General features: G+C 39.8%; 50 protein-coding genes, 1 tRNA gene and 1 riboswitch (1 of these 52 cut by a window edge). Of the genes, 22 read left to right on the top strand and 29 right to left on the bottom strand.

What is annotated here, in order from left to right:
* A protein-coding gene (locus AC0IWT_RS03150; RefSeq protein WP_471795946.1) for an aldo/keto reductase crosses the window boundary here: on the top strand, positions 1–532 show its 3' portion. It extends 305 nt beyond the left edge of the window; the window shows 532 of its 837 coding nt (coding positions 306–837); its start codon lies beyond the left edge, outside the window; the stop codon is at positions 530–532.
* A 147-nt stretch (positions 533–679) separates the two neighbouring features.
* Here AC0IWT_RS03150 and AC0IWT_RS03155 read toward each other — a convergent pair whose 3' ends face one another.
* The 5 genes from AC0IWT_RS03155 to AC0IWT_RS03175 all read right to left on the bottom strand — a co-directional run bounded on the left by AC0IWT_RS03155 (position 680) and on the right by AC0IWT_RS03175 (position 8,595).
* Complete coding sequence (locus AC0IWT_RS03155) at positions 680–1,330, bottom strand: response regulator (RefSeq protein WP_471795947.1); 651 nt, start codon at positions 1,328–1,330, stop codon at positions 680–682.
* On the bottom strand, positions 1,323–4,367 hold the full coding sequence (locus tag AC0IWT_RS03160) for a ligand-binding sensor domain-containing protein (RefSeq protein ID WP_471795948.1): 3,045 nt from the start codon (positions 4,365–4,367) through the stop codon (positions 1,323–1,325). The genes AC0IWT_RS03155 and AC0IWT_RS03160 overlap by 8 nt, the downstream gene beginning before the upstream one ends.
* 348 nt (positions 4,368–4,715) lie before the next feature.
* Positions 4,716–5,453, bottom strand: a complete 738-nt coding sequence (locus AC0IWT_RS03165; RefSeq protein WP_471795949.1) for an MIP/aquaporin family protein — start codon at positions 5,451–5,453, stop codon at positions 4,716–4,718.
* Between the two features lie 39 nt (positions 5,454–5,492).
* Positions 5,493–6,983 (bottom strand): glycerol kinase GlpK, encoded by a 1,491-nt coding sequence (glpK, locus tag AC0IWT_RS03170; RefSeq protein WP_471795950.1) that lies wholly within the window; start codon positions 6,981–6,983, stop codon positions 5,493–5,495.
* A 40-nt stretch (positions 6,984–7,023) separates the two neighbouring features.
* Entirely contained in the window at positions 7,024–8,595 is a 1,572-nt protein-coding gene (locus AC0IWT_RS03175; protein WP_471795951.1) for a glycerol-3-phosphate dehydrogenase/oxidase, read from the bottom strand.
* 154 nt (positions 8,596–8,749) lie between these two features.
* Here AC0IWT_RS03175 and AC0IWT_RS03180 point away from each other — a divergent pair, with 154 nt between their 5' ends.
* Together AC0IWT_RS03180 and AC0IWT_RS03185 are read left to right on the top strand one after the other, a co-directional pair.
* Positions 8,750–9,514: a DeoR/GlpR family DNA-binding transcription regulator gene (locus AC0IWT_RS03180; RefSeq protein ID WP_471795952.1), complete on the top strand. Its 765-nt coding sequence runs from the start codon at positions 8,750–8,752 to the stop codon at positions 9,512–9,514.
* 39 nt (positions 9,515–9,553) lie between these two features.
* On the top strand, positions 9,554–9,946 hold the full coding sequence (locus tag AC0IWT_RS03185; RefSeq protein ID WP_056872195.1) for a response regulator transcription factor: 393 nt from the start codon (positions 9,554–9,556) through the stop codon (positions 9,944–9,946).
* A gap of 227 nt (positions 9,947–10,173) precedes the next feature.
* Here AC0IWT_RS03185 and AC0IWT_RS03190 read toward each other — a convergent pair whose 3' ends face one another.
* The 9 genes from AC0IWT_RS03190 to AC0IWT_RS03230 form a co-directional block, all read right to left on the bottom strand.
* On the bottom strand, positions 10,174–12,777 hold the full coding sequence (locus AC0IWT_RS03190; RefSeq protein WP_471795953.1) for a DUF7133 domain-containing protein: 2,604 nt from the start codon (positions 12,775–12,777) through the stop codon (positions 10,174–10,176).
* 127 nt (positions 12,778–12,904) lie between these two features.
* A complete protein-coding gene (locus AC0IWT_RS03195) occupies positions 12,905–13,771 on the bottom strand; it encodes an alpha/beta hydrolase (protein ID WP_471795954.1) in 867 nt (288 codons plus the stop codon).
* 119 nt (positions 13,772–13,890) lie between these two features.
* Entirely contained in the window at positions 13,891–15,087 is a 1,197-nt protein-coding gene (locus tag AC0IWT_RS03200; RefSeq protein ID WP_471795955.1) for an acetate/propionate family kinase, read from the bottom strand.
* Positions 15,088–15,090: 3 nt separating this feature from the next.
* The gene (gene pta, locus AC0IWT_RS03205) at positions 15,091–17,181 is read right to left on the bottom strand and encodes a phosphate acetyltransferase (RefSeq protein ID WP_471795956.1); all 2,091 of its coding nucleotides are present in this window, start codon (positions 17,179–17,181) and stop codon (positions 15,091–15,093) included.
* A gap of 196 nt (positions 17,182–17,377) precedes the next feature.
* Positions 17,378–17,462: transfer RNA gene (locus AC0IWT_RS03210), tRNA-Ser, on the bottom strand.
* 96 nt (positions 17,463–17,558) lie between these two features.
* The gene (locus AC0IWT_RS03215; protein ID WP_471795957.1) at positions 17,559–18,548 is read right to left on the bottom strand and encodes a YihY/virulence factor BrkB family protein; all 990 of its coding nucleotides are present in this window, start codon (positions 18,546–18,548) and stop codon (positions 17,559–17,561) included.
* Between the two features lie 8 nt (positions 18,549–18,556).
* Entirely contained in the window at positions 18,557–18,964 is a 408-nt protein-coding gene (locus AC0IWT_RS03220) for an acyl-CoA thioesterase (protein ID WP_056872201.1), read from the bottom strand.
* Positions 18,964–20,019 carry an endolytic transglycosylase MltG gene (gene mltG, locus AC0IWT_RS03225; RefSeq protein WP_471795958.1) on the bottom strand — a complete coding sequence of 352 codons (1,056 nt, stop codon included), beginning with the start codon at positions 20,017–20,019 and terminating at the stop codon, positions 18,964–18,966. The genes AC0IWT_RS03220 and mltG overlap by 1 nt, the downstream gene beginning before the upstream one ends.
* 17 nt (positions 20,020–20,036) lie before the next feature.
* Positions 20,037–20,807, bottom strand: a complete 771-nt coding sequence (locus AC0IWT_RS03230) for a PASTA domain-containing protein (protein ID WP_056872202.1) — start codon at positions 20,805–20,807, stop codon at positions 20,037–20,039.
* A 215-nt stretch (positions 20,808–21,022) separates the two neighbouring features.
* Here AC0IWT_RS03230 and AC0IWT_RS03235 point away from each other — a divergent pair, with 215 nt between their 5' ends.
* The 3 genes from AC0IWT_RS03235 to AC0IWT_RS03245 all read left to right on the top strand — a co-directional run bounded on the left by AC0IWT_RS03235 (position 21,023) and on the right by AC0IWT_RS03245 (position 23,117).
* Entirely contained in the window at positions 21,023–22,009 is a 987-nt protein-coding gene (locus AC0IWT_RS03235) for a D-alanine--D-alanine ligase (RefSeq protein ID WP_471795959.1), read from the top strand.
* 17 nt (positions 22,010–22,026) lie between these two features.
* A complete protein-coding gene (locus tag AC0IWT_RS03240) occupies positions 22,027–22,608 on the top strand; it encodes a Crp/Fnr family transcriptional regulator (RefSeq protein ID WP_471795960.1) in 582 nt (193 codons plus the stop codon).
* A gap of 104 nt (positions 22,609–22,712) precedes the next feature.
* Positions 22,713–23,117, top strand: a complete 405-nt coding sequence (locus tag AC0IWT_RS03245) for a hypothetical protein (RefSeq protein WP_056872205.1) — start codon at positions 22,713–22,715, stop codon at positions 23,115–23,117.
* A gap of 150 nt (positions 23,118–23,267) precedes the next feature.
* Here the strand turns inward: AC0IWT_RS03245 and AC0IWT_RS03250 are convergent, their stop codons facing one another.
* The 5 genes from AC0IWT_RS03250 to AC0IWT_RS03270 form a co-directional block, all read right to left on the bottom strand.
* Positions 23,268–24,050 (bottom strand): copper homeostasis protein CutC, encoded by a 783-nt coding sequence (locus AC0IWT_RS03250; protein ID WP_471795961.1) that lies wholly within the window; start codon positions 24,048–24,050, stop codon positions 23,268–23,270.
* Between the two features lie 56 nt (positions 24,051–24,106).
* On the bottom strand, positions 24,107–25,141 hold the full coding sequence (locus AC0IWT_RS03255) for a N(4)-(beta-N-acetylglucosaminyl)-L-asparaginase (protein ID WP_471795962.1): 1,035 nt from the start codon (positions 25,139–25,141) through the stop codon (positions 24,107–24,109).
* Positions 25,142–25,190: 49 nt separating this feature from the next.
* Positions 25,191–25,994, bottom strand: a complete 804-nt coding sequence (locus AC0IWT_RS03260; RefSeq protein WP_471795963.1) for a nitrilase family protein — start codon at positions 25,992–25,994, stop codon at positions 25,191–25,193.
* A gap of 21 nt (positions 25,995–26,015) precedes the next feature.
* Positions 26,016–27,161 (bottom strand): methionine aminotransferase, encoded by a 1,146-nt coding sequence (locus tag AC0IWT_RS03265; RefSeq protein WP_471795964.1) that lies wholly within the window; start codon positions 27,159–27,161, stop codon positions 26,016–26,018.
* A 377-nt stretch (positions 27,162–27,538) separates the two neighbouring features.
* Complete coding sequence (locus AC0IWT_RS03270; RefSeq protein WP_471795965.1) at positions 27,539–28,765, bottom strand: multidrug effflux MFS transporter; 1,227 nt, start codon at positions 28,763–28,765, stop codon at positions 27,539–27,541.
* A gap of 151 nt (positions 28,766–28,916) precedes the next feature.
* On the opposite strand from AC0IWT_RS03270, the gene AC0IWT_RS03275 reads away from it, so the two are divergent.
* Both AC0IWT_RS03275 and AC0IWT_RS03280 read left to right on the top strand, forming a co-directional pair.
* A complete protein-coding gene (locus tag AC0IWT_RS03275; protein ID WP_471795966.1) occupies positions 28,917–29,687 on the top strand; it encodes a queuosine precursor transporter in 771 nt (256 codons plus the stop codon).
* A gap of 14 nt (positions 29,688–29,701) precedes the next feature.
* Entirely contained in the window at positions 29,702–30,157 is a 456-nt protein-coding gene (locus AC0IWT_RS03280) for a hypothetical protein (RefSeq protein ID WP_471795967.1), read from the top strand.
* Positions 30,158–30,230: 73 nt separating this feature from the next.
* Here the strand turns inward: AC0IWT_RS03280 and AC0IWT_RS03285 are convergent, their stop codons facing one another.
* The 3 genes from AC0IWT_RS03285 to AC0IWT_RS03295 form a co-directional block, all read right to left on the bottom strand.
* Positions 30,231–31,475: a homoserine dehydrogenase gene (locus tag AC0IWT_RS03285; protein WP_471795968.1), complete on the bottom strand. Its 1,245-nt coding sequence runs from the start codon at positions 31,473–31,475 to the stop codon at positions 30,231–30,233.
* Between the two features lie 207 nt (positions 31,476–31,682).
* Positions 31,683–32,741 carry a homoserine O-acetyltransferase family protein gene (locus AC0IWT_RS03290; RefSeq protein ID WP_471795969.1) on the bottom strand — a complete coding sequence of 353 codons (1,059 nt, stop codon included), beginning with the start codon at positions 32,739–32,741 and terminating at the stop codon, positions 31,683–31,685.
* Between the two features lie 29 nt (positions 32,742–32,770).
* Entirely contained in the window at positions 32,771–34,102 is a 1,332-nt protein-coding gene (locus AC0IWT_RS03295) for an O-acetylhomoserine aminocarboxypropyltransferase/cysteine synthase family protein (protein WP_471795970.1), read from the bottom strand.
* A 291-nt stretch (positions 34,103–34,393) separates the two neighbouring features.
* Positions 34,394–34,504: riboswitch (SAM riboswitch) on the bottom strand.
* 206 nt (positions 34,505–34,710) lie between these two features.
* Between AC0IWT_RS03295 and AC0IWT_RS03300 the strand changes: the two genes are divergently transcribed.
* On the top strand, positions 34,711–35,715 hold the full coding sequence (locus AC0IWT_RS03300) for a hypothetical protein (protein ID WP_471795971.1): 1,005 nt from the start codon (positions 34,711–34,713) through the stop codon (positions 35,713–35,715).
* A gap of 209 nt (positions 35,716–35,924) precedes the next feature.
* Here AC0IWT_RS03300 and AC0IWT_RS03305 read toward each other — a convergent pair whose 3' ends face one another.
* Positions 35,925–37,040 (bottom strand): trans-sulfuration enzyme family protein, encoded by a 1,116-nt coding sequence (locus AC0IWT_RS03305; RefSeq protein ID WP_471795972.1) that lies wholly within the window; start codon positions 37,038–37,040, stop codon positions 35,925–35,927.
* 123 nt (positions 37,041–37,163) lie between these two features.
* Here AC0IWT_RS03305 and AC0IWT_RS03310 point away from each other — a divergent pair, with 123 nt between their 5' ends.
* The 4 genes from AC0IWT_RS03310 to AC0IWT_RS03325 all read left to right on the top strand — a co-directional run bounded on the left by AC0IWT_RS03310 (position 37,164) and on the right by AC0IWT_RS03325 (position 40,600).
* The gene (locus tag AC0IWT_RS03310) at positions 37,164–37,658 is read left to right on the top strand and encodes a hypothetical protein (RefSeq protein ID WP_471795973.1); all 495 of its coding nucleotides are present in this window, start codon (positions 37,164–37,166) and stop codon (positions 37,656–37,658) included.
* A 250-nt stretch (positions 37,659–37,908) separates the two neighbouring features.
* Positions 37,909–39,102, top strand: a complete 1,194-nt coding sequence (gene mqnE, locus AC0IWT_RS03315; RefSeq protein WP_471795974.1) for an aminofutalosine synthase MqnE — start codon at positions 37,909–37,911, stop codon at positions 39,100–39,102.
* Positions 39,103–39,185: 83 nt separating this feature from the next.
* Positions 39,186–39,809, top strand: coding sequence for a histidine phosphatase family protein (locus tag AC0IWT_RS03320; protein WP_471795975.1), 624 nt, complete (start codon positions 39,186–39,188; stop codon positions 39,807–39,809).
* Between the two features lie 50 nt (positions 39,810–39,859).
* Positions 39,860–40,600 (top strand): menaquinone biosynthetic enzyme MqnA/MqnD family protein, encoded by a 741-nt coding sequence (locus AC0IWT_RS03325; RefSeq protein WP_471795976.1) that lies wholly within the window; start codon positions 39,860–39,862, stop codon positions 40,598–40,600.
* 40 nt (positions 40,601–40,640) lie between these two features.
* Here the strand turns inward: AC0IWT_RS03325 and AC0IWT_RS03330 are convergent, their stop codons facing one another.
* Positions 40,641–40,955, bottom strand: a complete 315-nt coding sequence (locus AC0IWT_RS03330) for an HPF/RaiA family ribosome-associated protein (RefSeq protein ID WP_056872221.1) — start codon at positions 40,953–40,955, stop codon at positions 40,641–40,643.
* A 311-nt stretch (positions 40,956–41,266) separates the two neighbouring features.
* On the opposite strand from AC0IWT_RS03330, the gene mutS reads away from it, so the two are divergent.
* The 3 genes from mutS (at position 41,267) to AC0IWT_RS03345 (ending at position 44,986) form a co-directional block, all read left to right on the top strand.
* On the top strand, positions 41,267–43,879 hold the full coding sequence (gene mutS, locus AC0IWT_RS03335; RefSeq protein ID WP_471795977.1) for a DNA mismatch repair protein MutS: 2,613 nt from the start codon (positions 41,267–41,269) through the stop codon (positions 43,877–43,879).
* Between the two features lie 90 nt (positions 43,880–43,969).
* Entirely contained in the window at positions 43,970–44,467 is a 498-nt protein-coding gene (locus AC0IWT_RS03340) for a C40 family peptidase (RefSeq protein WP_471795978.1), read from the top strand.
* A gap of 45 nt (positions 44,468–44,512) precedes the next feature.
* Complete coding sequence (locus tag AC0IWT_RS03345; protein ID WP_471795979.1) at positions 44,513–44,986, top strand: TlpA disulfide reductase family protein; 474 nt, start codon at positions 44,513–44,515, stop codon at positions 44,984–44,986.
* A gap of 391 nt (positions 44,987–45,377) precedes the next feature.
* Here the strand turns inward: AC0IWT_RS03345 and AC0IWT_RS03350 are convergent, their stop codons facing one another.
* The 3 genes from AC0IWT_RS03350 to AC0IWT_RS03360 all read right to left on the bottom strand — a co-directional run bounded on the left by AC0IWT_RS03350 (position 45,378) and on the right by AC0IWT_RS03360 (position 48,148).
* Positions 45,378–46,217, bottom strand: coding sequence for an SDR family oxidoreductase (locus AC0IWT_RS03350; protein ID WP_471795980.1), 840 nt, complete (start codon positions 46,215–46,217; stop codon positions 45,378–45,380).
* Between the two features lie 103 nt (positions 46,218–46,320).
* Positions 46,321–47,154: an SDR family NAD(P)-dependent oxidoreductase gene (locus tag AC0IWT_RS03355; RefSeq protein WP_471795981.1), complete on the bottom strand. Its 834-nt coding sequence runs from the start codon at positions 47,152–47,154 to the stop codon at positions 46,321–46,323.
* Positions 47,155–47,236: 82 nt separating this feature from the next.
* A complete protein-coding gene (locus tag AC0IWT_RS03360) occupies positions 47,237–48,148 on the bottom strand; it encodes a helix-turn-helix domain-containing protein (RefSeq protein ID WP_471795982.1) in 912 nt (303 codons plus the stop codon).
* A gap of 249 nt (positions 48,149–48,397) precedes the next feature.
* On the opposite strand from AC0IWT_RS03360, the gene AC0IWT_RS03365 reads away from it, so the two are divergent.
* From AC0IWT_RS03365 to fabF, 3 genes are all read left to right on the top strand, one after another.
* Complete coding sequence (locus AC0IWT_RS03365; protein ID WP_471795983.1) at positions 48,398–48,985, top strand: TetR/AcrR family transcriptional regulator; 588 nt, start codon at positions 48,398–48,400, stop codon at positions 48,983–48,985.
* A gap of 46 nt (positions 48,986–49,031) precedes the next feature.
* The gene (locus AC0IWT_RS03370) at positions 49,032–49,799 is read left to right on the top strand and encodes an SDR family oxidoreductase (protein ID WP_471795984.1); all 768 of its coding nucleotides are present in this window, start codon (positions 49,032–49,034) and stop codon (positions 49,797–49,799) included.
* A 222-nt stretch (positions 49,800–50,021) separates the two neighbouring features.
* Complete coding sequence (fabF, locus tag AC0IWT_RS03375) at positions 50,022–51,272, top strand: beta-ketoacyl-ACP synthase II (protein WP_471795985.1); 1,251 nt, start codon at positions 50,022–50,024, stop codon at positions 51,270–51,272.
* On the opposite strand, the gene AC0IWT_RS03380 is transcribed toward fabF, so the two are convergent.
* Complete coding sequence (locus tag AC0IWT_RS03380) at positions 51,273–51,920, bottom strand: YceH family protein (protein ID WP_471795986.1); 648 nt, start codon at positions 51,918–51,920, stop codon at positions 51,273–51,275.
* Positions 51,921–52,145: 225 nt separating this feature from the next.
* Between AC0IWT_RS03380 and AC0IWT_RS03385 the strand changes: the two genes are divergently transcribed.
* From AC0IWT_RS03385 to AC0IWT_RS03395, 3 genes are read left to right on the top strand one after another with little or no spacing between them, the layout of a single operon-like run.
* Complete coding sequence (locus AC0IWT_RS03385; protein ID WP_056872231.1) at positions 52,146–52,769, top strand: (2Fe-2S)-binding protein; 624 nt, start codon at positions 52,146–52,148, stop codon at positions 52,767–52,769.
* Positions 52,766–53,749: an FAD binding domain-containing protein gene (locus tag AC0IWT_RS03390; protein ID WP_471795987.1), complete on the top strand. Its 984-nt coding sequence runs from the start codon at positions 52,766–52,768 to the stop codon at positions 53,747–53,749. Before AC0IWT_RS03385 ends, AC0IWT_RS03390 begins: the two co-directional genes overlap by 4 nt.
* A 2-nt stretch (positions 53,750–53,751) precedes the next feature.
* The gene (locus AC0IWT_RS03395; RefSeq protein ID WP_471795988.1) at positions 53,752–55,881 is read left to right on the top strand and encodes a xanthine dehydrogenase family protein molybdopterin-binding subunit; all 2,130 of its coding nucleotides are present in this window, start codon (positions 53,752–53,754) and stop codon (positions 55,879–55,881) included.
* Positions 55,882–55,949: 68 nt separating this feature from the next.
* On the opposite strand, the gene AC0IWT_RS03400 is transcribed toward AC0IWT_RS03395, so the two are convergent.
* The gene (locus AC0IWT_RS03400; RefSeq protein WP_471795989.1) at positions 55,950–57,563 is read right to left on the bottom strand and encodes a S8 family peptidase; all 1,614 of its coding nucleotides are present in this window, start codon (positions 57,561–57,563) and stop codon (positions 55,950–55,952) included.
* Positions 57,564–57,671: the final 108 nt, after the last annotated feature.

Raw genomic sequence — 57,671 nt, forward strand, 5'->3', positions numbered from 1 at the left:
AGCAAAAAACATAGAAGAGAATATCAATGGAAGTTTAGAGCGGTTGAAAGTTGATACAATAGATTTGTGGCAGTTGCATAGAATAGACCCGAAAATCAATATTCATGAGACGCTGCAACCAGTTTTAAAAGCAGTTGAAGCAGGTAAAATACGATATGTTGGCTTGTCCGAAGTTTCTGTTGAGCAAATTAAGGAGGTTCAGGAAATTTTGCCAGTCGCTTCTGTACAAAACCTTTATAACCTTGGAAACCGGCAATGGGAAAACGTTTTAGACTATACCACTGCACAAGGCATGGGTTTCATTCCCTGGTTTCCACTCGCCTCAGGACCATCGAAGTTGGAAGACAAGATTAAAATGATTGCTGAGAAACATCATGCAACCACTGCACAGATTGCTCTGGCATGGCTTTTAAGGCGGGCAGAAAATATTTTGTTGATTCCGGGAACAAAATCGGTAGAACATTTGTCAGAAAACTTGAAAGCTGTAGATATTCAGTTATCTGATGAGGATTTTGACACACTTTCAAAATAAGCCGTTTGTTATCCTTCGTGATTTCAATAAAGCAGGCTGTACATTCAAGTTTACAAAATTGAGGGTAATCATCTGATTACCCTTTTTTCGTACCAGCTGTTTTGGTTTTTATTAATAGAGTAGCGAAGAGTTATGCGTCGTTTGTCGTTAATCTAAACCCAGGAAAATTTTATTTTCTATTGCATATCTTACCAGAGATGCAGTGTTGTTGAGTCCTAACTTATAAAGTATATTTTTTCTGTGGGTATCAACGGTTCTAACACTCAAAAACAGGATATCCGCAATCTCGCCATTGGTGTTTCCATCGGTAATTAATTTTACTATTTCTATTTCTCTGGTTGATAATACTTTTTGCGATTGCTTTTTCAGATTAAACCGGTCCTTTGCCAGAAATTCTTCTAAAACGTCTTCAATTTCAGTACTCACAAAGTATCTTCCTTTCACAACTTCATCAATGGCCTGGAAAAGTGTTTTGTCGTCAGTATTTTTAAAAAGGTACGAATTTGCGCCTGCTTCGAGCATGTTTAAAACACTTTTCCGTTCGGCAGACATTGAGAGTACAATGACCTTAACCTCGGGGAAATCGCTTTTTAAAATTTGCAAAGTTTGATAGCCGTTCATCATGGGCATATTAATGTCGAGCAGAATCACATCAGGTCTGTCATTTTTTACCACTTCGAGCGCTTCTAATCCGTTGTTTGCGGTGGCGATAATGTTGAAATCGGGGCGCACGGCAAGGATGAGTTTCAGGCCATTTATCATCATGTTATGATCGTCTGCAATGAGTATCTTAACCATCAGTTTTCGGTTTATTTTTCTGTTTAAGGTAAATTGTAATTGTTGCGGCGACACCTCTTCCAGGTTGGGTATCTATATCAATATTTGCCTTTATCGCCTGTATATGTGCTTCGATATTTGATAAGCCATAGCCTCTTTTCACGGCGGGGTAGTCGAATCCTTTTCCATCATCTTCATACAGCAGAATGAATTTGTCATCTCGGTTAACGATAGAAATGTAAATATTTTTTGCCTCCGCATGCTTTACTGTATTATTGATAAGTTCCTGGCAAATTCTGTATATGGCGTACTGTTGTGCATTTTTAAGGATGGCACTAAAACCCACGTTATCTAGGTGGATTTTAATTATATCCAAACGGTTAATCGTGTTCGCCAAATCCTGCAGGGCAGGTATCAAACCGTTTTCATCGAGCGTTTTAGGACTTAAATTTATCAAGGTATTACGCAAAACCTGCAGCGCCTGATCTATATATTGAACCGACAAACTTCTCAATTCCCCACCCGAAATCATTTTATTTATGTCGCCTGCGAGAAGGTAGTGTTTCAGGGACGATAATTTCAATCCCAGGTCATCATGCAAATCATCAGCGATTCTTTTGCGATCATCTTTTTGAAAGCTAATCATTTGCCGTAACTGCAAGGCCTGCATATGTTTAAGCCAACGTAAATAAAGAATTAGGATAATAATTCCCAACAAAATCATGGTGATGCAGGCAACCGTAATAAACCACCACTTTTGCCAAAACGGTGCATTGATGTGTATTGATATAACAGTTTTGTTTTTGCTTAATACATCTGTCAGTTCAAATGTATAATTTCCCGATGGCATGTTGGGAAACCTCAATTCGCCATTTCCTTTTGTTGTAACCGCCCTGTTTTCGTAGCCTGTCATTTTGTAGGTAATCTCCCTTTGAGCAGGATTTACAAAATCCATAGAGCTAAAGCCAATTGTAATTGTATTTTGATTGTGGCTCAGGTTTAGCAGGCTTGTTGACAGCGAATTATCTGCACTTTTGTAAGCTTTATCATTAACTTTTAGTGAAACAATTTGTGGACAGCTACCACTTTTAAATTGGGTTGCATTATCCGGGTTGATAACATTAATGCCGTTTAAACCTCCTATAGCAATTTTATTGTTTGGCAAAGTTGCGACACTACCAACATTAAAAACCATACTTTGTAAACCATCGGCAACTGTATACCTTATGGATTTTTGAGTACGGGTATCGTAAAAATACAGTCCGTTATTTGTACCAACCCAAAGATTACCGTTTTTGTCTGCAACAAGGCTTGAGCAGTTGGCATCTATTAAAATTTTTTCGCTTGTGCGGCTACCGCCAACGTTAAACTTTAAAAGGCCCGAACTTGTGGCCAGGAACAGATCATTTCCAAGCATTAAACAACTGTTTGTTGCAAAAGGAACTCTGCCAACTTCTTTAACGTAGCTAAATTTATTGTTTTTGAAACTGTAAAGGTATAGCGCTGTGTAATAGGTTTGAACCAGAAATTCTTCGTCAGTCAGTTTTATAACCTGCTGTACATTGTTCCAGGGCAGGCTACGGTTTACCTCGCTAATCAGGTCGAAAAAAATTAAGCCATTTTCGGTTATAATCACCTTTGCGACACCAAATTCAGTAGCGGCGAGTAAAGTATCTTTATCAAATTGTATAAATTGATGAACGTTTGCTTTCCCCTTAAACTGGTTACTGAAACTTACGGTAAGCCTTCTGAAATTCTTATATTTTGCTGTGAATAAATAATACTCCCCATTGTTGCTCTCCAGTAGAACGTTTTGGTCTTTTAATTTTATCAGCTTATTTACGCCAATACCGGTTAATTCTGTTCTTATTAGTCGGGAAAGGTCGGCTGTGTAAACCTTAATTACTGAGCTTTTTGTTCCACACCACACTTCAACGTTAGAATAATTGAGAATAGATGTGATGTCATTATCAGGACTTTCTTCTTTGGAAACATACCTTGGAAATATAACCTGGTCAAGATTTGTATAATCTAAACCATATTTATCAACACTTAAAAAGAGGTTATTTTTCTTGTCGATTAAAATTCTCCTGATATAATTAGCCGAAATGCTATTCGGGTCGCTCGCCGAATGTTTAAATTGCCTGATAAATTTCCTGGCCGATAAATCAAACAGTAACAAACCACTACCATTCGTACCGACTAAAAGCCATGGTTTGCCCGGATATTTTGCAACTGCGGTACCCCTAAATTTCTTGTCATTAAAAAGTTCAAAAATTTTGAAATTCTTTGTTTTAGGATTCAGTTCTATCAAGCCTTTATCTCCGGCTAACCAAAGTGTAGAGTCTGATTGGCTGTAAACGTCTTCGATGTGGCTCACAACAGGCGATTTTTCAGCCGACATAAAAAAATCTGTCGCTGAAATTTCTTTTCCGCCTTGGATTTTATTAATGTAAATTCCCTTTACGCCCCTGCTGATAAACTGCTTAAGTTCCTGATAAAAGGGTTTATTCACAAACTGAAAACCATTCGAGTAATCTGTTATTTTAACGAGTTTATCTGCTTTAGCGTGATACTTATATACTTCCCCGGCGAGGTAAACCCATAGGGCATCCTGGTTATCAATGTAGAACGGAAATGAATAATAATTTTGTTTGAGTTTATCAAGCTTGAATCTATACAGGCTAAAAGCATCTGTTTTTTTATCGTATTTAACGAGGTTGCTTTGCGATCCGATGATTAAGCTTCCGTCTTTATCTTCAATTATTTTAGTGATGTAATTTCCGGGTGATGTGTTGTTTTTTGCTGATTGCTTCTTATACGCTATACAGTTTGTTCCATCAAAGCGGTTGAGGCCGTTCTCTGTCCCAATCCATAAAAAACCATCCTTATCCAAATGCAAGGCCCGGACGGTTGGGTCGCTTAAACCATTTTCTTGAGTAAGGTGTTTAAAGAGCAGCGTTTTATTTGTTTGAGCCAGGAGGGTTTGCTCTGAAAAAATAAGCAGCAGGGAAAGGCAGATCGAGCTTCGGATGTGAAGAAATACTAAGTTTTGCATAATCTGCCGGAGATGATTAATCCGCTAAATGTAATAAAAACATTTTTGCAATTATTTACAACCTGCTAAAATTCAGCAACTAAGCAGTATTTAATTTTGAAGTCGAATTTAATAATCTTTAAGAGGCAAAAAAAAAGGATGGGCTAAAAGCCCATCCCATATCTAAACCCAAACATGCGCTCAAACATGAATGAATTAACTAATAACAAATGTATTAAATAATGGTTTCAAGATTATGTTGACTGGGTAAAAAAATATCAAGTGCGTATTATTTTACAACACTAGGTCATTTTGTTGAGAGTCATGTGTTGTTTTGCCTAAATCTTTAGCTCATCAATATAACCAAGTTTAATATTTAAAGTTTAATGCCAGGTAGAGTAGTGCGGCTAGTGTTGCGCCTACAATCGGCCCAACAATTGGAACCCAGGCGTAAGACCAATCGCTGCTACCTTTGCCCTTCATCGGGATGATGCTGTGAATAATCCTCGGTCCTAAATCTCTCACCGGATTTATTGCATAACCTGTCGTTCCGCCAAGTCCTAAACCAATTACCCAAACTAAAAATGCAACAGGTAAAGCTCCGATAGAACCCAAACCAATTGGCGTTTTGTCTGTACCCATCTCTGCATTTGTGAAATAAAAAATTACAAAAATGAGTACGAATGTTCCGATAATTTCTGAAATTAAGTTAGATGTTAAATTTCTTATAGCTGGCGAAGTTGCGAAGGGGGCAGCTTTCAAACCTTTATCATCCGTGATATTAAAGTGGTCTTTATAGATAATCCACACCAAAAAGGAGCCAGTCATAGCCCCGCATAGTTGTGCGAGTATGTAATAAGGAACTTTTACCCAGGCAAATTTTTGAGTAATTGCAAGCGCAATGGTTACCGCAGGGTTAAGGTGTGCGCCACTATATGGTGCCGCAATTACAACGCCAACGAAAACGGCCAACGCCCAGGCGGTGGTGATTACTATCCAACCGCTGTCATTTCCTTTAGTTCCTTTAAGTACAACATTGGCAACAACGCCGTTTCCGAGAAGAATTATCAACGCTGTGCCGATAAATTCTGCAACAAATTCTGTCATTTTATATTTAGTTAAGCCCCAAATAGGATAAGTTAATCATTAGTTTTCAGCACAGACACGGGCTGCCTTCACTGCTCTGTTCCATCCTTTAATTCGCTCGGTGTTATCTATACCTTCTGCCGCAGAAAAGGTTCGGTTAATTTTCCACTGCGAACGGATTTGGTCGATGCTGTCCCAAAAGCCGGTAGCCAGCCCGGCAAGGTAAGCTGCGCCAATTGCCGTAACCTCAGTTACTTCGGGCCGTATAACTTTGCTCTTCAACAAATCTGCCTGAAACTGCATTAACAAATCATTTGCGGTCGCACCACCATCAACCCTCAGTTCGGCGATACTTATGCCGGCATCAGCCTCCATGGCCTTTAAAACATCCATCGTTTGGTAGGCAATACTTTCCAAAGCTGCCCTTGCAATGTGCGATTTGTTTGTCCCTCTGGTTAAACCCGTAATTGTTCCGCGGGCATGCTGATCCCAATGCGGGGCACCCAGCCCTGCAAAAGCAGGCACAATGTAAACGCCTTCGGTATCGGGTACTTTTTTTGCAAGCGTTTCTACATCAGCCGATTTTGAAATCAATCCCATTTCATCGCGAAGCCATTGCACAACTGCGCCGCCGATAAAAATACTGCCTTCTAACGCATATTGAACGTCATCTTTAATTTTCCATGCAATTGTTGTTAGCAAATTGTTAGCTGAAATTTTTGGCTCTGCGCCAATGTTCATCAACATGAAACAACCTGTACCATAGGTATTTTTTACCATACCAGTCTCCGTGCACATCTGTCCAAAAAGCGCCGATTGCTGGTCGCCGGCAATACCAGCGATGGGTATTTTGGCGGCAATTATATTTCCGGCGGTTTCGCCGTAAACCTCGCTTGAAGATTTTACTTCCGGAAGCATTTGTTTTGGAATGCCGAATAACTCCAGCAACTCTTCATCCCATTCTAACCTGTTAATATTATAAATCATTGTTCGCGAAGCATTGGTAACATCTGTAACGTGATTCTTTCCTGCCGTTAATTTCCAGATTAACCAACTATCGATAGTGCCGAATGCTAACTTTCCGGCTTCGGCTTTTTCTCTTGCGCCATCAACGTTATCCAAAATCCACTTCGCTTTTGTAGCCGAGAAATATGAATCGATGATTAAGCCAGTTTTCTCCTGTATTTTTTTTGAAAGACCCTTTGCCTTAATCTCATCACAGTAGGCTGATGTTCTTCTATCTTGCCAAACAATGGCGTTATAAACAGGAATTCCGGTTTCTTTATCCCAAACCACCGTGGTTTCTCTTTGGTTGGTTATGCCAATCGAATCAATATCTCTTGCAGCTAAACCCGCTTTTACGATCACCTCGGCCAAAACCGATAACTGAGTCGTCCAGATTTCCATTGGATCATGTTCAACCCAACCCGCATGCGGGTAAATCTGCGTAAACTCTTTTTGTGCAATGGCTACAATCTCACCATCGTGGTTGAAAATAATCGCCCTCGAACTTGTGGTTCCCTGATCGAGTGACAAAATAAATTTGCTCATAATTTAAAATTTGGTTAGCTATTTTTGGCTTAAGCCGCTTTTAGTTCTTGTTGTTGGGCTCATAAATATAACCGGAAGCCAATTTATTAAAAATATCGACTTGCTTATCTTCCCAATCCTGATCTGCTTGTAACTCTTTTGCTAAAATTGATGCAACTGCTCTGCTCATTTGAATTGCAGCCCTTGCATCTATAAATAATATCCTCAGCCTTCTACTTAAAATATCTTCTACGGTTTCGGCCATTTCATTTCTAATCGCCCAAAGCACTTCGCCTTTTTTGTAAGGAAAATCTGCGTGAAGCTTCTCGTTTAATTCTGGATGTTCTGCGGTAAGCGACTCAATATCAGTCTTATCGCTTCCGTAGATATCGAGGTTGCTGTTCGCAGTTGATTCAGTAGAACCGTGTATCTGTAAACTTTTTGTTCTGCATGCCTGTGGTTTTAGGCTCGCATGGCTTATCGCCAAATCCACCGTTTCTTCAGCCATTCGGCGATAGGTAGTCCATTTGCCGCCGGTTATCGTTATGAGGCCTTGCGCAGATACGATTAGTTTATGGTCCCGACTGATTTCTTTTGTACTGTTTCCATCAGATTTTGTTGGCGCAGCCAGCGGCCTTAACCCCGAAAAAACACTAAGAATATCTTGCTCAGTTGGTTTTTGGTTAAAGTATTCGGAAGCGGTATTTAGAATAAAACTAACTTCTTCCTTCAAAGCCCGGGGTTCCAGACTGTGTTCATCCAAAGGCGTGTCGGTTGTGCCAACAAGTAGATGTTTATGCCATGGTACCGCAAATAGAACTCTCCCGTCTGATGTTTTAGGAATCATCAATGCCGATTCGCTGTTTAAAAATTTTCTATCCAAAACGAGGTGCACGCCCTGACTTGGCCGTACCATGTTTTTCGATTTCGGATCATTCATTTTCAGGATGTCATCAACAAAAACGCCTGTTGCATTAATTACAACCTTAGCCTTGAAAGTTAACCGTTTTCCCGTGAGTATGTCTTCTGTATCGATGCCTGTTACCACATCGCCATTTTTTGTTAGGCCAACCACTTTTGTATATGTTAATAATGTGGCGCCATGTTCTACCGCAGTTTGGGCAATGTTTACGGCTAATCGGGCATCGTCAAACTTGCCATCGAAATAGCGAATCGCTCCCTTGAGCCCTTTTGCTTTTATCCCAGGGATTTGCTTTATCGTTTCTTTAGCCGAAAGGAATTTCGATTTGCCGAAGCTGTACTTCCCGGCCAGCCAATCATAAATTGTTAAGCCTGTTAAGTATTTCGCAACAGAAAACCAGTTGTAGCATGGAATTATAAATTCTTCTTTATTAACAAGATGAGCAGCATTTTTTTGCAATATCCCCCGTTCCTCTAAAGCATGCCTTACCAGGCCGATATTGCCTTGCGCAAGATAACGCACCCCGCCATGAACTAATTTTGTGCTCCGGCTTGAAGTACCTTTCGCGAAGTCTGATTGTTCTACCAATAAGGTTTTGTAACCACGGCTTGCTGCATCTAAAGCTGTGCCGAGACCGGTTGCCCCACCACCAATGATTACGATATCGTAAATGGTATTTTCGTTAAGTTCTAGGTTACGGATTCTGTTCATTTGGGTCAAAAGATAATAAAACGAAACAATACGCAATTATAAGTAATCATTATCGAAATAATATAATATCCAGGTTAAAAAATTATTATTTTATTTATCCAAATCATTTAACAAATTGTTTAATTTGTCGCATTGCAAAAAAGCAGAATATATTATGATGAATTTAGCTGAAAGGCACCAATTAATTTTAAGCCGTTTACAAAGAGATCAATACATAAACGTGGTCGACTTATGTAAGGAATTGAAAGTTTCATCAGTTACGATAAGAAAGGATTTAAAACTGCTCGAAGATAAAAGTTTACTTTTTCGAACACACGGCGGTGCCACAATGAACAACCCTTATACGGTGGATAGGCCAGTTAATGAAAAGGAGAAAATTCAGTCATCAGAAAAGAACAAAATAGGGGCGGCCGCTGCCGAACTTTTAAATGATAACGATTCCATCGTTATAGCCTCTGGCACCACAGTACTTTATTTTGCCAAAAACATTCAGCCGGCATCAAATTTAACGGTCGTAACCTCGGCTTTAAATGTGGCGCTGGAGTTAATGAGGGAGCCCACGATTGAAGTTATACAGTTGGGTGGCATTTTAAGAAAGAGCTCATCATCTGTTATGGGAAGTTACGCAGAACAGGTGCTTGGCGATTTTTACTTTAATAAGCTGTTTTTAGGTGTTGATGGTATCGATCTTGATTTCGGATTAACGACTACAAACGCCATGGAAGCGCACTTAAACCGAAAAATGATCAGTGCCTCTCAGAAAACCATCGTACTTGCCGATTCATCAAAATTCGGCAAAAGGGGTTTCGGCAAGATATGTGGACTGGAAGAAATTGACCACATTATAACGGATAAGGGAATTTCTGAGCAAATAGTAAAACATTTGGAAAGTTTAGGTGTTACTGTAACTATCGTATAGAACAATTACCCGATTAAAACCAAAACAATAATTTGAATTATGTTAAAAAAGCGAATACACATTTTAGAAGATGATCAGGAAATCAGAAACGTGATTGAAATTCTTTTAAAAGAAGAAGGATTTGAACTTCAATTATCATCAACATTTTCAGAGCTAAAAAAGAACATTCAGGATGCGATGCCGGATTTATTTCTTTTAGATGTAATGCTACCTGATGGAAACGGTGCCGAGATTTGTGAGGATTTGAAAACCGATATTTTTACAAAACACATCCCAATAATTGTGATGTCTGCTCAAAATAATAGTGAACAGAAAGCGATTGATGCATTTGCAGATGCATACATCAGCAAACCATTTGATATTTATGAGGTTTTGAAAACGATAAATACATTGATTGATAAAAGCCGGGCAGCTAAAGCTGAAAAAGCTTAACTTGCAAACGAGCATAAAAACAAGGAGGTTATTTACCTCCTTTTTTTATGTTAAATTTTCGGCAACCCTGCCTTTTAGTTTCGCAGATGAACAATAATGTCATCAAGCCTACCCGCTTTATTAAATTCTTCCGGCGTATCTAAGCAACCCTGAAAGTCATGTTCTTTAAAGTGGAAAGCTTTTTGGTTGATGCTCGTTAACTTCCAACAGAATCTTCAGGCATTACTTTATTTTTTCTGCTGAGACAAGAATGTAACAAGCGAAGCTAACTCATCGTATGATAAAGAATTAGCCAAACCTTGGGGCATCATCGAATTTTCCAATTCCTTACGCGAGAGCACGTCACTCGTTTTGATATTGAAAACTTCGCCGGCAATGTTGCGCATTACGATTTTTGATGCCGTTTCTTCGGTTATAAAACCCATATATGTTTTGTCGCCTTTTGCCGTAATCATCACGGTAGCAAACCCTTGTGAGATAGACGCATCAGGCTTAAGAATCGATTCTGCAATTTGTTCCCGATTCATTATAGACCCGATTTGTCCCATAAACGGACCTTTCATTTTCTCTGTTCTGCTTAAACTATGGCAAGCAATACAGCCTTGATTATTAAAAATCGTTCTGCCTTTCAGCGGATCACCCTGCAGTTTGTTAATAGCCAAAAGCACATCTTCGATAGATGATTTTCCAACCTGACCCTTTTTATTTTTTATCTTTTCTAAATCTATTTTCGGCTCTTCTGTTGCCGCTAATTTTTCTTCAGCAGCAAACTCTTTAATTTCCATTCGGTGCCGGGCATCTAAATCCACAAAAAATTGTTTTTCCTGCGTGTTTGCTTTTGCCCATTCGCCTTTAAGAAATTTTTCGATAACAGGAGAGGCAGACCAGGTAACGGCTTTGTAGTACGGACCATGAGAATCTGGTCTGGTTCCCCACCACCAACTCGCATCATAACTTTCTTCCTGTTTGTATAGTCGGGCTAACGTTGTTAAAATTTGTTTTTTTAATTTCAAGTCTGACGTGGAATTGTAAGTTTTAATTAAGCCGTTTACAGCTTGCTGGTTGTGCATATAGCGCAAAGCCCATAGCGCAAGTTCCGAATTGTCGGATCCAACAGCTGCCAAGCAAGCGTCAGTAGCATTTAAATTAACCAGCGCCTGCACTGCAAGGTGAGGGAGGATAATGGCAGCATTCGGAGTAGCGTGCGGCCCTTCAATGTCTCTTTCCGGCGCTGTAAAAGATGGCGGAACTTTCACTTTTAACAATGATGCAATTGCGTCTGATTTACCCAAACGATTGAGGCCGACTATTGCAGCTGCCCGCACCCGTGGCGAAGCATCGTTTAGGGCAGTTAAAAAAGGTTCTGATGGAACTTTACTGATAAATTCTTTCCGGTCTGCAAGGGCTTTCAAAGCAAATTCGCGAACAGAATCATCTTTTGATAACGCAACTAATTCCGCTATCCCGGCTTCTTTTGCAATTTGTGCGTATGTAAAAATACCGGCAACCCGGGCGTATAACGGAAGGTTTTTGTCGGCGGCAATTTTTAAACTTGCCGAAGTTGCCTGTTTGTTAGCCCGGCTTAACATTTCTTGCGATGCGGAAACACGAGCCACGGCACTATTTGATTTCAACAATTCTGACAATTGCTTAATTGATGATTTTTTTACATCGGGGAAGGCTTTATAAACCCAGTTGTTCGGTACGGTTCGGAGTATGTAGCCTTTTGTTGGGCTGCCGGAATAACCAGCGCCATCCCAGGCAGATAAATAAAGTCGGCCGGAACCGTCAACATCTAAATCCGTTATTTGAGGGATTTTGATAAACTCTTCATCTTTTTGAGTGAAGGTTGGTCCATCAGGTGTTACCCGATGAATGTAGAGCATGCTTCTTCCCCAATCGGCCATCATCGGGACGTTATTGTACTCTTCTGGCCAGTTCGGCTCGTTCATAAACAATGCACCAGTTCCGGAGCCACCCCCCAAATCTGCCAGCGCAGGTATTATCTCGTCAGTGAAATGCTGGAATAGAACAGGATATCCATATTCGCCAGTTTGAATATGATGCGAGAAACGTACGTTCCATCCACCACCATCATTTGTGTTTTCTCTGGTAAAAATGTTCATGTAAGGGTCAATGGCCACATCATAAACATTTCTTGTTCCATGTGTAAATATTTCCATTTCGGTTCCATCTGGTCGTACGCGAACAATTCCGCCACCAAGCATTGTCAATTTTTTTCCAGATCTGTCCACTGCATCATGAAAGCCAAAATCGCCAACAGAAATATAAATCCAGCCATCAATACCCATCCGAATTCCGTTGGTTGCATGGTCTGTTCCTCTTTCGCGGATGTATTTGGCATTGCTGATGTGTTCTATTAAGGGCTTTTCGGGTCCATCGGCCTTTCCATCGCCATTATTATCTTCAAAAACAACTAAATTCATTCCGGTAGCAGCCTTCGTTTCTGATGAAAAAGTGGTGTGTAAAACGAAGACCTTATTTCCCTGAACAATAATTCCCCGGGGATTATCAACTTCGGCAAAAGATATGTGTTCATCCAGTTTGCCGTCCTTATTTTTATCTACCAGCTTAAGTATTCTGCCTTTTCCGGGGTCTTTACCCAGCGAGCCAATCATATCAACGCCAACATAAACTTCACCGGTAGGGGCTACAGCAAGGCAGGCAGGACTAGGGGTAATGTCTGGTCCGGCAAATGTAGAAATTGTGAGCGCTGTCGGGTTCGGGACTACAACCTTCGGTTGGTTTAAAAAACTTAAAATTCCAAGAATAAAAAAGGAGTAAATAAGGCTTAAAGAAAATTTTATCATTTCGGGCTGACTCGGCTAAGTAAAAGGTTTTTTGCTAAGATAAAAACTTTGAGGATTTTTGAATTGCTTGCTGCTTTAAGTGGGTTATAATCGCTTAATCACGGTTAAATTTCTACCACTAAAAAGTTTAGTGCTGATGAAAAGAATCGGTAACAAATTCTAAAACCTTCGGCAGCGCCTCACGCCAGTATGTCCAGGTATGGCCACCATTTCGGATTCTAAACTCGTGGGGAATTTCTTTCTTTCTCATAGCAATGTGTGCAAGCGAGTTGCCTTCGTAAAGAAAATCGTCATCGCCGCAATCGATATACCAGTTTACCGCTTTCTTTTGGGTATCGGGCATATTATTAAGCAAAGGCAATACATTTTGTGTGTTGTAATAATTTGTTATCGCAGCATCATCCAGATTTGGGTTAGCCTTCTTAAGAGCAGTCTGTGCGTCGCTTAAACTCAGAAAACCCAGGTAGGCACTTAGCGGACAAGCCGAAGAAAATAGTTCTGGATGGTGTAATGCATAAACAAAAGTTCCGCCACCACCCATAGATAAGCCGGCTATCGCTCTTGAGCGTTTATCGGTTTTGGTTCTGTATTTCTTTTCAACAAATGGCATCAACTCTTTGAAAAAGAAATCTTCATAATTCCAGTCTCCCTTAATGTCGTTAAAATAGCCGCGGCGACCAGTATTGGCATCCGGCATTACAATTATCATTGATGTTGAATTGCCATTTGCAATTGCCTTATCAGTGATGTTTAATACCTCGCCAAACTGCACCCAGCCGGTCTGGTCATCGCCAGCACCGTGCAATAAATACAATACGGGATAACTTCTACCTGATGTTTCGTAATCTGGTGGCAGGTAAATCGCAAATTTTCTATCACTCTTGAAAATTTTGCTTGGAACTACAAGGTTATCGTAAACCTTACCTGTTTGAGCCAACAAAATTATTGGCGATAACAGTAAAAAAGCAATGACTGCCCTAATTGATTTTTTCATATTCATTATTCTGGTTAGCCAATATCAAACCATATTGGATGGGAGAATAAATTTAACACAAAATTGAGATTTGAATCGTTTGTTGTGTGAATGTTACACGATCTAATTTTCCTCAGTGGTTATTGCAGCAAATTGAAAGATTGGTTAGCAATTTCAAATTCTTCATTGGTTGGGATAATAAGGATTTTTACAGGCGAGCTATCGGTGCTCACATCAGTCAATTCACCTTTGTAATTCCGGTTTTTGCCGAGGTCTAGCTCGATGCCTAAATAGTCGAGTTGTTTGCAAACGGCTGCCCTCATTTCCGAGTCGTTTTCACCAACGCCTGCGGTAAATATTATTAAGTCTATTCCATTTAAAACTGCCGCGTAGGCGCCAATAAATTTTTTGATGCGATAGGCGTAAACACTTAATGCCAGTTTCGCAGCCTCGTTACCTTCGGCTGCAAGCTTATTTATGTCCCGCATGTCGCTAGAGCCACCAACACCAAGCAAACCCGACTGTTTGTTTAGCAATGTGCTTAGTTGCTCCAGGCTGTAACCGGCATGTTCCATTAAATGAAAAATAACCGAAGGGTCTATATCACCCGAACGCGTTCCCATCATCAATCCGCTTAAAGGACCAAAACCCATGCTCGTATCTATCGATTTTCCATCATTTATAGCCGTAATGCTGCAACCATTGCCAAGGTGAATGCTAATTATTTTTGATTTAGGTTTGTTAAACCAGTTGATTGCTTTTTCGCTCACATATTTGTGGCTTGTGCCATGAAAACCATAAACCCGAATCCCGTTTTCCTTGTAATACCATTCTGGAATTGCAAAACGAAATGCTTTTTCTGGAATAGATTGATGAAAAGCGGTATCGAAAACTGCGATTTGCTTTGCCTGCGGAAAGGTTTGCTCAGCAAATTCTATGCATTTATAATTAACCGGGTTGTGTAAGGGAGCCAAAGAAAACAATTTTTTAATCTGTTGTTTAACGCCTTCGGTTATTAAAGTAGCGCCCGAAAAGTGCTCGCCGCCATGTACAACTCTATGGCCCACAGCGGCAATATCTTCAGGACTAGAGATTACGGCGTGCTCTCCCTCGGTGAGCAATGCTAAAACCTGTTTCAGGCCTTCACCATGATTTGAAATAAAAGCATCCTTCTCGATACTTAATTTTGCCCCATCAGGAAATACGGAGTGTTTGATAAAAGACCCTTCTATCCCTATTCTTTCAACCAGGCCACTGCAAACGGGTAGGTTGGAAGGCATTCTAAATAATTGATATTTAATTGAACTGCTTCCTGAATTGATAACTAAAATATTCATAAATTATTTAATGTCCTGACATTGAATGGCTGTAATTACAACGGTGTTGAAGATGTCATCAACGGTACAACCTCTGCTTAAATCGTTAATCGGCTTGTTTAATCCTTGCAACATTGGCCCGATTGCCAGTGCGCCGGTTTCCCGCTGAACTGCCTTATATGTATTGTTGCCCGTGTTTAAATCGGGAAAAATTAGCACACTTGCTCTACCTGCAACTTCAGAACCCGGCAACTTCTGCTGGCCAACAAGTGGGTCAACTGCTGCATCATATTGTATCGGCCCTTCAATTTTTAATTCCGGATGTCGTGCCCGAACAATTGCTGTGGCTTCACGTACACGTTCAACATCTTCGCCCTCGCCAGAAGTTCCGGAAGAGTAGGAAAGCATCGCAATTCTTGGCTCAATTCCAAACTTGGCACTACTCTCTGCAGAAGAAATTGCAATTTCAGCAAGCTGTTGTGCAGTAGGATTTGGGTTTACAGCACAATCTCCAAAAATGGCCACTCGCTCTGGCAGGCACATAAAAAATATCGACGACACAACAGAAACGCCGGGCTTGGTTTTTACAAATTGTAGCGCAGGCCTTATTGTATGCTGGGTAGTATGTACTGCTCCGGAAACCATTCCGTCGGCATCGCCTTTGTAAACCATCATTGTGCCGAAATATGAAACGTCAGTCATCATATCTCTGGCCATTTCCATATTTACGTTTTTCGTTTTCCTCAGCTCATACAACGTTTCGACATATTCATCATAATGTTGAGATTGCGAAGGGTTGTGGATGTTAATAAGGTTGATGTCGAGATTCAGGCCAAGGCGTTTTATCGATGTTCCAATTTCGGTTGCATCGCCCAGCAGCGTAATGTTAACAATATCTTGAGTGATTAACTTTTCAACAGCCTTTAAAATTCTGTCATCATTACCTTCTGGTAAAACAATATGCTTTTTCTCGCTCTTAGCCCATTTGACAAGATTGTATTGGAACATATGGGGCGTTATACCCACATGACTGAAAGTAATTATCTTATCATCAAGTGCTTTTATATCTACGTATTTCTCAAAAAGTTCTATCGCTAAAGCAATTTTCTTTTTATTATCTATCGTGATTTTTGAGTGTATTGAACCAATAGTGGTGGTGGTTTCGAATGTGCCCTTTTTTACGGAAATAATCGGAATTATGGTTTGCAAACCTTCGATAAGTTTAATCATTGGCTCATCGGGGAGGCTACCTGCAGTTAAAACGATGCCCGCAATTTTCGGGTAGTTTGCCGAAAGATTAGCCTGTAACGAGCCAATAATAATGTCACCTCTATCGCCAGGGGTAACAATTAGCAGGTTGTCTTTAATGTGCCGCAAAAAATTCGGCAGCATCATTGCCCCGGTCACAAAATTATCAACCTGGTTATCCATTAAATCGGCTCCGAACAAAATTTCTGCATCTAAAGCAGCTGCAATCTCCTTTATTGTTGGGCTTTGCAGACCACTTTCTATAGGTATTACGGCAATAAGCAACTCTGCCGGAAGTTGGTTAGATAGTGCTTGTTTTATGCGCTCGGCTTCATCAGGATTTACCATATTTGCCACAACGCCTAAAACCTGAACATCGCGAAGCAGAAAGTTACGATATATATTAATCGCAGTTTTGAACAGTTGACTTGCAGTTTTATTTTTTCCTGAAACAACAATCAAAACCGGTGCCCCAAGATTCTTCGCCATCAAAGCATTCGATTCAAATTCAAATGCCATGCCTTCACCTAAAAAATCACTTCCTTCAATAACAGTGAAATCGTAATTGTCTTCCAGTTTTTTGTATTTACTGATAATGGTATTTATAATCTCGCCGCTATTTTCCGATTGATGCAACATATCTTGTCGCGTAAACGCGAAAGCATCTTCGTATTTTACAGGAAGCGAGAAATAATCTAACATTGCCTCAACATGTTCATCTTTTTTTGTGAGATCGTCTTGAGCGATAATTGGCTTAAAATAACCTACTTTCTGGGTTTTGGCAAGCAGCATATTAATCATGCCGAAGGCAATGACCGATTTGCCGGTGTAAGGTTCTGCAGAAGCGATGAAGATGTTTTTTGTCATAGGGGAGAAAATTATTCTGATTAAACCAATTTGCGGCAAGATAGTTGGAAAAATTTAAAAGGAGTGACATAAAAGTAAATCAAGCGGGTATTTTCCAGATGTGGAAGAAAATACAGAGAAAAGACTTTTTGATTGAAACGCGTTAAAATGACAAAATCCTGCCATCTTTCGATGCAGGATTTCTATTTTTTTGGAGCGGAAAGCGAGGGATTCGAACCCCCGGACCTATTACAGTCAACAGTTTTCAAGACTGCCGCATTCGACCACTCTGCCAGCTTTCCATCGGCAAAAGTACAAATCCAGTTTAAATCTGCAAACTGTGATGTGCTTTTTTTTATATAAACTTGATAATTGCTTAACACAGAGGGAGAAAAATTTTATTTCTTGGTGATATTTTCCTCAATTGGTGCCGTTTTCTTAAATAAATTGAAGGTTGGCCGGATGATTTTGACGCTTCTTTTGCTCACATCAACACTTGCATTTAGCTCAAAGCCGATTAACAGAATTAGTGAATTTAAATAAAGCCAAATCATAACAACTATTAAAGTACCGATAGAACCATACACCTTGTTGTACGAGCCGAAATTATTGATATAGAACGCAAAACCCCAAATGGTTAGAAAAGCAAGTATTGTAGCCAGCCATGAACCGGCACTGAAAAGTTTCCATTTTTTAGCGTGAGAAGGACCGTAGCGGTATAAAATCGATATCGTGATAAAATATAGCGCTGTCAAAAGTATCCACCGCGTAAGCTGAATGGCATAGATTGCCAGGCTGTCTTTTATATGCAGTTCTGTTTTAATGTAATTAAGTAATATTTCACCTATTGCCATCGCACTTATACAGAGTACTACTGATAAAAATATGATCATCGTTAAAACCAATGCAATCAACCGTTGCTTTAACCAGCTTCTGGTTTCAATTATTAATGAGGCCTTATTAAATGCTTTCATTAAGTTTTTAACACCATTCGTAGCAAAAAATATGGCCGATAGAAAACCAAAAGACAACAAACCTCTGTTTTGATTTTTAACGATGTCTTTCAACGTGGTTTCAAATGCCTCGAAGGCATTGTGTGGTAAAATGAGCTCGATTAAACTTAAAAGTTTATCCTGAAAACCCGATATCGGAATAAATGGGATTAAGGTAAAGAGAAAGATAATACTTGGAAATATCGCCAGCATAAAGCTGTATGCCAAAGAAGACGACTTATTAACTAAAGATTCTTTCCCAATTTCCTTGAAGAAAAAGGTGGCAACGGTATAAAGTGGGAGTGGACTAAACCCGGGAAGAATGCAGTGTTTCGTCCATTCAATAAAATCTGAATAGAGCTTAAGTTTTAATAGTTGCCTGTGTAACCATTCCATTTTTGCGATTAATTAAAAAATGCCGATAATTTTTCCATAAAATTTGCGGGAGGATTGGTTGGTTTATTTTTTTTCATGTCGACAAAAACCAATGTCGTTTCACCAAGATTGATAAGTTCTTCTCTTTCGTTAAAAAGTTCATATTCAAAAAAAATGCGAATTCCCGGAAGGGTTTTTATTGTCGTTTTAACGGTAATTTCCTGATCGTAAAGGGCAGGTTTTATATACTTACATTTTAATTCCAAAACAGGCATCATAATTCCATCGGCCTCCATAGAACTGTAACTCATGCCGAGGCTTCGCAACATTTCTACCCGGCCAACTTCGTAATACTGGGCATAGTTGCCGTAATACATATAGCCCATCTGGTCGGTTTCTCCATACCGCACTCTTATTTTGGTTGTGTGGCTATACATTATTTAAAAATGTTTCTTTTGTTTAGCGCTTCGCGGTATTTTCTGGCATTTACCTCATGTTCGGCCTTCGTTTCTGCAAAATTGTGATATCCAGAAAAGTCTTCTTTGGCGCACATATAAATGTAGTTGTTAGTATCGCGGTTTAAAACAGCGTCAATTGCATTTATGCTCGGCATCATAATCGGCCCAGGGGGCAAACCCGCATATTTGTATGTGTTGTAAAGCGATTGCACCTGCAATAATTTTCCTGTAACACGTTTAACCGTGTAATCATTATTCGCGAAAATAACCGTTGGGTCTGCCTGTAATAAAATGCCTTTGTTTAATCTGTTAAGGTATAAACCCGCTATAATGGGCATTTCCTTGTCGTACAGCGCTTCTGCATCAACAATAGATGCGAGTGTATAAACCTGGGCTGGAGTTAAATTAAGACTTGCAGCCTTCTGTTTGCGTTCCGCATTCCAAAACTTTTCATACTCTTTATGCATGCGCTCCAGAAAATCTACCGGGGAAACGTTCCAATACATTTCGTACGTATTCGGAATAAACATCGCGTAAATATTGTCTTGATTAAATCCATATTTCGTTATCAATGGAGTTGAATCCAATACATTTATAAAGCTTAGCGAATCGGCCTCAAGATTACTTGCCAAATAGGCTGCGAAATTTTCCTTCTTGCGGATGTTTTGAAATTTAAGCTTTACCGGTTCCTGGTTTCCAGCTTTAATCATGTTAATCAAGGTGCGGTTCGTCATGCCTTTTTTTAGCAGGTAGCGCCCAGGTTTAACATTGGTTTTTAAGTTCATTTTGCCGGCTGCCGTTGTAAAAGACGAAATACTTTTTACAATGTCTTTACTTTTTAGGTTTTCGACCAAGGCGTCATAATCGGCACCAGTTTTTATGTACAAGTATTTTTGATTTTCGGTAACATTTGGCGCAAAGTAAACTTTGTAAAAGTTAAGAGCGAAATACCCGGCAATCAAAATAACTATTGCAGCTATTATTATTGCAGCTTTTTTTCCGTTACCCATTTGCTTGTTTTCTATTTCAGTCATTATCGTAGTGTGCGTAATTATTGTTGCTTATTGGATAGTGTAATGTTAATTTTTGTGCCGATAGTTACTTTGGTAACTGAATCTGCAGGCATTGGATCTTGTTTGGTAATTACAGCGTTTGCACTGTCTGTAATTGCACCTTCGTAAATAATGTTCCCTAAAGTTAAGGCAGATCCTTTTAAACTAAATTTTGCTTCATCAATCGTTAAACCTACCAATTGAGGAATATCAACATCCTGATTTCCGCGGCCATCGCCTAAAACCAGGTTTATTCTTGAACCAACGGGCAAAGTTTCTCCGGCCTGGATAGGCTGACCGCCAAATGTAGCTTCTAAAACTACATCGCGACTTACATCGGCTTTGTAAGTTGTATCGCCAAGTTTTAGTCTGGAACTTTCGATAATTGCCTGCGCTTCTCTGAGCGTTTTGAAAGCAATATCAGGGAATTTTGTATTTGGTATTTTGCCTGCATTGATGGTTAAGTATATCGTTCGGTTATCCTTAACAAAAGTATTCGGGTCAGGGTCCTGATCAATTACAATACCTGCAGGCTGATCTAATATGAAAACTGAATCTACTTCGTATTTCAGTCCTGCTTCTTCGAGTTTTACAACAGCATCAGCAAAAGACAAGCCTTTAACCGAAGGAACGTTTAATCCCTCGCCGTGTTTTGTGTAGAAACGTAAACTGAAAAATGCGATTAGCAGCAATACGAATACGGTAATGATGGCTGCTAAGATCGTCTTTCTGAAGGATTTGGTTTTTAAATAATCTATAAATTTAGACATGAAGCTAAAATTCTGGGTTTATGCGTACAATTCAAATGTAGTTAATTTAATAATTGCATCGGCGATTGCTTAATTATTGAATGACCATATTTAAGCAAATACAATACCATCAATTATTAAGTCAATTATGCATTAATTAAATTTTGCTCAAAGATATTTATATTTTTGAAGATATATTTACATTCACTTTCTATTTATAATTAAGGATTTTTCCAATGAAAAAAACAATCGCATTATTAACCGGCGGTACTACAGGCGAATGGGTTGTCTCTGTAAAAAGCGCAGCAACCATTGCTCAAAATATCGATGCTGATTTGTATGATGTATATAAAATTATGCTTAACGATAAAGGCTGGTTCTACGAGCCTGCTGATTCCGTTAAAATAGATATTGATAAAAATGATTTTTCCTTAACGTTGGATGGGCGAAAAATTAAGTTTGACGGGGTTTTTATTGCAATTCATGGTTCTCCTGGTGAAGATGGTAAGCTACAGGGCTATTTTGATATGCTTGGCATTCCTTATACCACCTGCGATGCGCTAACGTCTTCAATTACAATGAATAAAGGCTACACAAAAGCCATTGTTGATGGAATTGAGCATTTATATACAGCGAAGTCGGTCCAAATTTTTAAAGATGGTAACTACAACTTAAATCAGATTAAACAAGATTTAAAGCTGCCGTACTTTGTAAAACCGAATAGTGGTGGAAGCAGTATTGGCATGAGTAAAGTAAAGCATGCCGATGATTTGGAAACTGCGGTAGAAAAAGCTTTTAAAGAAGATACACAGGTATTAATTGAAGAATTTGTAAGTGGAAGAGAGTTTTCCATAGGCGTTTTTAGCGCTAAAGGTTTGGTAACTGTGTTACCAACCACAGAAGTTATTCCGGCTAATGAGTTTTTTGATTTTGAAGCAAAGTATACGCCGGGCGCTACCCAGGAAATTACTCCAGGCAATATGTCTGATGAGGAATACGAGCGGGTTCATCAGGTAATAAAAGATATTTATAAAAAGCTGAATTGCCGGGGAGTTGTTCGTATTGATTACTTCCTGGAACACGAAACCGGAAATTTCTATTTTATCGAAATTAATACCATTCCCGGGCAAACGGCTACTAGTTTTATTCCGCAACAGGTGGCAGCAATGGGCTTAACCCTAAAGCAATTTTATTCAGATTTGATGAAAGAAACCTTAGCTTAATTCCTTAACGAGGTTAAATGTACATCCAGCTACTCATCGATAAAGGTTACCCGGTTAAAAAAATCGAGAAAGATTCTATCATTTATGAACCTGGAATGCAACCGAGGTTTGTCTATTTTATAAGGAGAGGTGAGGTGCGGATGGTAACGGTTAACGATGAGGGAAAAGAATTTATTCAGGGCATTTTTAAAACTGGCCAGTACTTCGGCGAACCCGCTCTAATACTTAACAGGCCATATTTAGCATATACAATTGTTAATAAGGACGCTGAAATAATTCAAGTTAATAGAAAATCTTTTTTCAGTCTGTTGGAAACCGATCCGGCTTTCAGTATAAATTTGATAAAAGTATTGAGCAACAGGCTTTTTTATAAATCGATGATGTTAGAAGAGCTCGCAAGCGAAAAAGCGGCGCATCGGCTTGAAACGATTATCAATTATTTATTTCTAGACTTACAATCTGGCGAGCGCCTAAAAGTTACCCGTCAGGATTTGGCGGATATGACCGGTTTGCGGGTTGAGACTGTGATAAGAGGCGTGAAGCAACTTGCCAACGAAGGCTTATTACAACTGGCTGGAGGAAAAATTATGAAGATTTGATTTCAGTCGAACCTTTGGCAGTTTGCAATGTTTGAGCTAATATGATTCAAATCATAATTTAGCAACATTTGAAGTGGTAAATTTGCTTCATCAATAAAATAATTATGGCAGAGCTTTCTAAATTTCAGGCGGTTATACAGTGTAAATGCCCACGTTGTCGCAAAGGCGATATCTTTACGGGGAGTGCTTATTCATTCAGACTACAAAAGACAAACATAAATTGTCCGGTTTGCAATTTAAAGTTCGAGCGTGAACCTGGCTTTTTTTATGTTGCTATGTTTGTTAGCTATGCGATGAACGTTGCGGAAATTATTACCATCGGGGTTGCATCTTATGTGTTAGGTTTGCCACTTATTTACGAAAACCTGTGGTATTATGTTGGTTTGATTTTGTTCGGCGTTCTTCTGTTATCGCCAATTAATTATCGTTACTCGAGAGTAATTTTATTACATTGGTTAACGCCGGGATTAGGTTATGTTCCTGGGAGTGGGGAAACCAAAAAAGCCTGAAAAAAACAAGGCGTTTATGCATCAATGGTAATATCAACCGCTAATTGCAATTAAAGTCAAAGCGCTCCACTATCGTAAAATTGCCACTTTTTGAAATGGAATTTTCAAGTATTGTGGTTTTCGCCTCTTTAATCAGGGACCTACCTCAAATTAACCGTTGTTAACAGATTTGCTTATAACCTCAACCAAGGCTTTAACTTGCGCTACCGAGGTTTGCTCATATTGATATTCATCCTCAATGCTGCCCATCTTTGTTTCTGCATTTCGAAATTCCATTTTACTTGCAACCAAACTTTTAGCAGATGCATGAAATTGCGTAGCGCCGGTAGCGCTGATGAGCGTAGAAATATTTTCTTTATTGATGCCCGCACCTGGCATAATCGCAATTCGGCCATTTGCTAGTTTAATTAATTCGGCTAATTCATCTGCACCGGTAATGGCCGATTTTGCCCCGCCAGATGATAGCACCCTAACAACTCCAAGTTCAATCAAATCTTCGAGTGCTTGTTCCATATTATTGCTCATATCAAAAGCACGATGAAAGGCGACAGGTAGCGGCTTTGCCAGCTCAATCAGTTCGGCACAACGCTGCTTATCAATAGTTCCATCGGCTTTAAGTATTCCAATCACTATTCCGTCACAGTTTAACGATTTGCAGGCACTTATATCTTCTTTCATCAATTCAAACTCTAGCTCGGAATACAGAAAATCACCGCCACGTGGGCGAATGATCGGCCAGATTTCAATAGACAAGTTTTTCTTCGCAAAGGCAAGTTGCCCATAACTTGGGGTCGTTCCGCCTTCAGCAAGATTATCACAAAACTCCACCCGTATTGCGCCTCCAGTCTGGGCATTTAAGGCAGATTCGTACCCGTTTGCACAAACCTCCAAACCTGAACTCCTTGCGAATAAAGGCGAAGCATCATTCTTCATAAACTAACTTAATTGATTCTTAAAAATTGGAAATGTTTGCAGTGGGGTTAGACATACTAATAGTAACTTTTACCTTTGATTAATAAATCTTGCTTTTCTGCATTGCAAACAGCATAACTGAAACCTTGCTGAATTGCATAAGCACCATATTCTCCCTTTTTATTAATGGCTAAAAAGCCTACCTGAATATTTTTTGCCGTTTCGGGTTTTTTCTTAATAATTCTCGTAACTGCCTCTTTGCAGGCAGCCTCCGGCGTATAACCCTGGCGCATGAGCTCAACCACCAAAAATGAACCCACATTTCGAACAACTTCTTCTCCAACACCTGTTGATGTTGCGCCACCAACTTCATTGTCTACATAAAGGCCGGCACCAATAATCGGACTGTCGCCAATTCTGCCGTGAAGTTTATAAGCCATGCCACTCGTTGTACATGCGCCAGAAATATTGCCTTTGCTATCTATTGCAAGCATCCCGATTGTATCGTGATTATACTGGTTTCCTGGCAGTTTTTGCGGAGCGGCTTTATCGTAAAGTTTGTTTTCAATATTCATTACAGGCTCATACTTAGCCGTTTTCAACCAATCTTTCCACGCCTTCTCGCTTGCAGGCGTAAGCAAATTTTCTTTCTGAAAGCCTTGTTCAAGCGCAAATTGTAAAGCACCATCTCCAGCAAGCATAACATGTGGCGTTTTCTCCATTACCTTTCTGGCAACAGAAATTGGGTGCTTAATGTGTTCAAGCGCCAAAACAGCGCCGCAGTTTCCATTTTCATCCATAATGCAGGCATCGAGGGTTACTTTTCCATCCCGGTCTGGTAAACCGCCATAACCAACAGACTGGTTTTTTTCATCAGCCTCGGGCACCCAAACACCTTGCTCAACCGCATCAAGGGCTTTGCCGCCTTTAGAAAGCACTTTCCAGGCATCGGCATTTGCCGCGATGCCAAAATCCCAGGTAGAAATTACGATAGGAATATTGGTAGCACGAGTGGATACAGGCGGAATCGCATCAGCCATAGCAGCTTTATCAATGGCTAACAAACCTGCAGAAAGGGCAGAGGCTTTTATAAATTTACGACGATTGAACATATTGGATTAACTGTGGTTTATTTTGAAGTTTATGAGTTGTAATTTGGTGCTAAACTATGGTAAATTTATCAGCATCTCTTAAAAAAGGAAACTGACGTCTAATCTTTACCAATTCTTCGTAATTAATGCTGAAGGTATATAAATCTTCGTCCTCAGGTTTATAGTAAACTGTACTTCCGTAAGGGTCTATACACATCGAATGGCCGCTGTGGTAAACCTGGTTTCCATCGTGGCCTACACGGTTTACAGCAATCACATAACTTTGATTTTCTATTGCCCGGGCCGGAATTAGTGCTTTCCAATGTGCAGATCGCTTATCAGGCCAGCTGGCCACTAAAAGTAAAATGTCGTATTCTTCGTTAACGTTGCGCAACCAAACCGGAAAACGTAAATCATAGCAAATCGCCAGCCTGATTTTCCAGCCTTTTAAAGTAACGATCAGTTTATCTGTTCCCGGACTAAAATTCTTATCTTCTTCACCTAAACCGAATAAATGTCGCTTATCATAATGTTTATAGTCCCCGTTCTGCTCCATCCAAATTAAACGGTTGTAATACTTTCCATTCTCCTTTATAATTAGGCTTCCGGTTATAACGCAGTTGTATTGATGCGCCATTTTTTGCATCCATTGCATGGTAAAACCGCCCATTTCTTCGGCCAGGGCCTCCGAGTTCATACTAAAGCCACTGTTAAACATCTCAGGTAAAACAATTAAGTCGGTTTTTTCCCGAACACCCATGGATAGGCGTAGGGCAAGATTTTGTAAGTTTTTTTCTATGTTTTCCCAAAAAAGGTAAGCCTGAAAAACAGTTACTTTCAGGTTTTCTATTTGAGTATAAACAGGTGCTTCCATATGTTTAGTATTACGGGATGATTAAACATTTCTCAATTTTTCTGCAGCCAAAGCAAGTGTAGAATCTTCCTTGGCGAAACAAAATCTTATTATTTTATGGTCTGTTGCTTTCTGGTAAAATGCCGAAACCGGGATGGTGGCAACTCCGAATTCTTTTATCAGCCTGATGGTGAAATCTGTGTCTTTCTCGTCGCTGATTTTACGGTAGCTTGCACATTGAAAGTACGAACCACTACAAGGTAGCAACTCAAACCGGCTTTCGGCCAAAAGGCTTCTAAAGTAGTTTCGCTTTTTTTCGAAAAAAGAAGTTATACCGGTATAGTTGCCCGGCTCTTTAATGTAATTGGCAATAGCTTGCTGCATCGGACTATTAACGCTAAAAACATTAAATTGGTGTACTTTTCTAAACTCCCTGGTGAGCAGTTCGGGTGCAAGGCAATAGCCCAATTTCCATCCTGTAGCATGTAAAAGCTTCCCGAATGATGCAATAACGAAGCTTCTTTCTCTCAATTCAGGAAAAAGCATAACACTTCTGTGTTGCTCACCGTCATAAATTAAATGTTCGTAAACTTCATCGCTGAGAATTAAAATATCCGTTCCGTTAATCAGTTTGATTAACGATTTCATATCATTCTCCGTTAAAATGCTTCCCGTTGGGTTTTGTGGAGAATTTAAAATAATCATTCTCGTACTTGAGGTAAAAAGCTTCTTTACCATGTCCCAATCAATGCCATAACTCGGTGGGGCAAGCTCGTAGGTTTTAACCAAACCACCCAAAAGCCTTATAGTTGGTGCGTAGCTGTCATAGGCCGGTTCAAAAATTATCACTTCATCGCCAGGATTAATTATTGCAGCCAAAGCCGTAAAAATGGCCTGAGTTCCACCGGCAGTAACGGTAATTTCCGTATCAGGATTGTATTTTACCTGGTATAAATTTTCAACCTTTTCAGCAATTGTTTCTTTTAAAAAAACATTGCCCGGCATTGGCGCATATTGGTTAAAACCATCCGCCATGGCCTTATTTACCAGTTCCGTAAGTTTTGGGTCGCAAGAATAATCAGGAAAACCCTGTGATAAATTGATTGCATTGTGTTCTGCCGCAAGCTTAGACATTACCGAGAAAATGGTAGTACTTACGCCAGGAAGTTTCGATTGTATATTTAACATGTTCTAAGCGAAAATAGCAAAAAAACTTTAAAGAATAATTTGCTTGTTAGGTAGCGCCCTAATTGCTTTACTAAATGGTTATTTGAAAAGCAGTTACAGTAGTTAATGGGTTTGGGTTTGTCCCGCTTTGCATTGCAAGCCCAATGAAAAATTGGGGCTTTTCATTTCAATCGGGTTTATATGGCTCAGAAAGCGCAGCAGTTCGCGGTTTCAAAAAGCGAATTTACTATACCGGGATTTCTGCATCGAAAAGCCGCTGCTTACATCTAAATTTATTTATCCTAAGCAGATCCCATTATTCAATGCGACTGTTAGGTCAAGATAATTTTTGGCGGCTGTTAAATATTCAAACCAATTATAATATGACAGGACGGAGTTTAGTGCCCAACCATCGCAGCATCTGCAGATGCCTCTATTTCTGTTCGAATAAATTTTCTGCCAATTAGCAAACAAATTAAAGCGATAAATGCTGCTCCCGTCATAACTAAAGGCATTGGCACAACAGAATGCTCACTAAACAAACTAACCATTACCGATGCTAAAGCGCCCAAGCCCATTTGCAAGGCGCCCATAAGCGCTGATGCACTCCCCGCATTTTTTGTAAAAGGAGCAAGCGATAAAGCCGCTGCATTTGGGTTAATAAAGCCCAGGCAAGAAAGAAATAATGCGATAAAACCGATTGTAGAATAAAGATTAAGCCAATCGTTTAATGCGAAAACTAAAAATAGCAAACTAAATGCACATTGAGCCAGTAAAGCCCAGGTAACGATTTTCTTGCTGCCAAACCACCTTAAAATTAAACTGTTTAACTGACTTGAGCCGATAAAAGCGACTGATAGTAACGCGAAAATCCAGCCGTAACCAGTTTTGCTCACTTCATAAATTTTCATAAAAACCTGTGGCGATGAAGAAACATACGCAAATAAACCGGAGAAAGTAATAGAACTGATTAATGCATAGGTTGAAAATTGCGGTTCTTTCAAAACACTTAAGAAGCTTTTTAAAATCGGCTTCGGTTTCAGCGAATAGTTTGGATCTGGTTTATAGCTTTCCGGAAGTTTAAAAACTGAAGCCAGTAACATCAAAATGGCCATAATGCCTAAAAAGACAAATACATATTTCCAGCCTAAAGCTGAAATTAAATAACCGCCGGCAGTGGGGGCAAGCATCGGCGAAACGGCAATAACAAGCATGAGCGATGCAAATACTTTCGGACTCTCATCTACAGAAAATAAATCTCTAACCATTGCTACCGATGCAACTGCAGTTGCGCAACTGCCAATTGCCTGTACAAAACGCAAAATAATTAGCTGGTTAACATCGGTAACTGCTAAACATAAAAAAGAAGCAAAGATGTAAAGCACCAAACCGAAATACAGTGGCTTTTTACGGCCGTATTTATCCAGCAAAGGACCATAAAGCAATTGACCGGCAGAAATACCAATAAAAAAACTAGATAACGACAAAGCTACAGTGGATTCGGTACTTTTTAAATCTTTTGCAATATCAACAAAACCCGGTAAATACATGTCGATAGAGAATGGTCCAAGCGCCGCTAAAGAACCCAAAATTAATATAAGATAGAAGTGCTGTTTTTTGGCCATGAAGAATACCCTTTTTTTTTGAAGTCGCAAAGATTGGGAGATTTAAGTTCTTAAACTATTTTTAAGGTTGAAGGATTGTAAAAAGTAACGTTTTTAAAATTTAATGCTTAAAAAGTAAATCTGATTCGATTTATCTTTAGATTTATGGTCTATGACTTTTAAAACTAAAGAAAGCCGTTTACTTCTCGTTCTGGGGAGTTTTTTTGTGGCAAATGCAATACTATCAGAATTTATTGGTGTTAAATTATTCAGCGTTGAAGAAACGCTTGGTTTTAAGAAGTTCGATATTAACCTGTTTGGCGTCCCTAATCTCTCGTTTGTAATGTCTGCAGGCGTGCTAACCTGGCCAATTATCTTCATCATGACGGATATTATCAACGAGTATTTTGGTGTTAAACAAGTTCGGTTTTTGTCTATCATGACCTCCATTTTAATTGCTTTCGCATTTTTAGTGGTTTGGGGTTCCATGCATTTGAGCGCTGCCGATTTTTGGGTTCATCAAAGCATTAATGGCGAAGACTTAAATATGAATAATGCTTTCGCCGGTATTTTTGGCCAGGGCATGTGGATTATCGTTGGCTCAATTATCGCCTTCATTGTTGGGCAACTTGCCGATGTTTTAATCTTTCACAAAATTAAAAAGATAACGGGCGAGAAGTCGCTTTGGTTGCGGGCAACCGGTTCTACAGTTGTATCTCAGCTAATTGATAGCTTTGTGGTAATTTTTATTGCCTTTTACCTAAATCCGCAATACCATTACAGCTGGCAAATGGTTGCGGCCATTGGCCTTGTTAATTACACTTATAAATTTATTGTTGCCATCCTGATGATGCCCATTCTATACCTTGTACATGCCATAATTGATGGTTATCTTGGAAAAGATTTGGCAAAGAAATTAATGGAGATGGCAGGCCGGGGATAATTTAATTTAGGAATATGAAGTCAAAATGTTTAATTTTTATTGCGGTTGTATTTTTGTTTTCATGCAAAAACAAAAGTCATCAGGAAGCAGAGAATCAGCCAGCCATTCAGGGTACCTGGAAATTAATTTCAGGAACAATTAACGATAAAAAGTCAGGACGAACGACCAGTTATCCCATGGATTTTAGCATGATTAAGATTATTAACGAAACGCACTTTGCTTTTCTTAAACATAACAAAAATCCGAAGGACAGCTCGGGCTTTGATGCAGGAGGTGGCACTTATAAGCTAACGGGTAATGATTATACCGAACAACTTCAATATTATAAGAATAAAAACTGGGAAGGCAAATCTTTTAATTTTAAGCTGACTTTCGCAAATGATACTTTAACGCAAACTGGTTTAGAGCAGGTTGAAAAGGAGGGAATCGACAGGGTAATTATTGAGAAATACATTAAAGAAGGCAACTAACGCAAAAGGTCGGAATCGCTCCGACCTTTGTGCTTAACAACAAAACAAATAAAAAAATTAACCTTAAAAATTTTTAAAGTGCAGCTAATTCTGCTGCGTAAACGTTCTCGGCAACTTGTTCCTGCCTGTATATTTGCCTGCCTGTGTAGGCTAAAAAAACATCTTTTTCTAAAAGCAAATCTCGGTTGGTAATAAGATTATGCAATTTTACAGTACCAATTACATACTTGTATTCACTTGCGGCATAACGCTCGCTAATATTGTCAAAAGCCAAAAGGCTTATTAAATCTTCATCGCTGTAACGCAGGTAAATTTCCAATAGAATGTCTTCCGTATGCTTTACACCATTTTCGGAATGGTATTTTTTATACTCATAACGATAATCGTAACGCAGGGCAGCAATATCAGAAAGCACAGCTGCGCCAGTTGGATGGCCACCGGCACCTTTGCCAAAAAAGAATTGCTTATCGGCGAAAGCAGCCTGAACGGTTACTGCGTTATATTCGTTTTCAACATTGTATAGGAAATCGTCTTTCGCCACTAATTTTGGTAAAACATAAGTTACTACATCCTTCGTATTTACCTTTCTTGCTGTTGGTACAAGCTTAATTTTGAAGTTTTTCTCGCGAGCATATTTAATATCGTGTTGAGATAAATTTTGAATACCGATATTTAAGATGGCATCTGGATTAACAAACAAACCATACGCATGGGCCGTTGCAATGGCCAGTTTGTATTTCGGATCGTAACCTCCAACATCTAAAATAGGGTCAGTTTCGGCAAAACCCAGGTCTTGGGCCTCTTTTAAAGCAGCATCATAACTTTGGTTTTCGTTGAAAATTTTTGATAAGATGTAATTTGAAGAACCATTGAAAATACCGCTCAATGCATGGAAAAGCTCATTGTCATAATATTCTTCCAGGTTTCTGATTATAGGAATACTTCCGCAAACAGCCCCTTCATAGAGTAACGACGTTCCGTGTTGCTGTTGCAGTTCTACCAGTTCTTTCAAACGCGTGGCAATCATTTTTTTATTGGCCGAAACCACGTGTTTACCATTTTTTAATGCACTAGTCACAATATCGTAAGCAGCGTCTGCATCATTTATCAACTCCACAATGGTATTGATTTCAGGGTTATTTAGTATCTCGTTTTTATCGGTTGTAAACAATTCCTTATTGAGGGTCCGTTTCTTTCTCGGGTCTTTAATTGCTATTTTAACGATTTCGAGGTTCAGGTTTTGGCTTTGAATAATGTCCAATAAACCCTGGCCTACAACTCCGAAACCAAATAATCCAATTTTTAAATTTTTACTCATGATTTTTATTGTATCAGGTAGCGAGGCTCAGGTATTAAAATTGAGTGCCTGAAGACTCGCCATTCAAATGTTTTTTATTTTGTAGTGCTATGAAAACACCCGTTGGTAATTTAAATTCAAATTTTTAATGTGCTTTTCTATGGCTATAATCAGTTATCGCCCCTCAGGTCATTAAATAAACCATGCAGAAACCAAACCTCAACCTCATCAGGCAGTATGTTGTAGCTTAATAATTTTTTTATGTCTGCTTTCTTTGATAAACGTTCCGATAATGTTTGTTAAAGCATTTGTTTCAATTATAAAACCATCATGTCCGTATTCCGAGTGAATGGTGGCAAATTCTGCATCTGTAATATTATCTGCCAGGTATTTCTGCTCTGAAATCGGGAAGAGAAAATCATTCTCAATGCCGATAACCAGCGTATTTGCTTTAATCAGTTTTAGTGCCTCCGCAATAGATTTTCTGTTTCGGCCAACATTATGGCTATCCATTGCTTTAGTTAAATAATAGTAACTATAAGCATTAAAGCGATTTATCAGTTTTTCACCCTGATAATTTTGGTAAGACGAAGACCTGAAATTGTCCGTTTTGTCGTTATCACTTTCAACTTGCGTGCTGCTATATGCGTGGTAGGTCCGGTAGCTTAAAAGAGCTATACTTCTTGCAGTTTTTAGGCCTTTGCTACCGCCATCTTTTTTATTGGCATAGAAAGTTCTATCGGTTGTAATGGCCAAACGCTGACTTTCATTAAAGGCGATTCCCCACGGTGAATGCACTGCATTGGTTGCCACCAGAATTAGATTTTCAATCCTGGTAGGTTCGATAATGCCCCATTCTACTGCCTGCTGACCGCCCAATGAACCGCCAATGAGCAATCTGATGTTCTCAATACCCAGGTAACTAGCCAGCACCTGATGCGCAGAAACGAAATCGCGGATGGTAAATTGTGGGAATGATAAATAGTAAGGTGAACCAGTAACCGGATTTGTGCTCAATGGATTTGTAGTGCCATAGTGAGAACCTAGAACGTTTGCACAAACGATGAAGTGCTCATTCGGGTTAAACAAAGCATTTTGGCCGAACAAACCTTCCCACCATTCAAAAACATCGGCATTTGCAGTTAATGCATGGCACACCCAAATCACATTATCTTTAGCGGCATTTAATTTTCCAAAAGTTTGATAGGCAATTTTTAGATTCCGGATTTTTTTTCCGTTTTCTAGCTTGAATTGTTTGGGATAACTGTAAGTAGCTGATGTGCTCATTATAATATGTATTCTCGTAATAATTGATTTTAGGATTGCAAACTTCCGACGGTTCTTTGAGCGCCAATGGATGCAAACGCTTGTTCGAAATCTGCCTTAATATCATCGATATGCTCTATACCAACAGAAACCCTTAAAGCGTTTGGCTTTACGCCCGCGGCTAATTGTTCGGTATCACTTAGCTGTTGGTGCGTAGTGGCCGATGGCTGAATGATCAGCGTTTTCGCATCACCCACGTTAGCCAGGTGTGAAACCAGTTTTAAATTATCAATAACCTGTGTAGCACTTTCTTTGGTTCCATTTAATTCGAATGACAAGACTCCGCCGAAACCATTGCTTAAATACTTTTTAGCCAGGCTATTGTATTTGCTGCTCGCCAGGCCCGGATAATGAACCTCTTTAACCAAAGGATGATTTTCCAACCAGATGGCCAATTCCAAAGCATTATCTACATGGCGCTGTACGCGAAGTGATAAAGTTTCTAAACCTTGTAATAAAAGAAATGAATTGAACGGTGAAAGCGCCGGCCCTAAATCCCGCAAGCCTTCAACCCGAGCCCTGATTATAAACTGAATGTTTCCAAACGGGCCGCCAATTCCAAAAACATCATTAAAAACCAAACCATGGTAACCTTCAGCAGGTTCTGTAAATTGAGGAAACTTGCCATTGCCCCAATTGTAGTTACCACCATCAACAATAACGCCTCCAATACTTGTTCCATGTCCGCCAATCCATTTTGTGGCAGATTCTACCACAATGTTTGCGCCATGCTCAAGGGGTTTAAATAAATATCCCCCAGCGCCAAAAGTATTGTCTACAATTAAAGGGATATCATATTTCTTGGCAATTGCAGCAATCTTTTCAAAATCGGGAACACTAAATGCCGGATTGCCAATCGTTTCCAGGTAAATTGCTTTAGTTTTTCCTGTAATGCTTTGTTCAAATTCATCCGGAACATCCGGGTTGGCAAAATCAACCTGTATGCCTAAACGTTTAAAGGCAACTTTAAACTGGTTGTAAGTTCCACCATAAATATGCGATGATGATACGATACTGTCGCCAGCCTCTAGTATATTGTGTAACGCAATAAATTGGGCTGCCTGCCCAGATGCTACCACCAAAGCCGCAATTCCCCCTTCTAATGCCGCAATTCTTTTTTCAAATACATCGGTTGTTGGGTTCATTAAGCGTGTGTAAATGTTCCCAAACTCCTTTAATGCAAATAGATTAGCGCCGTGCTCTGCATTTTTAAAGCCGTATGATGTTGTTTGGTAGATTGGAACGGCTCTTGAACCTGTAGTTGGGTCTATTTCCTGGCCAGCGTGTAGTTGTAAAGTTTCAAATTTATATGTAGTTGACATTTTCTTATTAATTGAATGTTAAATGATAAAATATTTAATTTAACAGGCATCCGTTAAACTTTTAATTACAGAAACCTATATGCTAGCTTGGGCGTATCCCGATTTCCCGGGACCTTCCAGTTTAAAAAAAATAAACAAAAAGGGAAGATTTTTAACTTACTGCATGCAACAGCGCATACAAGTAATCGCTTGCATATCATTGCAAATCAATAAAATAGAAGAATATTCTACCCGTTCAAGGTTTTGATTTTGTTCGCCTTGCGATTGAAGATTAAATGTTTTCATCTTTATAATTTATATCTCCGTATAACACCATGTTAGCCGGTCAGGAATTGGCACCTTCTCTCTCTGAGGGTTGCCAGTGGGTCATTGAGCCAGTCTCTCGCCACTTCTTTATAAATCAATCCGATTTAAGAATTGACTTTTATTTGCTTTACACCAAATAATATTTCAAATGTCTGAATTATATTTTAAACAACAAAATTAAATTTTGAATTTTTATGAACCACTTGTAAATCAGCTCAATTAATTTTAACCAGCAAACCTATAATGAACTAACATAAAGTTAACCTTAAAAATTTTATGTTTGTATCACCTATCTAATCATTATGGAAAAAATCAAATCTATCTCATTAGCTCTGCTTGTTACGTTTTCAGGGTTAACAGCTCAGGCACAGTTCGGCGGTTTAAAAGACAAATTATTAAAAGTTGGCACTGCCCAGGGCGCAAAAGCACTTGGTGTCGATAAATTTTTAAAGCAACCAGCAGCCATTACAACCTCATTCGAGGATGTAAATCGCGACGGTGAAAAAATGCCAGACTTTAACACGAACGCTAAATTTCAACCATTGTATTTATTACCAAAAAATCCTGAAGGTGGTTTTGTACTTTGCGAAGGCTTTTATGAAATGACAAATAAAAGTTACTGTTTAAAAGCAGGGACTTATGCGCCTTCAAAAGGCGATGGATACATGTTTGCACCAGTGCTGGGTCCGAAAGAAGAAATTGTTGTGTCAATTTTGAAGAGTGCTGAAAAGCATCCGGATGTTGAGCAACATGATATCCAGATTTTGTTGTGGACAATTATAGCCCGAACAAAATTTGCCGATTACGCCGGAACCGTGAAACTTACAGCACTAAAACTTTTAACACCAAAGCAGTTAACACAATTAGAAGGTGGAGCCTTGGGTGTTTTACCGTTTGATGTGATGGAGAAAGCCAAAGACCAGCTTCCATCAGGCATCAAGGCCGTTTTCGAGGCCGAAAATAACATCCGCCAACTGGTTTCTTCCGGTAATTACACCTATGCCGATATGGAACGATATGCAATAATTGCCGGCATGGCGCCGCCAAGGGCCGATGTACCGAGCGGCATATGGACAAAGCATCCTGATGGCTATTATGTCCGCTATTTTCCTGCAGGGTATTCTGTTACAAAGGTACAGGTTTATGTGCCCAAAGAATTGTTAGCGAATGGAAACAAAGTGGTTTATGATGCAGCAGGCGATATCGCGTGCCCGGCAAATACAGGTTCACAGCGATTGGCACAAACAAACGAGCCATTAAATGCGAATTACTCAGCAAAGTTAGTAACGGTTTGTAATCCAAAATAGGTTTTGGAAATGAGCGGGATTGTAATTCTTAGGCAATTGCAGTCCCGCTTTTTGCTATAGCCCCGAAAAAAAATCGGGGGGCTGTCGCTACAATCGGGTTTAAACACAAAAATTCTTGTCTGTATGTGCGCTAAGTGCGCTCTTGCAATTCACGATTACGCATTTATGGATGCCCAAGCTTAACTAGCGCTCATCCGCATACGCAAATTCTATCCGAGTGCCTGCTCCAAATCAGCGATTATATCATCTGGATGTTCCAACCCAACTGAAATCCGTAAAAGATTTTTTGGTGTTTTGCTATCAGGACCCTCAACTGAAAAACGGTGCTCGATTAAACTTTCTACACCACCCAAACTTGTGGCCTGCGCAAATAGTTGCACACCATTTACTACTTTACTGGTAGCCTCTACATCGCCTTTAACCAAAAAAGACATCATTCCACCAAAATCTTTCATTTGTTTTTTTGCGATTTCATGTTGCGGGTGGGTTTCCAGTCCGGGGTAAAACACCGCTTCAACTTTTGGATGCTTAGCTAAATACTGCGCAACTTGTTTTCCATTTTCGCAATGGCCTTTCATACGATAGGCGAGGGTTTTTATGCTTCTGCAAAGTAAAAAACAATCGAAAGGCGAAGGCACGGCACCGCCCGTTTGCTGAACGTTTATAATTTTTTCCCAAAGTGCATCCTGTTTGGCAGAGACTAAAATCCCACCTAAAATATCGCTATGGCCGCCCAAATATTTTGTGCTGCTATGCATTACAATGTCTGCACCGAGCAAAATTGGATTCTGTAAAACTGGCGAAGCAAAAGTACTGTCGCACGCCAAAGTGATGTTTCTGGATTTTGCAATGCTGGAAATTGCCTCAATATCCGTAACTTTTAATAAAGGGTTAGAGGGCGTTTCAATCCAAATTAAGGCTGTGTTGGGTTTTATGCTTGCTTCGATTAACGCAAGATTGGTTTGGTCGACAAAATCAAATTCTAGCGTTTCGTTAAAAATGGTAAGCAGTTGCTTTTTAATGCCCCAGTACATATCATCGGGTGCTATGATATGGCTTCCCGGTTTTAGCGCCTGAAATAAACTCATTCCACAATTATTACCAGAAGCGAAGGCGGCAGCAGCTGCTCCATACTCAAGTTTAGCAACGGTGTTTTCTAAAGCAGACCGATTTGGGTTACTCACCCTACTATACATATGTCCGCCGGGATAACCTCCATTTTCATCGCGGAAAAAAGTTGTAGATAAATTTATTGGCGAGGTAACATCACCAGTGGTACTTTTTACAATATTAGACGCGTGGATAGCAAGGGTTTCGGGTTTCATTATCGGTAAAATTTTAGTCGGGTTAAAGGGAATGCAATTTAATAATTTGCCGCTAATTTAAGGTTCGTAATTGTTTTGGCAAGATTTATGTAACCAGTTTCCCGAAAATTAAATTAAACAAAAATGAAAAGATTATTTATAGCTATCGCAATAGCGTGTTCTACTTTGGTAATGTTACAAAGTTGTTCGTCTACAAAAAATGCTGCAAGCGGCATTAGTGGTGGCAGGGGTACCGTTACAGGCACCTGGGTTTTGAACAATATCACTTTAGAAGGATTGCCAGATCAGGCTGTTCAAGGTTTATTTGGCGAAAAATCTTACAAATGCTTTCAGGGCAGTACCTGGAAATTAACAAATAGCGGAAATGGCTCTTACACTTTGCCTGCATCAAGTGCTTGTGGCGCTGTAATGCAAACCATTTACTGGTCCGCCACACCAGCTGAAGAGACTTTTCAATTCAAGAAAATTTTTGAAGGTGATAAAGCTAAGAATGTAACTGAAGGCTATCGTTTGGTGCTTTCTCAGCTATCTAAAGGCAACATGGTGCTGAAATCACCAATTGAATTCGGCGGTAAAACGGCTAACATTGTGTTAAGTTTTTCTCCGGCGGTAAATTAGAAATTAACAAACACAATTAATATTAAAGCACTTCTGTACAGAGGTGCTTTTTTTATGCCTAAAGATTCCGCTCAATTTAATCGTAGCCCTTACAAGTCCGGATATCCGGCAAATTTGAAGTCAACTGGACTATGCACCAGATGAATTTAGCGTTTAAGGTTACCGAATCTCCGGCATCATGGCTGTTTGTTACAAGAAAATGATTTTCGAATCGCCTCAATGTCGTATTTTTGTCGAAAATAAATCAGGAATGAATACAACTGAGCAGGTTGAAAAAATATTAGCTGATACATCATTATCAACTGAACTATTAAATATTGCGCACAAAGTCCTAAATAGAAACAGAATTAGTTTTGACGAGGGTGTTTACCTCTACGAACACGCTGAGCTTGGTTATCTGGGCGTTTTAGCTAATTTCATCAGAGAGGAAAAGCATGGCGATAAAACTTATTTCAATCGTAATTTCCACCTCGAACCTACAAACCTTTGTGTTTACGATTGTAAATTCTGCTCGTATTCGCGTTTAATTAAACAGAAGGAAGAGGGTTGGGCGTTAACAATGGAGCAAATGCTCGATATTGTTAAAAAATATGATGATGAGCCTGTAACAGAAGTGCACATTGTTGGCGGCGTTTTACCGCAGTACGATGTTGCTTTTTACTCAGCTTTATTTACTGCGATTAGAGAACATCGCCCTGGTTTACATGTAAAAGCCTTAACGCCTGTCGAATACCATTATATTTTCAAAAAAGCTAAAATTGATTATGCTACTGGTATGAAATTGATGAAAGATGCAGGTTTGCAATCTATGCCAGGCGGTGGTGCAGAGATTTTTCATCCCGAAATTCGTGAACAGATTGCTAAAGATAAGTGTACAGGTGAACAATGGCTTGCGATACACGAAGAGTGGCATAATTTGGGTATGAGAAGTAATGCCACTATGCTTTATGGTCATATTGAGCAGTTCTGGCATCGCGTAGATCATATGGAAAAACTAAGGACGCTTCAGGATAAAACCGGTGGTTTTCAAACCTTTATACCGTTGAAATTCCGGAACCAACATAATCAGATGAGCAATGTACCAGAATCGTCTGTAATTGAAGACTTAAGAAATTATGCCATCGCCCGTATTTATATGGATAATTTCGACCACATCAAAGCTTACTGGGCGATGATAAGTAGAGAAACTGCGCAATTATCGCTAAACTATGGTGTCGACGACATTGACGGCACATTAGATGATACGACGAAAATTTATTCTATGGCTGGCGCCGAAGAGCAAACACCAGCGATGAGCACCCGCGAATTGGTTAACCTAATTAAGCATGTTGGCCGTAAAGCGATAGAACGTGATACACTTTATAATGTAGTTACGGATTTTGAGCATGTTGTTTTTGAAGAAGAAAAGAAGCCTGCGTATTATAAATTGCCCGTTGTAAATTAAATTTTGAATGGTGGGTTTTGTGACAGTTACTTTCGTACCTAGCCAAAATTTAATCCTTCTTAAATTCCAAAAACAAACATTAAATGAAGCTTATCTATATTATCCGCCACGGCGAAACAGAACTGAACAGACAGGGAATAGTACAGGGTAGAGGCATAAATTCTGACTTAAATGATACGGGTAGAGCTCAGGCTGAAGCTTTTTATCAAAAATATAAAGACGTTTCCTTCGATAAAATTTACACTTCCGATTTAAAGAGAACTTGGCAAACCGTTCAGAAATTCATTGATTCAGGGATTCCGTGGGAAAAGCTTTCGGGTTTGGATGAATTGGCCTGGGGTGTTTGGGAAGGTAAACCAAATACTGAAGATTCAAGAGATGCTTTTCGTGATATGTTACAGGCGTGGCAGGATGGCGACTACACAGCTCATTTTGAAGCAGGCGAAAGCGTTCAGGATGTTTATGAGCGCCTAAAACAACCCATGGAAGTTTTGGCAGGCAGACCGCAGGAAGAAACAGTTTTACTTTGCATGCATGGCAGAGCAATGCGGGTTTTTCTTTGTCTTCTGCTTGGGAAGCCGTTAAATGAAATGACTGAGTTTCCACATCAAAATACCGTTTTATATAAAATGGGCTTTGAGGATGGTAAATTTTCGGTTGTCGAATTTAATAGTGCTGTTCACCTCGATGGCTTAGTTACGAGATAACATTTGTGCCATAAATTGATGGCCTTAATTGAAAATAACAGTTTAATACATTGGATAAAATTAAAATATCGGCTGTTGCTTACACCAACACCAAAGCATTTATATACGGACTCGAACATTCGGATATCCGCAACAAAATAGATTTAAGTTTAGATATTCCATCAGATTGTGCTGCTAAAGTGATTAGTGGTGAAGTAGATATGGGCTTAATGCCTGTAGCTGCAATTCCAATGGTGCCAAATGCAAACATTGTTGCCGATTATTGTATAGGAAGTGATGGAGCAGTGAATTCTGTATTCATTTTTAGTGATGTGCCTGTTGAAGAAATAAAGAGTCTGAAATTGGACTCTCATTCCCGGACGTCGAACAACCTTGCCAAAGTGCTCCTGAAATTCTATTGGAAAAAGGAAGTCGATTTTACAACCGATCCGCTTGCAAAAACGGATGCCATTGTATTAATAGGCGATAGAACTTTCGGTAAAAAGGGCGATTATGCATACGCATATGATATGGGTGAGGAATGGAAAAATTTTACCGGACTGCCTTTTATGTATGCTGCATGGGTGGCAAACAAAGACATTTCTCCAGAATTTAAGGCTGAGTTTAACGCAGCAATGAAACTTGGCTTAGCACACAGACAAGATGTATTAAAAGCCTTGAAACCAACTGAAAACTTTGATTTAGAGGATTATTTATATAACAAACTTCAATTCGAAGTTACCGAAGAAAGGACTAAGGCATTAAGGATGTTTTTAGCTTATATCGATCAGCTTGAACCAACAACGGTTTAAAATAAAAAAGGCAATTTTTTCAGATTGCCTTTTTTCTATTTTAGTGTGATTTCAGTTTTCCTGCTATCGTTTCCAGCTTACTTTTTAATTTTGTTAGTGCACCGGCAATTGCTAGGTCGTAATTATTACCGAAGTTGGTAACCGCTACCGGTTCTTTACCCGAAATACGGGCCTCTAATAAACAACGCTTATCTTCCAAGCCATCTTTGCTGCCATTTTCGTCAGACAGGTGAACTTCTAAACGGCTGATTAAATCATCGAACCTGCTTAAAGCATCATTAATCTGGCTTTGAATTTTGTCTTCGTATTCCTGGTGTATTGTTAGATTTTTGTCGGTATTAAGTTGAATCGTCATAATAAAAGATATTAGGTTAAATTATATTAGATTAACAGTTGAGATGCAGAAACGTTTTTGTTTTAGCATTAAATTTAGTAACCCTCTGCATACGAGCATACTTTGTTGATAAACCTGATAGGAACGAGCACGAAGTGAAACGAAGTAAAGTGAATAGCAGGACTGCAGCATCCGAAAAGTAGAGAACTGTTCATTTACTAAGAATAATAACTAACTGATTTGCTGAAAAACATTTTTTCAACTTTTCAACAAAACAGCTGTAGAATGCGTAATCGTGCTATCTTTATAGCTTTTGCAAATTAATTTGAGTTTTGGCTAAAGATACGAACAAAGAAACGCCGTTAATGCAGCAATACAACGCAATTAAAGCGAAGTATCCGGGTGCGCTTTTACTTTTCAGGGTTGGAGACTTTTACGAAACCTTTGGTGAGGATGCCATAAAAACAGCACAGATATTAGGCATTGTGCTAACCAGACGCGGTACTGGCCCAAACGGTGGTGCGCTTGAACTTGCGGGTTTTCCGCATCATTCTTTAGATAATTATTTATCGAAATTGGTTAGGGCAGGGCAGCGTGTAGCCATTTGCGACCAGCTCGAAGACCCGAAAACAACTAAAACTATTGTTAAACGTGGCGTTACTGAACTTGTTACGCCGGGTGTTGCGTATGGCGACAACATTATTAATCAAAAATCAAACAATTACTTAGCTTCAGTTTTTTTCGATAAAACGCAAATTGGCGTTTCATTTTTAGACATTTCTACAGGCGAGTTTATGATTGCCCAAGGCAACAGCGATTACATTGACAAGCTTTTGCAAGGTTTCAAACCATCGGAGGTGCTATTTCAGAAAGCCAAGCGGCAGACATTTTTAGAACAGTTTGGCGATAGGTTTTATACTTTTGGTTTAGACGAATGGCCATATACATTGGATTATGCAGAGGAAACGTTAACCAAACATTTTGATGTTGCCTCGTTGAAAGGTTTTGGAATTGAGCGCCTGCAAAGTGCGATTGTTGCCGCAGGCGTGGCTTTGCATTATCTGGGTGAAACCGAACACCGAAATTTACAGCACATTACCTCAATTAGCAGAATTGAAGAAGACCGATACATGTGGTTGGATCGCTTTACAATTCGCAATTTAGAGTTGGTGAGTTCTGCAAATGATAATGCGGTAACGCTTTTTGATATTCTCGACCACACTTGCACACCAATGGGCGCCAGGTTACTCCAAAAGTGGATTATTATGCCACTTAAGGAACTCAAATCTATTGAGGAACGCCTGGGGATGGTCGATTTTTTTGTAAAGAACGAAGAAATCCGGCAACAGTTTTTGACCCACATTAAACAAATTGGCGATATAGAGCGGTTGATTTCAAAAGTAGGTTTACAACGCGTAGGACCCAGAGAATTGGTTGCTTTAAAAAGAGCATTAGTACATATTGAGGCTGTTAAAAACCTTGCTGCAAGTTCAAAAAATCCTTTTCTTGTTAAAATTGCAGATCAGCTTAACCCTTGTTTGGCCATTCGCGAAAGAATTGAACGCGAACTGCAAGCTGAGCCACCGGCTTTGTTAACTAAAGGCAACGTAATTAATGACGGTATCGACGAAGATTTAGATCGTTTGCGGAAAATTGCTTTTGGTGGTAAAGATTACCTGGTTCAAATTCAAAAACGTGAAGCAGAGGCGACTGGGATTCCATCTTTGAAAATCTCTTTTAATAATGTGTTTGGCTACTACCTGGAGGTTACGCATACGCACAAAGACAAAGTTCCTGATGGGTGGATCCGGAAGCAAACTTTGGTTAACGCCGAACGCTATATCACACCCGAACTTAAAGAATATGAAGAGCAGATTTTAGGCGCTGAAGAAAAAATTCAGGCTATAGAAATCCGCTTGTATAATGAATTGATGTACGAAACGGCAAGTTATATCAAGCCAATTCAGCTGGATTCATTTTTGATTGCCCAACTTGATTGTTTGTTGTGCTTTGCTCAGCTTGCAGAGAAAAATCATTACGTTAAGCCGAGCTTAAATAAAGAAAAAGTTCTTGATATTAAGGGGGGTCGCCACCCGGTTATTGAGAAGCAATTGCCTGTGGGTCAGGAGTATATTACCAATGATGTATATCTGGATACGGATTCCCAGCAAATAATTATGATAACCGGGCCGAACATGGCTGGTAAGTCGGCGATTTTGAGGCAAACTGCTTTAATAGTTTTAATGGCTCAAATGGGCTGTTTTGTTCCTGCCAAGGCTGCTGATGTAGGTTTAGTTGATAAAATCTTTACTCGTGTGGGCGCCTCAGATAATATTTCATCCGGCGAGAGTACCTTTATGGTTGAGATGAATGAAACGGCCAGTATATTGAACAATATTTCAGACAATAGTTTGATTTTATTAGATGAAATTGGTCGCGGAACGAGCACTTATGACGGGATTTCAATTGCCTGGGCCATTGCCGAATTTTTGCACCAACACCCAACTTCCCGGCCGAAAACGTTGTTTGCAACACACTATCACGAGTTGAACGAGTTGGCTAATACCATGCCCCGTATCAAAAATTTCAATGTTTCTGTGAAGGAAATGACTAATAAGGTTATTTTTTTAAGGAAATTAATTCCTGGCGGAAGTGAGCATAGTTTCGGGATTCACGTAGCGAAAATGGCTGGTATGCCACCAAAATTAATCGGCAGGGCGAACGAGATTTTAAAGAAGCTGGAAATTGACAGAACTGAAGGACAAAGTATTAAAGACAGCATAAAAAAAGTTCAGAATCAGGCCTACCAGTTGCAAATGTTCGCAATTGATGACCCGGTTTTAGTTAAAATTAGAGACACGCTGAATAACCTTGACGTAAATGCGTTGACACCGGTTGAAGCATTGCTTAAGCTGGATGAAATACAACGCCTGATAAAGAATTAACCCTTTCAAAAACAGTATGGGAGGAATTGGCAAAGAAGTAAAATGCGCTCATTTTGTTCATCGTTAAGCGGGTATTCAAAAAAAAAAGAGATGATAAAAACGAAATATTCTTTCTGGCTGGTTTTGCTTCTTTCACTGGTATTAACAGCCTGTGGTTCTAAGAAACTTGCGGTAAAAAGTGATTCAAAAGCTTCTAAGGCAGCCGATGCTATGGCAAACCTCAAAAGCAAGGAACTTTATAAATTTATTACCGAATGGACTGGCGTAAAATATCGTTTTGGAGGCTTGGATAAAAGTGGTGTTGATTGTTCCGGCTTTGCATTTTTGTTGGAAAAGGAAATTTATGGTGTGAGCTTACCGCGAATTTCCCGCGACCAAGCTAATTTTGCAAGAAAGAAAAGCTACGGCGCTTTGCAGGAAGGAGATTTGGTGTTCTTTTCTTTTGGTGGCAACGATGTAGACCATGTTGGGGTTTACCTTAATAATGGTTTTTTTGTTCACGCCAGCACAACCCGTGGTGTAATTGTTGATGATTTAAATCTACCCGCATATCAAAAAGTGCTGGTAAAATCCGGCTCTGTTAATTAATTGGGTCGTTAGGCTAGCAAACTAAATTCGGTAAACATTCATTTTATGGTTATGCGTATCTCTTTGATAATTTCCTTATTTATAATTACTTACTCTGCAAACGCACAGGTTAAACTGCTTACGCTTGATGAGTTAGATAATCGTTTTGCAAAGGGAAAGGATACAACTTACATCGTAAATTTTTGGGCTACCTGGTGTTCGCCATGTGTGGCAGAATTGCCAAATTTTGAAAAAATCCGGGTGGCATATGCCAAACAACCCATTAAAGTTTTGTTGATTAGCCTCGACTTTAAATCTAAACTGCACAAAGAAGTTAATCCGTTTGTTGCTAAAAATGGCATTAAAGCTGAAGTTTTTCTTTTAAATGAGCCAGACCAGCAAAAATACATAGAACGAATAGACCGCAAATGGTCTGGTGCTATACCGGCTACTTTGTTTGTAAAAAAGAAGGTAAGGCGATTTTACGAAAAGGAATTTACAGAAACCGAACTTAGAAATACGCTGTTAAACCTAAAATAGACATCTTAAGCACTTGTTTTTAATTGGTTTATTCTGAATGCAGTATTAGTTAAAGCACAAACTAAGAATTGTAATCTTTGCGATTTTGTTAGTGATTTTCCTCAAAAAACATTGAATCAAAAAATGGTTTCGCTTTCAGATTATAAAAATGCAAAAGGCCAACAATCAGGAAAAGATTAACGATGTGCAGAATGCAATAAGCCATTTATCTGCGGGAAAAAAACATCAGTTGCATCAAATAAGGCGGTCGGTTGTAGCATAAAATGGAAAAAGGGATAATCGCTCATCCCTTTTCATTAAAACTGTCGTAATTCAGTTTAGTACCGTTTCAATTATCACATTTGATGCTTGCGCTCTACTTGATGGTAGTAATGTAAGCTTTTAATGAGCCTTAACTGAAATTTGTCGCGGTGGCAAGGGCTTTCCAGCTTTCCATATCTCTTTGCACATCAGCAATTTTTGCATTTGCAAGCTCATAAGCATCCGGCCCAAGAAAAAGATGTAGCGGCGCATTATTGCTTTCCGCAACGGAAATAATCACATCACTGGCTTTCTCCGGGTCGCCGGGTTGTTGGTTGTTGATGTCGTTTTGGTGCGCAGCCTGCGAATCACGAACTTCCTTGTATGCATCAATCGGGTTGTTAGGAACCGCTAAGGAGTCCGGATTTAAAAATGCTGTTCTAAAATAGCCAGGCTCTACAACTGTAGCTTTAATTCCGAGCGGTTTTACTTCTGCAGCCAGCGATTCTGTGAAGCCTGCAACAGCAAACTTGGTAGCGCAATAGATTCCAAAACCTGGAAAGTTGCCAGAAAAACCGCCAATAGACGAGATATTAAAAATGTGGCCAGACTGCTGTTTCCTCATTTGTGGCATCACCCTTCTTATTACATTTAGCGAGCCGAAAACGTTCACGTCAAAATTCTGGCGGGATTCCTGGTCGCTTAGTTCTTCTAAAGCGCCAAGCATGCCGTAACCGGCATTATTTACAACGAAATCTAACTGGCCAAATTTGTTAATCGTTTGTCCTACAGCTTTTTCAACGCTTTCTTCGCTCAGCAAATCAACAGATAAGGGGAGGAAGTTGTTAAACGAGCCGACAGCTTTTGATAAGTCTTCTACGTTTCTCGATGTTGCAGCAACATCATAACCTTTACTCAATAATTTTTTTACCAAGGTTAGTCCCAGGCCTTTTGATGCCCCGGTAACGAACCAAACTTTTTTATTTTCCATGATTCTTGTTTTTAAATTGTGAATTTTCAATCTTGCCACGCACAAAAAGTGCATTTGCGGCGAGGATTGCATTAAGTTTTATACTGATAATCTTGATAATCTTCTAATAATCAGTTGAAATCGTTATTGCCTTCCAATCCTGAATTTCCTTTTTCAATGCATCGAGCTTTGCATTTGCCCGTAGCAAAGCATCATTTCCCAGCAGTAAATGAAGCGGAGGGTTTGGCATACTTGCCAGAGAAATCATTGCTGCGGCAGCCTTTTCGGGGTCGCCAGCCTGTGCGCCATCCATTTTAAGGTATTTCGCATGCACATTACGTACTTCCGCATACTCATCAATCGGGTGCTGCGCCAGTACCAGAGATTCTTGAGTAAGGAAGCTTGTTCTGAAGGCGCCTGGTGCCACAACTGTCACCTTAACTCCAAATTCTTTAACATCCTCTGCTAACACTTCCGAAAGTGCAATTACTGCTGCTTTTGCTGCTGAATAAACCGCCCAGCCGGTGGCGCCAGCTATTCCCGCTATTGATGCAATGTTTATGATGTGCCCTGAACGTTGCTTTCTTAAATGTAAGCTCGCTTTTCTAATCACGTTTAAAGTCCCAAAAACATTTACATCAAAAGCCTGACGGGTTTCCTCGTCGCTAAGCTCTTCGATACTCCCGCCAACGCCGTAGCCAGCGTTGTTAATTACTACATCAATTCTCCCGAATTTCGCGATTGTTGCATCAACAGCTTGCTCAACACTTTTTTCGTCTGCTAAATTAACTTCCAGCGGAAGAAATTTTTCCGAGTTCGTATTTACGGCCCGGCTTAACTCACTTCCTGTTCTGGAAGTGGCTGCAACAGACTGGCCTGCTTGTAATAATTGATTTACTAAACTTAAACCCAGTCCTTTGGAGGCGCCAGTTATAAACCAAACTTTTTTAAGTCCCATAATTTTATCCTTTTTGTTGATACAAAAGTATGGATGAAGTATAAACTTATAACTACGCGAATCAAACTAATGATTACGAAATTCAAACAATCCGGTAGGATGTTGGTGTATGGTTAGTTAATTTCTTAAAAAAATTATTGAAATGAGTGGGTTCTTCGAAGCCAAGGCAATACCCAATTTCTGAAATATTCCAGTCTGTATGTTTAAGCAAAGCCATTGCCTCGCTAAGCAAACGTTCGGTAATGTAATGCGTAGTTGTTTTTCCGGTAGTCTCTTTAATTGCTCTGTTTAAGTGGTTTACGTGTACAGAAAGTTGTGCGGCATAATCTTTGGCCGAACGCATGGTAAACCTTTGAGCGGGATTTTCTATAGGAAACTGCCGCTCCAAAAGTTCAGTAAATACGGCAGTAATCCTGGAGTTTGCATCAGGGTGTTTGTACAATCCCTCCGAAGGCTCGGTCTTTAATGCAAAATGTGTAATCTCCGTAGTATAGTTCCTCAGCAAATCATATTTATATAAGTAATCACTGGTAATTTCACCAAGCATCTTTTCAAAAATAGATGACACGTATTCGTCTTGCTGCTCATTTAAAACGTAAGCTGGCTTACCGCCAACGGCAAACATCGGCAAATCACCAATATTTCCTCTGATTTTCTCGTTGAAAAAAGCTTCCGTGAAAATGCAGAAATAGCCCTTTATATCCTGCATTTTACCGCTGGCAAGTTCCCAGGTGTAAGGAACGAGAGGATTAAAAAACATGAGCGCCGTGCCGTTAATTTCTACGCTTTTGTCTGCATAGTGGTATATGTTGTGACCACGGTTTAAAGCAATCTTGTAAAAATCCCTTCTGCTGTAACTCATTGGTGGCTTGTCATCGCCGAGACAATCTTCTAAACGAAAGACGTTAAAATGGCCAATGTCTTTTTGTAAGTTATCAGGCAAAAAATCAAACTTGTTCTTATAAAAATCTGCTATCGATTCTGATTTGCTCATAGGTCAAAGTTACAAAATTCAAACTTGTAAGTGAAAATGTAATTGCCGCCGGACTGAGAATTCGTTTTTAAGCGCTTGATTTTGGCCGGCAATTTTTTCGTAATTTACTACCTATCATTAAAAAGAGCAGCTCCTGAAACGTCCAATATCTGGCGGTTATTGCAGCTAATAAAAGTACTTTAAAATGATAAAAATAGTTACACTTAATATACCATTCGGTATATATTTGTCCTGTCGATTTTATTGATTATGACAAAAGCAGAAAAGACCAAAAATTATATTGTTGAGAAAACAGCGCCGATTTTCAATATGAAAGGCTACGCAGGTACATCATTAAATGATATCACCGCTGCAACTGGGTTAACTAAAGGCAGTATTTACGGTAATTTCGCCAACAAAGACGAGGTTGCTTTGGCCGCTTTTGATTACAATTTAAATAGTAATGTAAAGAAAATTGAAGCGGCGGTTAGCAAAAGCCGTTCTACAAAATCAAAACTTCTTGCTTACATAGAGGTATACGAAAGTGTGCTGGTTGATGGGATCACAGTGGGCGGTTGCCCGGTATTAAACACAGCTATTGATGCAGATGATACACACCCGGCGCTCAGGGAAAAAGTTCTTCGAGCAGTGTTATCATGGAAAAAAGGTATAAGTAGTTTGGTTACAGATGGTATTAACAATGGCGAAATTACAGCCGGCACAGATCCTGAGCAGGTTGCTTTAACACTCATCGCTATGATTGAGGGCGCCATCATGATTTCCCGGCTTACCAATAACTTTGATCACTGGCATTCGATAATGAATTCTTTAAAAAAATATATAAACAGCCTCGGCTAAAAAATTTTAACTTAAAATATACCGATTGGTATAAAAATTAGAAATTATGAAAACTTCACAAAACACAGTATTAATTATCGGCGGAACTGCCGGAATCGGATTAGAAATTGTTAAACAATTAACTGCATTAAATAATCGGGTAATTGTTACAGGTAGAGACCAAGAGCGCCTCGATACTGCATTGGCGGGCTTGAACAATGTTACCGGAATTCAATTTGACGTAAGCAAAGCAGGAGATGTAGATAGTTTGGTCAAACGTATTTCTTCAGAATTTAAACACCTAAACATGGTTATCAATAATGCTGGTCGTGCAATCTATTATAATTTGGGAGATGCTAACCAGGACAGTTTTGCAAACGCTGAAGACGAAATGCTAACGAATTATCTGTCAATCATCAGGATAAACGAAAAATTATTGCCAATTCTAAAACAACAGCCGGAAGCTGCAATTGTAAATGTTTCTTCAGTTGTTGCATACGTTCCGGGCATTACACTCCCTACCTATGCAGCAAGTAAAGCAGCACTACATTCTTACACCACATCCTTAAGGCTAAGTCTAGAAGCAACAAAGGTTAAGGTTTTTGAATTGATGCCACCATTGGTTGATACAGAATTTTCGAAAGAAATTGGTGGCCACAACGGCATTAAGCCGTCTGTTGTCGCCGATGATTTTATCGCCGCACTCGCAAAGGATGAGTTTGAAATCAGGGTGGGCGACACGGCTAAAATTTATGAACTGTTCCGGAAATCACCTGATTATGCGCTTAACTTACTAAATGCAGATAGGAAGGAATGGGTTGAATCGGTTAAATAGCCAATTAAGAAAATGATTTGAAAAACTTTTGTCGTTGATATAGCAAATTTCACACTTGGAATTGGCACCTTTGCGGCAATTAGGGCATAACTACCGGACACCGAGAATTGAAATAGCTGTTAGAAGAACGACTTTTTGATTACATGATTTTGAACCTGAATATGTCGATTTGAATCTCTGTGCTGACTATACCCTTGAGAAAAAACTATAAAATATAATAAAATGAAACGAGTAGTTGTAACTGGCCTGGGTGCGATAACACCCCTTGGAAACACTGTAGAAACGCTGTGGACTAATATTTTAAATGGTCAAAGTGGTGTCGGGCCGATTACTAAATTTGATACCAGCAAATTTAAAACAAATTTTGCTGCAGAAGTAAAAGACTTTAATCCAGAGGATTTTTTGGATAAAAAGGAAGCTAGAAAATTCGATACTTTTACCCAGTACGCCATTGCATCCACCGACCAGGCTATTGCAGATGCTGGGTTGGATTTTACAACAATGAGTGATGAGCAACTGGCCGAAGTTGGCGTTATCTGGGCGACTGGTAACGGTGGTATTTCCACCTTTGAGGAACAATTGGCGGAATTTCATCAGGGTGATGGCACGCCACGGTTTAGTCCTTTTTTTATTCCAAAGATGATTGTAGATATTGCAGCAGGTGCAATTAGTATTCGCCACAAATTACGTGGACCAAACTATTGTACAGTTTCAGCCTGCGCCTCATCCAATACCGCCATTATAAGTGCTTTCGATACCATTCGTTTGGGTAAAGCAAGTATTATGGTTGCCGGTGGCTCAGAAGCGGCCATCACGGAAGCATCGGTTGGTGGTTTCAATGCTGCCCAGGCCTTATCAAAGCGAAATGATAGTCCGGAGACGGCATCAAGACCGTTTGATGAAAGTCGCGATGGCTTTGTGATGGGCGAGGGAGCCGGCGCTCTGATTTTGGAAGAACTGGAATACGCTGTGGCCCGCGGTGCTCACATTTATGCTGAGATTGTTGGCGGCGGTATGGCTGCAGATGCTTATCATTTGACAGGGACGCCGCCAGATGGTATTGGCGCAACCGTCGGAATGAAGAAAGCGCTCAAGGATGCTAATATTTCAGCTGACAAAATCGATTACATAAATGCTCATGCCACCTCAACAGGATTAGGGGATTTGAGCGAATTAATTGCAATTAATAATGTGTTTGAAGGTTTGCCGGTAGTAATTGGCGCATCAAAATCTATGACAGGTCATTTATTAGGCGCCGCCGGTGCGGTAGAAAGTTTAATCAGCATCCTTGCCATTAGAGATGGCATTATTCCACCAACAATTAATACTAAAAAACTCGATGAAAAGATCCCGCAAGGATTAAATATTGTTTTGGCAGAGCCGATAAAAAAAGAAATCAACTACGTATTAAACAATACTTTCGGGTTTGGCGGCCACGTTGCCAGTACAATTTTCAAAAAATACCAGGATTAATTATTTATCCATTAACAAATTAACAAGCTCTTTTAATTCTTCAAGTTCTTGCTCCAACTTTGCCACACGATTTTCCAACGCTTCATTGGGTTGGAAAATTGTTTGCGGAGTTAGCGATTCATTTTCTGGTGTATCTGCCTGTTCACCAAGTAAATGTATGTACCTGGCTTCTTTTTGTCCAGCTTTTTTAGGTAACAACTTTACGAATGCAGGTTCTTCTTCAGCCAATTTTTTTAGCTGCAGTACAATATCCTCAATACTTTCGAATTCGTGCAATCTGGCAGAATTGCTATTAATTTCTCCGGGTGTAAGCGGTCCGCGTAAAAGCAGCAAACAAAGAATTGCAAGTTCTGATGGAACTAATGGAAATACAATGCCGAGATTATGCTTGTATTTAATTACACGGCTCGAACCTCCTGTAGCAGTTGATATTAAGCCTTTCAATTTTAGAGCGTTCAGGGTTAGGGTAACGGTTTCCTCATCATACTCTACCACCGGATTTCTCGAACTTTTCTGGTTGCAGGCAGCGGTCAGGCTATTTAATGTCATTGGATAATAATCGGGCGTAGTCCGGCTTTTTTCAATCAATGATCCTAAAACACGTTGTTCTTCTGCAGATAAATTGGGGATGGCTATAATATCTTCCATTTGATAAAAGTATAAATAGCGTTTACATTTTCGAAATTATTTTCACAAAACGCTATGTCCATGCCAAAGAAAAACACCACTAAAACCCTGGGATAATCTGCAATGTGAAAGGTTTTTTTGCCACTCTTCAATGCTTTATTAGAATTATTCTAAATTTCCAAATTGCGGTGTTTTAAGGTTAAGAATAGCGAACTTTAGAAACAACAACATCTCAAAACACATTTTATGCAATCATCAGATAAGGAATCAACCGCGGGCGACTCGAGGAGGGATTTTCTCAAAAAAAGTTCCTTGATAACAGCCATCGCCTTAACACCAGCTGCAGCACTAAAGGCGGCAGAAAACCAGGCCGATGAACGTTTCGCCGAGCTTTTCGAAAAAATTCCCCTTAATCTTACAGTCAATAACAAAGCCTTTAAGACTTCAATTGAGCCAAGAGTTACACTTTTGGATTATTTACGGGAAGAACTTCATTTAACAGGCACAAAGAAAGGATGCGACCATGGGCAGTGTGGTGCTTGTACCGTTCATGTTGATGGCGAACGTGTTAATTCTTGCTTGAGTTTGGCAGTTATGAACGAAGGTAAAAAGATAACAACTATTGAGGGCCTGGCGAATGGCGAAGAATTACATCCTATGCAAGCTGCATTCATTAAGCATGATGGTTTTCAATGCGGCTATTGCACGCCCGGCCAGATCATGTCTGCCGTAGCCTGCGTTAATGAAGGCCATACCGGGTCAAGAGCAGAGATTAGTGAATATATGAGTGGAAACATCTGTAGATGTGGTGCTTACCCAAACATTGTTGATGCAATTGTTGAGGTTTCGAAAGGAGGAATGAAGGCATGATAAATTTTCAGTATTTAAGAACAACTTCGGCAAAATCAGCAATTAATTTACTATTAAAGGATAAAAATTCCAGGTTCATTGCGGGCGGTACCAATCTAATTGATTTGATGAAAAGAGGAGTTACCGCTCCTGAAAAATTGATTGACATAAACCATGTTCCCTTAAAACAAATAGAACTTGTAGGCAATAACATTATTATTGGTGCATTGGCATCAAATACAGCTGTAGCAAAGAACGAAATTGTTAATGCAGAATTGCCACTTTTGGCCATGGCTTTAAATGCCGGCGCTTCGGCACAGCTTAGAAACGTAGCTACTGTAGGTGGAAACATGATGCAGCGAACCCGTTGTGGCTACTTTTACGATATTGAAATGCCATGCAATAAACGGCAGCCAGGCTCCGGATGCGGGGCTCTTGGTGGTTTCAACCGGATGCATGCCATTTTTGGAACTTCTGACAAATGTATTGCCGTTCACCCGAGTGATATGTGCGTTGCATTAGTTGCTTTGGATGCTGTTGTTGTGCTCGCGAATGCGAAAGGCGAACGGAAAGTTTTATTTAAAGATTTTCATCGCCTTGCGGGAGATACGCCTCAGATAGACAATAACTTAAAAGCTGATGAAATGATTATCAGACTGGAAATTCCAACAAATAATATGGCTAAAAATTCTCATTATCTAAAGGTGAGAGACAGGGCATCTTATGCTTTCGCATTAGTTTCTGTAGCCGCAGGAATGGAGGTTGTGGATGATAAAATTATTAATGTTAGGCTGGCGATGGGCGGGGTAGCACACAAACCGTGGCGTTTAACTGCGGCAGAAGATTTCCTGAAAGGCAAAGAGCCATCCCTCGGAAATTTTGAGCAAGCTGCCAAACTGGCCATGAGTGGTGCAAAAGGTTTCGGAGAAAACGATTTTAAACTTCAGATGGCTCCTAACACAATTATTGAAGCGTTAACCATTGCAAAATCGAAAGCATAAACATGGACAATCGAATATCAAAAGATGCAAATGACCGTGTAGATGGAATTTACAAGGTGACGGGAAAAGCTAAATACTTTGCCGAATATGAATTGCCAGGCTTAACTTATGGCGTTTTAGTAACGAGTACAATTACAAAAGGCAAAATAACTGCGCTCGATACAAAGGCCGCTGAAAAGGCACCTGGCGTTATTGCAGTAATATCGCACTTAAATAAGCCATCTGCTCCGGCTTATGAGCAAGAGGGTGGCTCACCCTTCAAAATTTTCTATACCGATAAAATCTTTTTCAACGGGCAGCCAATTGCGATTGTAGTTGCTAACACTTTCGAAAGAGCAACATATGCTGCATCGCTGGTGAAAGCGACTTACGCTAAAGAAGAATTTAATACCGATTTTGAAAAAGCGGTAAAGGATGCAAAATCGAAGAAGCTGCAGGGACAGCCAGATTATAAACGAGGTACAGAAAATGCCTATAAAACTGCCGAGGTAAAAATCGAAGCGCAATATCATCTGCCAATAGAAACACACAACCCGATGGAGTTGGCGGGAATTATAGCAGACTGGCGCCCAAATAACCAGGTAACTGTTTATGCGAAAACGCAGGGCGTTAAGGCAACGCAGGGAACCATTGCAAACGTATTTAAAATTCCGGTAGAAAATATCCAGGTAAATTCTGAATTTGTGGGTGGTGGCTTTGGAATGGGCCTTAGAACCTGGCCATTGGAAATAGCAACGGTTATGGCATCAAAGCATATCGCTAAACCTGTAAAGCTTGTCATTACCCGCATGCAAATGTTTACCATGGTGGGCAACAGGCCGGCAGCAGTGCAAACCGTGGGTTTAGGGGCGAATAAAGATGGAACCTTAACAGGCATAACGCACAGAGCCTTTGGCGAAACTTCTGCTTATGAAAATTTCACCGAAGGTGTCGTAAACATGGCTAAATTTATGTATCAATGCGATAATGTAAATACACAATACACCGTTGTACCTGTAGATTTAGGCGTGCCAATCTGGATGCGTGGGCCGGGAGAAGCAACAGGTGCCTTCGCCCTCGAAAGTGCTATTGACGAGCTTGCGCATGCTTTAGATATGGATCCGCTGGAATTCCGGACGAAGAATGACCCTGAAAAAGACCAGCAACGCAACAAACCTTTTTCTGATAAAAACATTAAGGAAGCTTATAAAATAGGCGCCGAGAAAATTGGCTGGTCGGAACGAAAGAACAAGCCAGGCAGTTTGATAGATGGCCAATGGAAAAGCGGCTACGGCGTAAGTATCGGTGTTTTTAATGCGAACAGGGGTAGGGCAAGCGTGAAAGGTATTCTAAAAGCCGATGGCACATTGATTTTACAAAGCGCTACAAGTGATATTGGTCCGGGTACCGGAACCGGTATGACGCTCATCGCGAGTAAACTGTTGGGCATTACGGGTGATAAGATAAAGTTTGAGCTCGGCGATTCTTCGTTACCACCTGCGCCTAGCCAGGGTGGTTCGGCAACATTATCTACCGTAGGTTCTGCTGTAAACGATGTTTGCGTAAGCTTAAAGTCGACCATAGCAGAGCTTGCCGCAAACTCGAATATGGATGCCACTTCAAATTTTGTAGACGTGTTGAAGAAAAACAGCTTGCCCTCAATTGAGGTTACCAAGCAAAGTCAGGCCGGCAAGGAACGTGAAGACTATTCCATGTATTCTTTTTCCATCCACTTTGTGAAAGTTAAAGTGCACAGTTTAACCGGTGTGGTTAAGGTAGATAAAATTGTCTCAGTTGGCGATTCGGGAACGATAGTAAGTCCGAAAACTGCCAGAAGCCAAATGGTTGGCGGCGCCGTGGGTGGTGTTGGCATGGCGTTAACCGAAGAATCGGTAATAGACCATCGCTATGGCAGGTATATTAATAACAATTTTGCAGACTACCACGTGCCGGTAAATGCGGACATCCCTGAAATTGAGGTACATTTTATAAACAAGCCAGACCCCTACATAAATCCGATGGGCGCAAAAGGAATGGGTGAAATTGCTTTGATTGGTTTTTCTGCGGCCGTAGCAAATGCGGTTTTCAACGCTACCGGTAAGCGGATAAGAACACTTCCAATTACACCCGACAAAATATTGGCGAGCGTTTAATGATTTTCAGTTAACCAACAAAGGCGAACCGATTGGTTCGCCTTTGTTGGTTTTATTTAATGTAAATGTTATTTGGCTGTTGATTTGCCATCATATGTAGCAGCTAACTTCAATGCGTTATAAGCATTAACAATTCCGCCACTAATAGATAAATCTGCAAATGGAACTGATGCTTTTGGCGCATCATCGCCTTCTCCTTTTTTGTATTCTACATTGTGGTTCACTTTAACAACAGATTTTACGATGATCTCTTTAACCTGAGCTGCGCTAAGTTTTGGATAATATGAGCGAATCAAAGCCGCCAAGCCTGCTACTACTGGCGAAGCCATACTTGTACCATCTAAATTTTTGTATTTCGAATCCGGAATTGTAGAGTAAATCTGAACGCCGGGAGCGAAAACATCAACCTGGGTTTTACCAAAGTTAGAGAAACTCGCTTTCAGGGTTTCGTCGTCTTTTGGCCCCGATGCGCCAACGGTAATCCATGACGCAATTGTTTTCTCATCTAAATCTTTGTGGTTAGGGAAATTATTCTCGGTGTCGATATCTTTATTTTCGTTACCAGCCGCTTGCACAATTAATACATCTTTTGATGCTGCATATTTCATCGCTTCGTTTACAACAGCTTTATTCCAGCTGTAGGCTTTTCCGAAGCTCATGTTAATAACCTTCGCACCATTATCAACCGCGTAACGAATCGCATTGGCAACGTCTTTATCGCGTTCATCACCATTAGGCGTACACCGAACACCCATAATTAAGACGTTATCGGCCACGCCGTTTATGCCAAGTTTGTTGGTTCTGTCGGCGGCAATAATACCGGCAACGTGCGAACCATGCATTGCATCAGGACCTTTCACATCATTATTTCCGTAGTTTTTCTCGTTGTCGTTGTTAGGGTCATCACCAACAATATCACGTGGATTATAATCAAGGTTTAGGTTGTAATTTGCTTGTTCGGTATAATATTTTACGCCTTCCGTAATTTGGTCCTCATAAAAATCTTTGAAGCTTCCTTTTTTCAATTCTTGAGACAAAACTTCCTGAATCCGTGCATCAGCGTTAGTTTCAGGTTTAAACTTAACAAAATCTTCAGCAGTAGGATTTGGTTTCCCTATCTTTTTCACAACAGCATCTAAAGCATTTTTAAAGCCAGCCAAACCTGCCAGATTTGCGTTTGCTTCACCAAGTTGCTTCTCCAAATCAGAGCGCATAACTTTAAATGCTTCATAGTCTTTTTTGTCCTGCTCGGTAACGTTTGCGTCAGTTGTGTTTGCAAATCTTTTCATGTCTCTGCGAACTAAACGGGTAAGTTCCAGGGTCTCATGGTCTACAGAACCTTTTGGGCCTCCGATAAAATTCCAGCCATGAATATCGTCGACATAACCATTATTATCGTCGTCTTTCCCATTGCCAGCCACTTCTTTTGTATTCACCCACATAACACGCTTCAAGTCTTCATGTTGCGCATCTACGCCGCCATCATTCACGGCCACGATAACTTTGGTCGATTTTTTACCTTTCAGTAATTCTTTATATGCTTTTTCCGTACCGATTCCAAATACCGAATCAGTTCTTAAGTCGAGATTTTGCCAGTTCGCTTTCTGCGCATTTGCGAGAAAAGGCACTGATATAATCGCTGCTAAACTAAATAACCTTTTAAAAATTTTACTCTTATTCATTTCTGTTTTTTGTATTTAACGGCAAAATATAGCTTTAATTTTCATCAAAAGATAAACCCATTAATAAAAATGATGTTCGCCGAACATTTTATAAATAAAAAGCAGGAT

The organism is Pedobacter sp. AC464 (assembly GCF_979253075.1).

Excerpts from the sequence above, each read along its gene's own strand:
- AC0IWT_RS03155 (WP_471795947.1), bottom strand. The coding sequence starts at position 1,330 with ATGGTTAAGATACTCATTGCAGACGATCATAACATGATGATAAATGGC.
- AC0IWT_RS03160 (WP_471795948.1), bottom strand. The coding sequence starts at position 4,367 with ATGCAAAACTTAGTATTTCTTCACATCCGAAGCTCGATCTGCCTTTCC.
- AC0IWT_RS03165 (WP_471795949.1), bottom strand. The coding sequence starts at position 5,453 with ATGACAGAATTTGTTGCAGAATTTATCGGCACAGCGTTGATAATTCTT.
- glpK (WP_471795950.1), bottom strand. The coding sequence starts at position 6,983 with ATGAGCAAATTTATTTTGTCACTCGATCAGGGAACCACAAGTTCGAGG.
- AC0IWT_RS03175 (WP_471795951.1), bottom strand. The coding sequence starts at position 8,595 with ATGAACAGAATCCGTAACCTAGAACTTAACGAAAATACCATTTACGAT.
- AC0IWT_RS03180 (WP_471795952.1), top strand. The coding sequence starts at position 8,750 with ATGATGAATTTAGCTGAAAGGCACCAATTAATTTTAAGCCGTTTACAA.
- AC0IWT_RS03185 (WP_056872195.1), top strand. The coding sequence starts at position 9,554 with ATGTTAAAAAAGCGAATACACATTTTAGAAGATGATCAGGAAATCAGA.
- AC0IWT_RS03190 (WP_471795953.1), bottom strand. The coding sequence starts at position 12,777 with ATGATAAAATTTTCTTTAAGCCTTATTTACTCCTTTTTTATTCTTGGA.
- AC0IWT_RS03195 (WP_471795954.1), bottom strand. The coding sequence starts at position 13,771 with ATGAAAAAATCAATTAGGGCAGTCATTGCTTTTTTACTGTTATCGCCA.
- AC0IWT_RS03200 (WP_471795955.1), bottom strand. The coding sequence starts at position 15,087 with ATGAATATTTTAGTTATCAATTCAGGAAGCAGTTCAATTAAATATCAA.
- pta (WP_471795956.1), bottom strand. The coding sequence starts at position 17,181 with ATGACAAAAAACATCTTCATCGCTTCTGCAGAACCTTACACCGGCAAA.
- AC0IWT_RS03215 (WP_471795957.1), bottom strand. The coding sequence starts at position 18,548 with ATGGAATGGTTACACAGGCAACTATTAAAACTTAAGCTCTATTCAGAT.
- AC0IWT_RS03220 (WP_056872201.1), bottom strand. The coding sequence starts at position 18,964 with ATGTATAGCCACACAACCAAAATAAGAGTGCGGTATGGAGAAACCGAC.
- mltG (WP_471795958.1), bottom strand. The coding sequence starts at position 20,019 with ATGACTGAAATAGAAAACAAGCAAATGGGTAACGGAAAAAAAGCTGCA.
- AC0IWT_RS03230 (WP_056872202.1), bottom strand. The coding sequence starts at position 20,807 with ATGTCTAAATTTATAGATTATTTAAAAACCAAATCCTTCAGAAAGACG.
- AC0IWT_RS03235 (WP_471795959.1), top strand. The coding sequence starts at position 21,023 with ATGAAAAAAACAATCGCATTATTAACCGGCGGTACTACAGGCGAATGG.
- AC0IWT_RS03240 (WP_471795960.1), top strand. The coding sequence starts at position 22,027 with ATGTACATCCAGCTACTCATCGATAAAGGTTACCCGGTTAAAAAAATC.
- AC0IWT_RS03245 (WP_056872205.1), top strand. The coding sequence starts at position 22,713 with ATGGCAGAGCTTTCTAAATTTCAGGCGGTTATACAGTGTAAATGCCCA.
- AC0IWT_RS03250 (WP_471795961.1), bottom strand. The coding sequence starts at position 24,050 with ATGAAGAATGATGCTTCGCCTTTATTCGCAAGGAGTTCAGGTTTGGAG.
- AC0IWT_RS03255 (WP_471795962.1), bottom strand. The coding sequence starts at position 25,141 with ATGTTCAATCGTCGTAAATTTATAAAAGCCTCTGCCCTTTCTGCAGGT.
- AC0IWT_RS03260 (WP_471795963.1), bottom strand. The coding sequence starts at position 25,994 with ATGGAAGCACCTGTTTATACTCAAATAGAAAACCTGAAAGTAACTGTT.
- AC0IWT_RS03265 (WP_471795964.1), bottom strand. The coding sequence starts at position 27,161 with ATGTTAAATATACAATCGAAACTTCCTGGCGTAAGTACTACCATTTTC.
- AC0IWT_RS03270 (WP_471795965.1), bottom strand. The coding sequence starts at position 28,765 with ATGGCCAAAAAACAGCACTTCTATCTTATATTAATTTTGGGTTCTTTA.
- AC0IWT_RS03275 (WP_471795966.1), top strand. The coding sequence starts at position 28,917 with ATGACTTTTAAAACTAAAGAAAGCCGTTTACTTCTCGTTCTGGGGAGT.
- AC0IWT_RS03280 (WP_471795967.1), top strand. The coding sequence starts at position 29,702 with ATGAAGTCAAAATGTTTAATTTTTATTGCGGTTGTATTTTTGTTTTCA.
- AC0IWT_RS03285 (WP_471795968.1), bottom strand. The coding sequence starts at position 31,475 with ATGAGTAAAAATTTAAAAATTGGATTATTTGGTTTCGGAGTTGTAGGC.
- AC0IWT_RS03290 (WP_471795969.1), bottom strand. The coding sequence starts at position 32,741 with ATGAGCACATCAGCTACTTACAGTTATCCCAAACAATTCAAGCTAGAA.
- AC0IWT_RS03295 (WP_471795970.1), bottom strand. The coding sequence starts at position 34,102 with ATGTCAACTACATATAAATTTGAAACTTTACAACTACACGCTGGCCAG.
- AC0IWT_RS03300 (WP_471795971.1), top strand. The coding sequence starts at position 34,711 with ATGGAAAAAATCAAATCTATCTCATTAGCTCTGCTTGTTACGTTTTCA.
- AC0IWT_RS03305 (WP_471795972.1), bottom strand. The coding sequence starts at position 37,040 with ATGAAACCCGAAACCCTTGCTATCCACGCGTCTAATATTGTAAAAAGT.
- AC0IWT_RS03310 (WP_471795973.1), top strand. The coding sequence starts at position 37,164 with ATGAAAAGATTATTTATAGCTATCGCAATAGCGTGTTCTACTTTGGTA.
- mqnE (WP_471795974.1), top strand. The coding sequence starts at position 37,909 with ATGAATACAACTGAGCAGGTTGAAAAAATATTAGCTGATACATCATTA.
- AC0IWT_RS03320 (WP_471795975.1), top strand. The coding sequence starts at position 39,186 with ATGAAGCTTATCTATATTATCCGCCACGGCGAAACAGAACTGAACAGA.
- AC0IWT_RS03330 (WP_056872221.1), bottom strand. The coding sequence starts at position 40,955 with ATGACGATTCAACTTAATACCGACAAAAATCTAACAATACACCAGGAA.
- AC0IWT_RS03340 (WP_471795978.1), top strand. The coding sequence starts at position 43,970 with ATGATAAAAACGAAATATTCTTTCTGGCTGGTTTTGCTTCTTTCACTG.
- AC0IWT_RS03345 (WP_471795979.1), top strand. The coding sequence starts at position 44,513 with ATGGTTATGCGTATCTCTTTGATAATTTCCTTATTTATAATTACTTAC.
- AC0IWT_RS03350 (WP_471795980.1), bottom strand. The coding sequence starts at position 46,217 with ATGGAAAATAAAAAAGTTTGGTTCGTTACCGGGGCATCAAAAGGCCTG.
- AC0IWT_RS03355 (WP_471795981.1), bottom strand. The coding sequence starts at position 47,154 with ATGGGACTTAAAAAAGTTTGGTTTATAACTGGCGCCTCCAAAGGACTG.
- AC0IWT_RS03360 (WP_471795982.1), bottom strand. The coding sequence starts at position 48,148 with ATGAGCAAATCAGAATCGATAGCAGATTTTTATAAGAACAAGTTTGAT.
- AC0IWT_RS03365 (WP_471795983.1), top strand. The coding sequence starts at position 48,398 with ATGACAAAAGCAGAAAAGACCAAAAATTATATTGTTGAGAAAACAGCG.
- AC0IWT_RS03370 (WP_471795984.1), top strand. The coding sequence starts at position 49,032 with ATGAAAACTTCACAAAACACAGTATTAATTATCGGCGGAACTGCCGGA.
- fabF (WP_471795985.1), top strand. The coding sequence starts at position 50,022 with ATGAAACGAGTAGTTGTAACTGGCCTGGGTGCGATAACACCCCTTGGA.
- AC0IWT_RS03380 (WP_471795986.1), bottom strand. The coding sequence starts at position 51,920 with ATGGAAGATATTATAGCCATCCCCAATTTATCTGCAGAAGAACAACGT.
- AC0IWT_RS03385 (WP_056872231.1), top strand. The coding sequence starts at position 52,146 with ATGCAATCATCAGATAAGGAATCAACCGCGGGCGACTCGAGGAGGGAT.
- AC0IWT_RS03390 (WP_471795987.1), top strand. The coding sequence starts at position 52,766 with ATGATAAATTTTCAGTATTTAAGAACAACTTCGGCAAAATCAGCAATT.
- AC0IWT_RS03395 (WP_471795988.1), top strand. The coding sequence starts at position 53,752 with ATGGACAATCGAATATCAAAAGATGCAAATGACCGTGTAGATGGAATT.
- AC0IWT_RS03400 (WP_471795989.1), bottom strand. The coding sequence starts at position 57,563 with ATGAATAAGAGTAAAATTTTTAAAAGGTTATTTAGTTTAGCAGCGATT.